This is a genomic window from Janthinobacterium sp. GW458P, from assembly GCF_002127585.1.
Taxonomy (GTDB): Bacteria; Pseudomonadota; Gammaproteobacteria; order Burkholderiales; family Burkholderiaceae_D; genus Janthinobacterium.
Window position 1 is genome coordinate 1 of the sequence record NZ_NEGZ01000050.1, and the last position, 42,178, is coordinate 42,178.

Below are 42,178 nucleotides of genomic sequence, written 5' to 3' on the forward strand. Positions count from 1 at the left end.
CACGTGGCTGTATCCTTGATCCAGCACCAAGCATGCTGCCTGCTGTTTGAATTCAGGGGAAAACGTACGTCTTTGCTTGCTCATCAAACACCTCTCTGTGGCGAGCATTCTCGCCTAAATCAGTGTCCGGGTACATTAAACCACTACAAAACGCCGATTTATCATACGTGGCCTTTCAAGCTGACTTTGTGGGAGACATGTAGCGACGGCGCGCACGAGGAAACGCTAGGACGCGCAGGATTGCTTCCTTGGGGACTTTTGTATGCCTGCATGTAAGCCCACGCGACAGCGGCGCCCTGCTCGCCCTGCAGGCGTATTCCATGTTCGACTACCGCTGTCAGCGCCGCATTCTTTCGAGCTTCACATTCCATCGCCGGCTCCAATCTTATTGTCATGCATAGTTCGCCTAGGCTTATATCTTATCGCAGGCACATTGGTGAAACCATCAACCTCATCTTGCACACCCGCTACTCGCGGCCTTCAATGAGTAGACGGCTTTAGCGTTCGAAACTCCGCGCGAGTCAAATCCGGGTATTCGATGTGAAACTCGCAGAGCCAGACATCACGTAGGATTTGCTCAGGACGTTGTTCGAAGGGGATCGTGTAGCGTTCCGGTCGTGCCATTGGCTGGATGACGAACCACTTCAACGCGAATAGTGTGCGCCTGCTCGATGGCATGCGCACATTTCCCGCCATGCGCGCTGTCGGTATGGAGCGGCTGTTCCGCAGCTTCAAAACGGAATGGCTGCCGTCAACCGGTTACATGACGGCACAAGAAGCACAACGGGACATCAGCCATTATCTGATGCAACGGTATAACTGAATACGGCCACATCAGTTCAATCAGGGACTGGCACCGGCCGTCGCCGAAGAAAAACTTAACGTAGTGTCCCGGATGGGTTGGCCACTACACTCATCAACGCGTCCTTATCAAAAAACGGCACTCCTTTCGTATCGGTACCATCGGAAAAATCCGACACCCTCCGGGCAAAATAGGCACACGGCCCCTCCCTGCCATCAAAAACAGCAAGAAGGAACCAGGCTTGATCACCATCTGGTCTGCATGGCTGCCATGCAGACAATGCCCCAGCAGAATCTCCGGCCAGGAACCTCATGTAACTATCCACAGCCCGAGCATCATCTTCCATCCACACCCGCATTACCTCCAAGCAGTGCTCTTGCAGCCAGTTTTGCCACCGCTCGACTTCGTCAGCTTCGAAGTGAGGCAAATCAAGATGACTGCGCGCGCTGCCCGCACGCACAACCAGCGGCGCGGCCTTGATCGGCAAGACGTTCATTTTCGGGCCTCCGTTTCATTGCTTCCTGCTTCTGCCCCATCTGAAATGGGCCGCCACGCCGCATACAGTCACTGCGGTCCTGACCTGGCTAGCCGGCGCTGCAGCGGTTCCCGCGCAAGAGACAAGACATCCTGATTGGCATTGGCCTGCCGGCTTTCAATTTCAGACTGCACAACTGGCCGCACCTGCCGGTCCAGGCCTTCCATGCCCAGCCGGCTCTTGCTGGCCAGGTCATTGAAGTCGGTGTACCCCTTCGGATCAGCCGCCTGCTCGCCCGGGGCGAAGATGGGCAGGAGCACGCGGCCGCCAGTCAGGCGGGCCGCTTCCTGCGCCTTGGCCTTGCCGGGGTTGACGCCCTGTGTCGCTTCCAGGTGCTGGTCGTTGTCGCCGGCGATGATCACCGGCTTGCCCGGGAAACGGCCGTGCAGCGCCTTCGCCACCAGCGGCAGGTTGCCGGAGTCAAAAGCAGCCACCGTGGCGAAGCCAACCGACTTTGACAGGCTGGCGGCGGTCGCATAACCTTCCGCGATGAGCAGCGCAGGCGCCCGGGCCAGCGCCTCCAGGCCGCCGACGGCATGGAAGCAGCCTGTCTTGCGGCTGTCGCGCGCGAAGCGCTTGCTGCCATCCTCGCCGATGTACTGCATGCTCCATTGCTTGCCGTCGGCGTCGGTGGCGGGAATGTAGCTGGTCTTGCCTGCCTTGTCGGTGAATATACCCGGGGTTGGCTGCAGCCCCTTCGATACCAAGTACGGCGTCGGTTCCGCCATCGGCAGCAGGCTGGCCATCTGCCGCATGACGCAGCCTGCGGCTGCCTCCTGCTGCTGCGCCTGAGCGGCCTGGCGTTCCTGCAGCCTGGTGGCCGCTTCGGCCTGTAGCCTGGCCTTCTGTTCCGGGTCCAGCGCGTAGCCCTTGTACTTCCAGTCCATCGCCTCGCCCGTCTTGTTGTTCTTGATATGGCCTGCCGGATGGCCATCGAGGTGGGCGACATAAAAGCCAGAACCGGAATGCTCGCTGTGCTTTTCCCCTTCCACGGTGATCCGGTGCTTCTGTCCATCCATCACGGGGTGCTCGCCGCTCACCACGCAGCGCAGGCTGCGCAGCGCATCGGCAAACTCTTCCTGCGCCGTCATGGCGGGCCCCTGCTGGGGACCTGCCTTGCCGGGCATCCAGCGTGCCAGCCGCGCCATGTTCGCCTTCGCTCCCGCATACCAGGACTTCGCTACCTTGTCCCATGCCGCGCCCGCCGCCTTGGCCAGCTTGCGTTCGCCGTAGGGCACGGCCAGGTACTGGCGCGGCTGGCGCGGTGCAGATGGCATACCGTCACGCGGTTCCGGTCCGCCAGCACCTTCCGCTGCGGGTTGCCGGTGCCACTTCCCGAACACGGCGGGATCGCCCCCGGGCGGCACCGTCCACGATTGCGCTGCCCTGTCCCACCGCGCGCCCAGGGCCTTGGCTTCATCCTTTTCCCTGAACGGCACGGCAAGCAGCACGCCGGTGCCCGGTGCGGCCTGGCCGCTGCCCTGTTCAAGCTGCGCCACCCGGCGCTGCAGGTCCGCGCTGCCGGTGACGGCGGCCAGTTCCGCGCTCTTGCGCGCTTCGCGGGCCGCAACCAGGTCTTCCGCGACGCTTGCAGGATCGCGCCGCACCCGCTCTTCATGCAATCTAGCCAGCTTCACGGCCTTCTCGCGTTCGTCCGTTTCGGAGTGCGCGTCGATCAGCGCCAGCCTGCCCGCCAACTGCGCTGCTTCGCGTTGGGTGCCGCAGTCGGCCAGCCACTGGTGGCGGCCATCGGCCTGCTGCGCGTAGACGCTCCAGAATTCCGGCCTGAGGCCCAGTTGCTCGGCCGATGCCTCCTGCTGCTCCCCATCCACCTCGCCAGTGGCCATGCCCTGCACCATCACGCGGCCGTTCCAGTCGTGCGGCAAGGTAAAGCCCAAATGCCGCATGGCGGCAGCGTCCAGAACGGCACCGGCTTCGCTGCCTCCACCACGCACTACCTGCAGCCGTGCAAGGGACACCTCGCTGTCGCCCGTATTTTCCGTTTCCGCCTTCATGATGGTCTCCCCTTCCACCCGTTCCGCGCGCTTCTCCACCTGGGCCGCGCCGGTCAGCTGCCAGTGCTGTTCCTGAGCCGCTGCCACGGCCTGCTCCACGTCCGGCGATGCAAAGCGCTCGCATTCGAAGTCGCCGTCCGGCCCCCACACGACGCCAGCGAGTTTCCGCCCGTCCGCCGCCTCCATGCTGCGGTTGGCGGCCTGCGACTTCTCCACGTAGCAGCGTGCCGCTTCGTCCAGCGAGGTGAAGGACTGCGAAAACAGGTCCTTGCCGCCCACGCGCTCCCTGACAGTGAAACTTGCAGCATCCGCTGCAACAGGCGCCTGCTGCGGCGACGCAGCCTGCCCCAGCGTCTGCACCTGTTCCAGTCCCAGCACATAGGCCTGGATCTTCTCGGCCCCGGACGCGGCGCGGAAAATCTCCAGCGGATCGGACTGCAGCGCGCGTATCCATGATCCGACATAGGCCGCGTGCTGGCCGGGATCGTGGCCTATACCCAGCTCGTCGCCCAGCAGCATGCTGGCGATTTCCGCGCGCAGCTCTTCCCGCGCATATTCCTCGCTACCGAAGGGATGGCCAAGGTCGCGGCCCAGCCGGCTGACGTGCCCCGTCCAGTGCCCGAGTTCATGCAGCGCCGTCGCATAGTAATTGTCCGCCGTGGGGAACTGCTCCTTGCCCGGCAGATGGATGGTGTCGGTGGACTGCCGGTAAAACGCGCTATCGCGGCCCTCGCGACCGCCATGCTCGATGGTCGCGCCCGATGCCTGCAGTATCCGCTCCGCACGCTCGGCCGGCGCCCAGGCAGCAGGAGGCCGTGGTGCCAGCGGCGCCAGGCCGTCGATCTGCGACGCGTTGAACACCGTGGAAAAAAACATCTGCGGCCGCTCCAGCCTGACGGACTGCCGCGCCTGGCGGCCGTCGCTGCCCAGCACCGGTTTGCCGTCGGCATCCGTCTGGCCCTGCTCCTCGCTGAATTTCCAGTACTGGATGGGCGTGCCCTTCTCGCCCTGGCGCACCTGCGCACCGGCGGACGCTGCCTGCTTGTAGGTCATCCAGCGCTGGTCCGCATGGCCTTCGCTCATCAGGTGCAAGGCGTTGATACCCTTGTAGCGCTTGCCCGTGGTGGGATTGAACGGCAGGAATGCTCCCGGCTCGCCCGGCTGCCAGGGCTTTTGCCAGGGCGCCGTGCCTTCCCTGAGCTGCGCCACCAGCTTCTCGGCGATCGTTTCAATCAGTGACTTGGGCAGGTCGTTCATGGCTGGTACTCCCTGTCAGGGGCAGCGGCGCGCTGGCATCGGCCAGGTCGATGACGCCTGCCGCCGCATCGTGTTCATCCACGGCATCCTCGGCAAAGGAGCCGGCCTGTTCGGCTTCATCCGGCGCGAACTCGGCCAGGCTGCCTGGTATGGCGGCGTCGCCCAGCTTTTCGCGCAGGACGGCTGCCATGGCCTGTTCTTCGGCCATCGCGCCACCGGTCTGCCTGTCTCGTGCATTCTTCATCGGTTTCCTCCACTTCTACGCGGTTGAAAATGGGACGTGCTACCAGGTCAGCACCGGGACGATCACCGTGCGGACCTGCATGCGCTGAACGGGGCCGAAGTAGCGCGCGTCAAAAGACCGGGGATTGGCGTCCGCCATCAGCAGCAGCTGGAATTCGCTGAGGGTGTATTGGTCGGTCTGGAAGCGCGCCATGGGACGGCCATTGCCATCGGTGGCCAGCGGCGCGCTGTGCGCCAGCAGGCGTCCGTTGACGCGCACGCCGTCCGGCGCCACGCTGACCGCGTCATTGCCCGCGCCAAGCACTTTCTTCATCATGTAGCCATAGCCGCCGGGACAGAAACCCGCGCCGATGTAGCCGCGCCGGCGCGCCTCCTCGAACACCCCCAGCTGGGGCGGACAGAACATCACGTAGCGCCCGGGCGCCACCGGGGCCGGACTGGTCCAGTACAAGCCGCGCGGAATGCTATGGCTGCTGTTGATGCGCGCGCCAGCCAGGTGGGCTGCCACGCCCAGCACCAGCAGCGCGGCGCCCAGCGAGGCGCTCCAGGCGCCGAGTTTCACGCATGTCCGGTTCATAGCCGTATGCCCTCCCCGTCCGCAGGCCGGTGCGCGTGGTGCAGCTTGTCGCTTTTCGTGGGCGCGGGGATCGCGGCGCGCGCCTGGAAGACCGCATCCTGGAAGTACAGCGGCTGGCGGCCGTAGATCGCCGGATAGCCTGCTACATAGACGACCATGTCGCCGGCCTTCTCGATGTCGCCGCTGGCCGACTTGACGGGGCCGGGCATGCGCAGGCACTCGTCCGGCGTGAGCAGCGGGCGCTGCGTCTCCTGGATGGTGCGCGACACCTGCGCCAGCAAGGCGCTGGTGCGGCGCCCGCTCGTCGTGACCTGTTCCTTCGCCACCGTGGTCTGGCCCGTCAGCTTGGACAGGTGCTCGGCCGTCTCAAGCCGGTTCGGCGGGTAGGCATTCTGGATATGGCAGCTCGAGGTGATGCTTTCATCGGGACCATAGCCCGTTTCGCGGCTCTTGAGCTGGTTGATGTCCTGGCAGATCAGGTAGCACTTGATGCCGTAGCCGGCAAGGAAACCCAGGGACTCCTGCATGATGTCCAGCTTGCCCAGGCTGGGAAACTCGTCGAGCATCATCAGGAGGCGGTGCCGGTAGCGCGCCACGGGACGCCCGTTCTCGAAGCTGACGCGGTCGGCCAACTGGCGCACGATCATGTTGACCAGCACGCGCACCAGCGGGCGCAGGCGCGCCTTGTCCGTCGGCTGCGTGACGATATACAGGCTCACCGGCCTGTCGTGGTGCATCAGGTCGCGGATGCGGAATTCCGAGCGGCTCACATTGCGCGCGACGATAGGGTCGCGGTACAGCGACAAATAGGACTTGGCCGTCGACAGCACGGAACCGGCTTCCTCCTCGGGCCGGTCGAGCATGTCGCGCGCCGCCGAACCCACCACCGGATGATTGTGCCCGTCGGCGTGGCTGTAGGTGATCATTTCCATCCACAGCTCGCCGATGCCCCGGTTCGGGTCCGCCATCATGGCGTCGACCACGGACAGGGTGGCCGTCGTGCCTTCGGCGCGCGCCTTGTACAGCGCATGCAGGATCACGCCCACGATCAGCGCCTGGCTGGTCTTTTGCCAGTGCGTCTCCAGCCCCTTGCCGTCCGGGTCGACGATCAGGGTGGCGAGATTCTGCACGTCGCCCACCTCGTGCTCCGTATCCAGGCGGATCTCGTCGAGCGCATTCCAGCACACGCTGCCCTTGGCGGCGGCCGGCTCGAAGTACAGCACCTTGTTTCCCGCATGCTTCTGGCGCCAGCCCGAGGTCAGCGCCCATAGCTCGCTTTTCAGGTCGGTGATGACGGCGCTGTGCGGCCACGCGAGCAGGGTCGGCACCACCAGGCCGACACCCTTGCCGGAGCGGGTCGGCGCGTACGTCAGCACGTGTTCCGGCCCGTCGTGGCGCAGGTAGTGCTGCCTGCCCGCCCGGTCCAGCCAGGCACCCACGTACACGCCGGCGCTGGCCGGCTGCGCCCTTCCGGCCAGCAGCTGCCACGGCGAGCGCGTCGCGGGCAGCAGGCCGGCGGCGCAGATGTCCGTGATGTTCGCCCAGCGCGCCGAGCCGTGCAGGTACTCGCTGGCGCGGGCCGAATTCACCGAGATCATCCTGGCCACCAGCAGCCCGATCAGGCCGACGCCCGCGACGCTGATACCCACGCTGCCCGCCTGCAGCAACGCACCCGGATACTGGCCGCGCCATCTGGCAGCCCAGCCGACGATGGCCCATGGCGGATAGACCTGGCTGGCATGCCAGCCCAGCGCGCTCTGGTAGTGGAAAGTGTGGGCAAAGAACTGGGTGGCAGCCTGGAAGCCGCCAACGAGGGTGAGCGCGGCCAGCGCGGGGATGGCCTTGCGGGCGCCCCGCCGCGCGCTGCGCACCTGGGGGCCGACGGCATTATTGAACCTGTCTTTCATCTGGTCCGTCCTTTCGTCTTGATGACGCCGTCAAGCGTCACGGTGACGGCATCACCGGGGGCCAGCTGGCGCAAGCGCCTTGCTGCTGCGCCGCCCACCGGCAGGACCATCGTTGCCGCGCCGCGCTCCAGCAGCGCCAGCACCTGGCCGCCCGCCTCGCGCAGCCCGGCAAAGACAGCCGGCCCCTTGACACCATCATATCGTTCAAATTTCGGTATATCGGACAATCGCGGCGTTGTTTGTTCCTGCTCAAGGAGGAAGGCATCCACTGCCGCCGAGCCGGTATCCCGCCTGTCCGCTACGCCTCCCCGCCCAGGAACATGCCGTCGCACGCGCTGATCTGCTGCGGCTCCTTGCTGCTCCACGTGACCAGGTACATCACGCGGCAGTAGCACTTCAGTTCCACTGCCGATGCGAACCATACCGAGTTGGGACAGCTTTCGCAGACGGTTCCTGGCTGCGGGCGGCGGATGGCCTCCAACGCCGCCAGGGTCGGACTGGGAGTGGGAGCCGCGCCGGTGTCTGGCGCCTGCGCGGCCGGCCGCGGTGGCGGCGCGCGCTCCAGCGATTCCAGCGCCTGCTCCAGCAGCGCGTCGCGCTGCGCCTTCACCGGGCTGTCCGCCCCGGAGCGGTTGCCTTGCCTGTTCATCCTGCCTCTCCTTCGTGCCCCCGGCACGCAACAAGTCCTGCCGGCGCCGCTCCAGCACGGCGTCGTCGAACGTGACCGCCAGGTGCGCGGCAGCCGCCGCCTGGATGACCTGGTCCTGGAACGCGGCGCTGCCAGCGACATGCAGGCAGCTGCCATAGCGCGAAACCGCCATGTCCAGCACCAGCAGCAGGCCCGCCTGCGTGGCGCCGCGCGTGATTTTCAGCTTATGCCCGTCGTCGCGGATCGTCGTCGCGCCAGCGCAATAGATGAGCGTGCCATGCTTGGTCACGCTGTCCTGCCGCAAGCCGCCAGGCGCCTGCGGCCCGCTTGCCTCACTTGCCAGCGCGCTGCCGGCCAGCGTGTTTCCTGCCAAACCCTGCTTGCCGCCGCGTGCGCGCAGGGCGGACAGCGCCTGTGCGTCGCCGGCCCCGGCACGGGTGCGCAGCCAGTCTGCCCATGCAAGGCGGCCATGCTGGCTGCGGATGGCGCGGCGCTCCGCAAGGTAGCCGCCGTTGATGCGTTCGATGTCCGCCATGAGCGTCTTCGCGGCTGCCGCATGCAGGATGCGTTTGGCAAACGGGCCGCAGGCAAGCATGCGGATGGCGGCCCGCTTGAGCCTGCCCCGGCGCTTCGCCTCGGCAATCAGGCGCTTGTGCTGTGCGCGTGCACCGGCCAGCGCGCCAGCGTGCATCTGGACTGCTTCCCGCTGCTGCTCCTGGTAAAGCGCATACAGTGCGGCCGTCTCCACGCGCAGGCGCAGCGGCTGGCGAGTTTGGCCCGCTTGGCTGGCATGGCAGCCTGTCCCGGCCGGCCCGGGAGTGAATGGCCCCAGCCGCGCTTCCAGGCGCGCCCTGGAACAGTCGCGGTGCACGGAGCTGGCCTTCACGGCCATGCCGTCTTCGGCCAGGATCACCAGGCCATTGCCGCGTTCGCGCAGCGCCAGCCCGTGCCCAAGCAGCACGCCGTGCAGTTCCTCCCATGAAGTCGCTTCCCGCATCTGCGCATGGCATGCGCGGCGCACCAGTCCCAGCAGACTCTCGATGCCGGCGTGGCGCTCCATGTCCATGGCCCGGCTGGCAGCCCCCGTTTGCCGCGCCTGGTGGTTGTCGCGCTGCAAGCCGAACTCGTCTTCCAGCGCCGCGCACAGCTGGCCCAGCGTGGCATGGTCGCGGTAAGGCTGGTGGATCGTGTAGCGGGTGGGATGGATCTTGTTGATGGCGATATGCACGTGCAGGTTGTCCGTATCATGGTGCACGACGCTGATGCGCTGGTGCGCCCCATAGCCCAGCCCGTGGCAGATACGCGCCTCCACGGCCTGCAGCACGGCCGGGGGCGGTTCCTCGCCAGCGGGAAAGCTGAGGATCAGGTGATAGGTCTTGTCCGACAGCGCGCGCTGGTTCTGCGCCTGCGTGTTGAGGATCTCGGTGACGCCCACTGCGGGCCGGTCCGACTGGCAGTTCGTGACCGTCACGCAGCCGACGCGTTCCCGCTTGGCCTGCGCGTCGGCCAGGTAGGCTAGCAGGCTGGCAAAGCCGCTTTTCCTGGCCACCTTCATGGGAACATGCTTGGCAATCATGCTGCTCTCCCCCTGCTGGGCTTCGACTGCCGTTGACCGGCCGGTGCCGCCAATTTTTTAGCGGCTAAAGTCCGCGCCCCTGCTGCGGCAAGACCACGGCGCGCATGACGGCATGCATTTCATCCTGGGTATCGGCGATCTTGGCCAGCACGGCGCGGATCGTCGCCTCGCCGAACGCGGCAGTGCGCTCGTCGTTGGTCAGCCACAGCTTCAGCAGGCCGCCCAATCGGCCCAGGTCGCCATTGATGCGCGCCAGTTCCTCGACGCGCCGGTGATCGAGGATGCCCGGCAGCCGTAGGCCCAGCCCGACCCTGCGCAGATAGGCCGCCACCGGCAGCCCGGCCGCGGCTGCCAGCCGCTTGATCTGCGCTTCTTCGTCTGGCAGCACCGGCACGCGCAGCTGCCGGGCCTTGCGGGTGGTGGAGTGTCCTGGTTCTTGCATGGCGTCCTCGCGGTTGGCGCGGCACGCGCAGGCCTCGCAGAGCAGGATGTCCGTTGAGCGCCGCAGGCGCGAATAAGGCACCGTGAAGAGAGATAACCGGCCCGCCGGTTAGCTAACTTCACCTATCCTGCCCCGGCCCGCACAGCGACCGAGCCATTTAATCGTAGGACAGGCTTTCGATTTAACCCTTGTTCTGGCACAAAACGGAGCGGATTTTATCGGTCACTATTCCGAAAAGGCCTTTAAAGGCCTTATTTGCCTCCAACCGTGGCATATCAGGCTTCAACCGTGCCAGATTGGTGGTTCAACCGTGCCAGTTTTGTGGTGTAACCGTGCATCTTCCGCATAACGTGAAGGGGAATAAATACCATGGAGAAACCCTATGCCGAACAACTGAGTGACTGGATCAAATGCAGCAAGCCGGCCAAGCGCGACCAATACCTGGTCGCCTTCCTCGCCGTCAGCGACGATGTACGCGCCGCACTGGCGGCGGGCTTTCCCATGAATACCATCTGGCGCCATATGTATGCCTCGGGGCGCGTACCGTTCGGCTACGACACGTTCCTGAAGCACGTGCACCGCATGCTGAAAGCCACCGCACCGGCCGGGGAGACGGCTGGACAAGGCGTGGCGCCGCAGCGGCTGGCATCCCGCCAGTCCCGCGCGGCTTCCGGGAAACCGGACGCCGTGACACCCCGCCCGGCGCCAGCGCCGGCCGGCTTCCATTTCAACCCGATCCCGGACAAAAAGGAGCTACTGTAATGGCCCATATCCATATGATGCTGCAGGGAAAAGGCGGTGTCGGCAAGTCGCTGATCGCTGCCATCCTCGCCCAGTACATGCTCAGCAAGGCCCGCACGCCGCTGTGCATCGACACCGATCCCGTGAATGCCACCTTCCATGGCTACCAGGCGCTGCGGGTCCGGCGCATCGACCTGATGGAAGAGGAAGAAATCAATCCGCGCGGCTTCGACGCCCTGATCGACCTGGTGGCGCAGGCGCAGGGAGACGCCATCATCGACAACGGCGCCAGTTCCTTCGTGCCGCTGTCGCACTACCTGATCAGCAACCAGATCCCGGCCTTGCTGGCGGAACTCGATCATTTGCTGGTGGTGCACACCGTGATCACGGGCGGCCAGGCCCTGCTCGACACCATCAGCGGCTTTGCCCACCTGGCCAGCCAGTTTCCGCCGGAAACCCGCTTCATCGCCTGGCTCAATCCCTACTGGGGTCCGGTCGAGCACGAGGGCAATGGTTTCGAGCAGATGAAGACCTATCTGGCCAACCGTGAACGCCTGTCTGCCATCGTCCGGCTGCCCGTATTGAAAAAGGAAACCTTCGGACGCGACCTGGCCGGCATGCTGCAGCAGCGCCTGACCTTCGACGAGGCGCTGGCCATGCCCGCGCTGCCGATCATGACGCGCCAGCGCCTGAGCATCATCCGGCGCCTGGTGTACGGCGAACTCGATGCCGCGATGGTGCTGTGATGGGCGACCAGACCGAGGAGCTGCTGCGGGAAATTGCCGCGAAACATGGCATTGCCGTCGCGCGCGACGMCCCCATCCTGGTGTTGCAGACCATCAACAGCCGCCTGATGCAGGACAGCGCCAGGGCCCAGCAGGTTCAGCTGGATCGGTTCAAGGAGGAAATGGAAGAGCTGTCGCGGCGCTGGAGCACGGACGCCAGGGAAAAGGCCGAACGCATCGTCAATGCGGCACTGGCCGCCGCCCGGGAAGCCATGGCCGCCGCCATGCAGGAAGGAGGCCAGCAGGCGGCAAGGGCCGCGCGCCAGGAAATCGACGGCGCCCTGCTCCAGCTTGCCCGTCCCGTGCGCGCCGCGCATGCCATCGCGGTGTTGAATGTCGCCGCCGGCTGCCTGGCCATGCTGGCGGCAGCCGTGGCCTCATGGGCCGTGCTGAGATAAACCCAGCCGCGCACCGCGACCGGCTTGCAGTACATGGCTGCGCTCGGGGGCTTGCCGCTGCAGCAGCTTTTCCAGGCGCTGCGCCTGCTGCTGCGCATCCCACTCGCTGGCCAGCCCGGGATGCCGGGTACGCAGCTTGCGCGCAGCCAGCTCCTCGATGCGCGGCGCGTGCACGCCCATGCTGTCGCGCACCTCGCGCACCAGTTCCAGGCGGCCCAGCAGGCGCTGCATGGTTTTCTGTTGCTGCTGCACCTGCTGCTGCCACTGCGCGCGCGTGGCGGGAAAGGCCAGCAAGCCCGGCTGCTGCATCTGCGTGCGCTGCAGGCGCGATGCCTGCGACTCGATCAAGTTCTCCAGCCTGTCCTCGATGCGCTCGACCTGCTCGTGCTTAGCCTCGAGCTGCGCCGCCAGTGCCGCGCCATACTGTGTGTCCAGCGGGGCGGCATCCAGCATTGCCGCCTGCTCCAGTTGCTCCTCCGCTGCCTGGTAAAGCTGCGCATCGGCCTGCATCTCGGCCCCACCTCGCGCGCCAGAGCTAGCAGTCCTGCCTTGCTGCGGCCGCTCCATCGATAGTTTCATGATCCGCCTCCGGTTTTAGCGGGCTCTGCCCTACCGGCTCAGCTTGCGCCCCTGTTTGACGCTGGCACTGCTGCTGTGCGCCTGGCCGTCCTCGTAGCTGACACTGGTATCGATGCCCGTCCCAGGTACTTTAGCGAAATCGCTGGCGGCGTGCTTGATCAATGTCTTGCCAACCTGCTGGTACACGCTGGCCCCATCGGCATGCACGATGACGCCGGCATACGTCTTGGCCTTGTCGGCATTACCTGCAAGATAAATATCGTAGATGCCGGGCTTGATCGCCCCTGCCTTGTCCACCTTGCTGGTAGCCCACTGTCCGCCCTGCTCGTTTTGCAGCAGGCGCTGCCCGTTCATGACCAAGACTCTTTGCTTCATCAATACGCTCCTGTTTATCGGTAGGACGTGACAGCGGCCGATTCGTTCGGCGATGGGCCATTTTAAGACGTGATACTTGCCGCTGGGTATCTAAATGCCCGTGATGTGGCACACATCAAACTGCATCCGTGCCTGCTTCGCCATCCGGCATATCCCTGAGCCGCCGCGCCTGGCGGGACATGCCCTGCAGGATGGCATCGGCAAGATCAGCGGGAAAGCCGGGTGGCAGCAAGCCGTACATGGCAGCCACCACCGCATCGGCATGGTCAAGCACCTCGTCGATCACGTCTTGCGCCGCAGCCGCGCCGAAACTGGCCTGGCGAGCCTGGCTCAGCCAGTGGCGCCGCTGGATCTGCTCCAGGTGATAATGGTTGCTGGCGCCGCGCACGGCCATCGCCAGCCGGGCATCCTGGCGCGGCAGCCGGTGCGCGCCGGGGCCGATGATGGGATGGGCGGACAGCACGTCGTAGAGCGGCGTCGACTGGAAACGGCTGTGCGGCAAATGGAAAATGCTGAAGTTCTTCGCATGGCCATCGGTCGCCGCCAGCAGCCAGAACACCAGCTGGGTCTTGAAGAAGCGGCGGCGGTCTGCCTCGGCCTGCGCAGACCCGAGCAGGATATCCATGATGCGGCTGATGCCCGGCCCGCCATCGGCCTGGTACTTGTGCAGGGGCGGCGTGCCGGTCGCCTGGCAAAAATCCTCCTGCGGCAGCCGGACTATCCAGCTGCCGTCACCCGACACCCTGCGGTCGAAGCGCTCCACCACCAGCGTCTTCAGGTCCTCGAAATTAGCGATGCGGCATGGCGCCGTGGGCAGGCCGAACGCGTGCATGATCTGCGAACACAGCCATTCGTTTTCCACCGAGGTGCGCATGTCGGCGCGCATATTACCCACCAGCCCCATGGGCAGCTTCAGTATGTGCGTCGTCGGCGTGCTGCCGGTGGGACGGTGCCACTGGCCGCGATGCCATAGCAACGCCGTCTTTTCCTGCGCTCCGGCAATCGACAGGCGCAGGTCGGGCTCTGCGCCTGGATGCCCGAACGGGGCTTCCGCGACCGTGTTGCGCAATATCCTCGCCACGCCAGCCTCGTCGAGCGCCTCGCCCGTAATGGTAAACAGGTCCGTGGGTACCTCGCCGGGCGGCAATAGCTGGATGGCGCCGACACAGTCGCGCCCGGCCGCAGCGAGCAGCTGGTATGGCGCGATGCCCCCAGTCTGGAAGTGCTGGGCCATGCGGCGGCGGATCGGTTCGCTGTCAGGCAGGAGGTTGTCGAAATAATTCTGCACCAGCGCGCCGCGATAGGCGCCGCCCTGCGGCTTGAAAGGCATCGACAGCGACAGCGGCCGTCCGGCCTCGTCCTCGATCCAAGCGTCAAAGTAGGTCAGCGCCGAGGTGCCAGCGGACGCATCCCAGTAGGCCACAGGACTGCCATTCAGCCACAGGTGCAGGCGCTGCGCATGCGCTCGCCGGCCCATGGCTTACCAGCGCTCCCTGGCCGATGGTGACGGTACCTGCCTTGCCGGCGCCTCCGGCCGCGCCGGACCGGACGCGCGCTGGCGCGCGAGGCGGGCGGCGGGCGGCCCCGCATCGGTTGCCTCCTGCGCGATGTCGGCATCCGGGGATGGCTGCCCGGCTGGCGAGAGCAGCAGTTCGGCCCCCAGCAGCCGCAGCACCGTGTACAGGCGCTCGACGCTGGTGGAAGCAGGATTGGCTTCGATCTGCGCATAGCTTTGCTGCGTGATGCCCAACTGCTCCGCCAGCGCCTGCTGCGACAGGCCGGCCTGCTTGCGGAAGCCGATGAGAATCGGCCGCAACTGCTGCAAGGATCGGATCGGATAGTCCATGGCGTGTCCTGGGATATGTATCTACAGTATAGGAACTGTGAAACACAATTACAAGAAACAGGCTGTAATTCCGTTTTACAGTCCATAGGCTGTATTTCAGATATTCCAGCAGACGGCTGGCCGGCACCACCAAGCAGGCAGCGGCTCAGTTGGCGCTGTGAAATTTCAGCCAGAATGCTTCGCGGCAGCGACTGTCAAAGCGCCTGACCGCTGGCTGCACCTCGACCGGCGCCTGCCCGTTCGATGGCACTTCATAGGTGATCCAGCACTCCGCGCAGGCCGCCTTCGATGGAAAGCTATCCTCTTCGGACGTGCGGCGCACCACTACGCCATTGCTGAAATAATAAGTGGCCACTTCCTGCCGTACATCAAAACCGTCCTCCTGCCAGGAGGATTGCGCGACATCTCGCCGCTCGATCACGGCCTGGCTGGGCAGGTTGAAAATAGCACCGATGTAGGTCAACAAGTCATTCATGGTCGCATGACAAATAATTGGACGGTTCCGTCTGTACTTCAAGACACGCTGGCGGAAACTGCAGCACAGCGCAAGAGCCGCAGTGTAGCACCGGCCCTGATCCGCGCGGCAAGCGCCATGGGCCACGGATGCGTCAGTCACCCGCGCCCAGCAGCCTGAGCGGCACAAGCCCGGCGAGCGCCACCTCCACTTCAACGCCATCGGCGCGCCGCAGCCAGGCCAGCCCCTCCCCGCCAGGCCTGCGTCCCAGCACCAGCACGCCTTCGCCCTGTCCATGGCGCACGAGCATGCCAGTGCAGCGCCAGCGGCCAGCGCCAGCCGGCGCGGCAAGAGTGGCCTGCGCAGATGCGGGCGGACCGGCGGCCGATGGCACGACTGTGGCGCCGCCGGTACCGTGGGTGATCTCGTCCTCCTCGCCAAACTTCGCCCCGAGAAATGCGCGCAGCAGCTTGACGGCGCTGCGCGTGATCTCCGGTTCGCCTTCGCGCAGCCAGGCCGCCACCTCGCCCGGGTGCGACTTATAGGCCGTCACCAGTTCATTCACCGAAGTCACGTCGCGTACCCTGCCCGCATTGAACGCCAGGGCGACGGGTTCGGGCAAGTCCAGCAGAGCCGCATGCTGCGTCACGAAGGCGGCGGATTTGCTGATGTTGCTGGCGATCTGCCCCCGCTTCAGCCCCTTCGACAGTTCACGGCCAATGTAGTTGGCGATCTCGCGCGCCGTCAGCTCGTTGCGCTGCAGGTTTTCCACCATCTGGTCGGTCTCGCTGTAGTCGTCGTCGATAAAGCCGGGGATGGTCGCCAGCTGCGCCAGTCGCGATGCGCGATAGCGGCGCGCGCCGTGATTGATGATGTAGTGGCCAGGCCGTTCGGGATGATGGCGCACGGAGATCGGTGTCTTGATCCCGCGCAGGCGTATCGAGGCGGCGAGTTCGGCCAGGCTATGCGCCGTAAAGCCCGGATTTTCGGCCGAACGCGGCTGCAGCGGGTCTTCATTGATATGCTCGAGCGGCAGCGCCAGCGGCCTGCCCTCCGGCGCGCGGCCGCTGGCGGGGCCTGGTAGTGCGGACGCTTTCTTCATCGCAACTGGTCCGGCTTGCCGTACGCCACGAACCAGGTCAGGTAGCAGAAAAAGGTGTAGTGCAGCAGCAAGGTCCATCCGGCATGCGCGCCAGGCGTATCCCACAGCACCAGCGCGCGCAGCAGCTGGAACAGCACGTCACACACCATGATGAAGCGCAGCACTGGCCAGCACAGCGTGGCAATAACCCACAGGATGGTGCGCAGGCCCAACCGGCCGGACGGCGGAACGGGCGCGGGCGGCAGCGGTGGCGCTTTCTCCTTGTTTGGTACCGGTGGAAACTGAATGATGTCTGCCATGCCTCTTCCCTCCCGCCCGCTTCGCTGCACCCGTGCAACTGATATGTCGGCAGAACCTATCGTCGCTCCGCCAGCCGTAAACGACTTTGATCCAGAACAAGCTCTGGTTCCGCCATCGGCGTAATTTTTAGCTGCTAAAGCCTGATTACCGCCCAATTCCTGCATGGGACACACAGCCATGCGCGCCGCCTTGATCCAGTCGGTTTTGCGTGAAGATTCCTGTCGAATCCCCATGGCCACGGATACCAGCACCGCATTCAAGGTCGCGCCATTCATCGGCCGGTCAGGATCGTACCTGGAAGGCAGTACATAACGGGAGCCGCCAGCACAGGTCTTAAACGCGACCAGCACATCCATGGCCTGGCGCGACAGATAGACGTTATGGGGATTTCTTCTTTTCATGCGCGCGCCAGGGATCGTCCACAGGGCATGCTTGAAGTCGATCTCCGACCAGGTAGCGTCGGTCAGTTCCGACTTGCGCACCAGTGTCAGCAACAGCATCTTGCAGGCCAGGCGTACTGTCGCGGCACACTGAGTCCGATCAAGATACTTGTAGAACAATTTAATCTCGGCCGGCGTCAAGGTGCGGTCACGCGGCGCGAACGTCGCGATCGACGATGGCGGCACGCGATCCGCGGGATTTGGATGTTTTTCCCCGCGCGACTCGGCATACCTGAAGACCATCATTACGATCTCGCGCGCATGCACGGCCACGGCCGGAGCCTGGCGTGCAACGATGCGGTCGCACAATTCACGCAGCATTTGATCGCTGATTTCCGATAGCAGCAAGGAGCCAAACGCTCTTTTCAGGTCCCGCTCATACGTCCAGCGGCGCATGGCACGAGTTGATTCAGCCATCCTGTACTTGTCGAGCCAGCGTTCAGCCCAGACAGAAAACGGTTCCTGTACCGTGCGGCGTTGGATGCTCTCTTCCTTCGTGTGCGCTGGCGCCCCCCGCAGCAACGGACTTGCGCGCCTCGGCAAGAGCATCGCGCGCTTCGCGCATGCTCAACCCGCCCGCACCGTACCGGCCCAGGGTAATGGTCTCCTGTCTTCCGTTAATGCGGTAGTTGTAGCGAAAGGAAATGCTACCGGACGCTGCCACCATCACGTACAGTCCGTCCCGGTCCGCAACCTATGGCCACCCGGTGCCCTTGATATTTTTCAGCTTCGCATCTGTCAGCATTTTCGCCTCCAAACGTATACCATCATGACGCCAAAATAACAAAACAAATCAACAACTTGCAATCGATTCGACAACGAATTGCAAGCGTGTGGATGGTACCCGGGCCGCCAAAAATACCATCAACGCGCATCGCGTTTTCCGAGCCAGGAAAAACCAATAAAAACAAATACTTACAGGGCTTTATACCATCAAGGCCCGGCTGCGTATGATGGTATACGTATACCAACAGCATCACCCAAGATGGGCGATACCATCTTGAGTACCATCAAAAGAACCTGCTCGACGTTACCCGAGCTTGCCGGACCAGGTATCCCAAAAAAGAAAAAGCCCCTGCAAATCAGGGGCTTGGTCTCATCATCCTACCCGGCTGTACCAGAGGCCGCCGGATGGAATATTATTCCGCACTCGAACATCGCTGACACTTCAAAAGTGATGAATTGAAACAATTCGGACTCGATTATCAATTAGTACACCAAGAAACTGTTTTCATGATGCTTTTCCGTGTTGAAAATATTCAACATCATTAAAAATACCCTCTTCGAAACAGCGGTTAGGCATCTAATCTTACTAAATGGTCCCTATAAAAAATACTTTCCAATTATTTCCAATACAACTGCAAGCTGGGCGACGTAATTGGCAAAATGGTTTCATCCACCGGGAGGGCCGCAGCATGGCCTTTACTTCCCTCTTTTCCAGACGGAACTAGGTGCCTATACAACAGTATTTTTCACACAATTAACTCCATTCATTTCTTGTGAAATATTAATAGTACCTATTTTATATTTTTCATTTTCCTGAAATTCTTGCCCGTGCAGTAGCGATGGACTATTCAAATGACGGCAGCGATGAAAAAATATAACATTGACAATGTTTTGTGCTGGCGATAATTTATCACTGCAGTACGGTTTTTCTAAAAACATTTAGTATTCTTGGAGGAGATCAACATGAAACTAAAATCACTCATTGCAGCGGCAGTATTAAGTGCCGTTACCATCGGTAGCGCCAGCGCCACCGCCTATACTGTCAACCTCACCAACACCTCGGGCAACCTGTGGACCAGCGGTTTCAACGCTGTCCCCAGCCCGCTCGGCGACTTCACGGATACCTTCACGTTCACCCCCACTGCGACCTTTGGCTCGACCGCGCAGGCCTTCCTTGCCAACCTGTCCGTCACGGGCTCGGACAGCTCGTCCATCAGCTTTGCCAGCGCCAACCTGAACGGCATAGGACTGACCGGATTTGGCGGCCCCACCGTCTTTGGCTTTGCTCAGGGGGAAGTACTCGCACCGACGAGCATTTTGTTCAATGGCCCGCTGGTCCTGACCGTGATGGGCAACACCAAGGGCGGCAGCTATGGCGGCACCTTCAACCTGAACCTGGCTCCCGTTCCTGAACCGGAAACCTATGGCATGCTGCTGGCTGGCTTGGGCATACTGTGCTTCCTGGCCCGGCGCCGCAAGCAATCTTGAGTGCGCCACCAAAAGACGCCCCGGCGTCTTTTTTTTTATGGCGGCTAGATTCTGCGACGAACAGGGCAACCAAGTACTCGCGATATGCGTCCTATTCCTTCGTCCGTAGTCCCCCAGCCAGCCTTGGCCATTGGTCCAAGTCCAACTCTAGAATCATTGCCATACACGTCATATCGCTAGGTTTGTGGAAGCGCGGCGTCATCGGGCGCCCATCAGCGTTGATCATCAACCTAGTAACGACAGTAACTGATCCGTCACCGGCCTCCCCGATGGCAGCGATGGCCACAGGATAGCCAGCGACGCATACAGTGCGCCAGCAAACAGGTTTGCCGGTTCAAAATTGAGCTCAAAAGAAATGGGGAATCGGATAATGCAGCACTGCTTGCACTTCCAGGCGCCGTGGACGGAGTACTCGCCACCACGTCGGGGCGAGCGCGGCAGGCCTGGCGGGCAAGATTCAGTCCTGCTCAGTAAGACCCCATGTGAATCTTGCAAAGGGAATCTTCTATCTGCTCCTTACCGCTGTGGAATACATATGGGGACAGGTTACTCCATCGAATACAGCGAAGCCAGACCACGTTGATAACTTTCGCTGCTGGCATACAGTCAAATCCCGAAAGCGGGACCTTCGATGAGGAGCATTGACCACATCATGTTGATTTGCAGCGAAATCTGACCCACTTCACCCTATAATTTGCAAACGGAACTGACCCACGTTTAAGACACAATCCTACTCATGACATTGAGTGGGGAATTGGAGTGATCGACGTGGCACTACTAGGCATTATTCGACGCTGGCACATTTGCGACCAGATCCCATTGAGAGAGATAGCCAGGCGCTTGGGCATCTCGCGAAACACCGTTCGACGCTATTTACGCTCAGAAACCATAGAACCAGCCTACGCTGAGCGGCGCTCCAAGCGAGCCATTGACCAATACGCATTCCAACTTTCGGCAATGCTCAAAACGGAAGAGGCGCGATCGCGCAGTAAGCGTCTTCCTAGTGCCGTCTGGACTGCCTGAGCGCCGTTATTCATGATCGAATTTTGGCACAGTATTTGTGCCCACAAATTCTGATTATGGACACAAATTTTCAACCGACCATTTCAAAGAACGCACGCGGCCACTATCGCCAGCATCCGCTGGAGTTCAAGCGCGCATTGGTTGCGCTATCGCTCAAACCGGGCGCCTCGGTCGCGCGCATCGCGCGCGACCACGGTGTCAACGCCAACCAGGTGTTCAGCTGGCGCCGGCTGTATCAACAAGGGCGCCTCGGTGTGCCGGCGTTGATGCGCACCGATGGCTTGTTGCCGGTGGTGCTGGCGCCGTCGGCGCCCGCGCCGAACAACGCCGATGCCGATGGCGACGCCGGCGGCACCATCGTGCTGGATCTGGGCGAAGTCCGTGTACGCATCGAAGGCCAGCCCAACGCAGCCACGCTGGCCCAAGTATTGGATCGGGTGCTACGATGATCGGGCTGCCCGCCGGTACCAAGGTGTGGCTTGCCGCCGGCACTACCGACATGCGCTCCGGCTTCAATGGCTTGGCTGCCAAAGTGCAGACGGCGCTTGAGGAAGACCCGTTCAGCGGCCACGTGTTCGTGTTCCGTGGCCGGCGCGGCGACCTCGTCAAATTACTGTGGTGGAGCGGCGATGGCCTGTGCCTGTTGGCCAAGCGGCTTGAACGCGGTCGCTTCATTTGGCCGCAGGCTACCAGCGGTTCGGTGGCGCTGACGCAAGCGCACCTGTCGATGCTGCTCGAAGGCATAGACTGGCGGCGGCCGGAACGGACCTGGAAACCAACGTCGGCCTTGTAAACGACACAAGCCTCGCGTAAACTTGGCGCATGCTCAGCCCAGCCGACCTGCCCAACGACATCGCCGCCTTGAAGGCGCTGCTGCTCGCCCAAGACGAGGTGGTTGAATGGCTGCGCGAACAACTGAACACGCGCGCCGTCGAGATCGAGCACCTCAAGCTGCAGATCGCTAAATTGTGGCGCATGCAGTTCGGTCGCAAGTCGGCAAAGCTCGACCACCAGATCGAGCAGCTGGAGTTGCAGCTGGAAGACTTGCAGGCCGACGAGGCGGAGGCGGCGCGCGAGATGCCGGCGGCCGACCAGGCACCGCGCAAGAAATCGGTGCGCCGGCCGTTGCCCGATCATTTGCCGCGAGACGAGAAGGTCTATGCACCGACGACCGATGCCTGCCCGGCCTGCGGTGGCGGCCTGCGGCCGCTGGGCGAGGACGTGGCCGAGCAACTGGAATTCGTTCCGGCCAGCTTCCGCGTGATTCGTCATGTGCGCCCCAAGCTGGCATGGGCCTGCTGCGACGCCATCGTCCAGGCGCCGGCGCCGAGCCGGCCAATCGAGCGCGGCATCGCCGGCCCAGGTTTGCTGGCGCACATCCTGGTGGCCAAGTGCGCCGATCATCTGCCGCTGTATCGCCAGTCCGTCTTCTACGCGCGCGAGGGCGTCGACTTGGATCGTGCGCTGCTGGCGAGCTGGGTCGGCGCAGCCAGTGCGTTGCTGCGCCCGTTGGTCGACGCCATTCGCCGCCACGTACTGGCGGCATCAAAGTTGCATGCCGACGATACGCCGATCCCGGTGCTGGCCCCCGGCAACGGCAAAACCAAGACGGCGCGCCTGTGGACTTATGTGCGCGACGACAGGTCTTCCGGCGACACCACGTCGCCAGCGGTCTGGTTTGCCTACACACCCGACCGCAAGGGCATCCATCCGCAGACCCACCTAGCCAAGTTTGAAGACGTGCTGCAAGCGGACGCCTATGCAGGCTTCAACGCCTTGTTCGAGGACGGCACGATCCGCGAAGCGGCATGTTGGGCGCACGCGCGGCGCAAATTCCACGATCTGCACGCCGCCCGCGCGACGCCGCTGACCACCGAGGCGCTGCGCCGGATCGCCGAGCTCTATGTGATCGAGGCTGAGATCCGGGGCAAGCCGCCCGACGAACGACGACAAGTTCGGCAAGCCCGTTCGCGCCCGCTGCTCGACGACCTGGAGCGCTGGCTGCGCGCCACGCTCGATACTTTATCGCGCAAATCTGACACGGCGGCGGCGATCCTGTATGCGCTCAAGCTGTGGCCGGCACTGCTGCGCTACCGCGACGACGGCGCCATCGAGATTGATAACTCTGCGGCCGAACGCGCCTTGCGCGGTGTCGCCATCGGCCGCCGCAACTACCTGTTCGCCGGCGCCGACAGCGGCGGCGAGCGCGCCGCCGCGATCTACTCGCTGATCGGCACGGCTAGGCTGAACGGTGTCGACCCCGAAGCCTGGTTGCGTCACGTGCTGACGCATATCGCCGATCATCCCGTGAACCGGGTTGATGATTTCTTGCCTTGGAACTGCAACCTGCCAGCAGCCCTTTGAGATCACGCCGCTTCCCAGCGGTGTGACGCCATCATCGATCAAATCCCTCCTGCACTCAAGATGGCGCTGAGCGGACGCTTACCTAGGCCTCACGGTGCTTTGTGACTTAAAACAATAAAGTTGGTCGGACTGACGCGAGGTAAGTGACTGATTTTGCTGGACCCGAACGATTGAGAAAAGTTGACCGTTTGAACCCAAGACAGAAACCCGCTCACCAGAAAAGCGACTGCGCAGAGTTGTATTGAAGAGAGCCGGTCTACGGGGCCGGTTTTTTTTGTCGGTACTGTTGATGGCGTTATCGGTGAGCCCGCTGTCAGTGCACGCGACAGACCCACGGTCAAGAAGCATTGAACCGGCTGATGCGTTATTCGATCAAGTCGAAGCCTCGCAACAAGAAGTTGCTGCCGTCCACACGATGGCAATTGCCATGACTATCGAAGAGCATCTCAATCAGCTGGTGTACACTGAGGTTTTTTGCAGCATCGGCACGCACGCCCTGATAGCGAAGCGCGCGTTCGTCCGGTGTGAACAGTGCAAGGTTCTGGTCTCGCGCGTTGCCATAATCCGCTTCGTTGACAAACAGGTTTTCCGCTGCCCAGTCAAAACCGCCATAAAGGATGCCCATCATCCTGTCCCTTAGCCCCTCCGGCATGTCAGCAATGCTTACCGCTCCTTCCGCTGCTTCAGGCGCGTCCGCCGTCGCCGTGATGATTGCATCCCGCGCTGTACCAACAGCTGCATAGTCTTCAATTTCAAACACATTTTTGTTGGCGAGCTGCCTTGCCTGATCGCCGCTGCTCAGGATGGGCTCTGCCTTGGGGACGAGCTCCTTAATCCGCTGGACCATGGCAGAGAGTTGGATGTGGCTGGGATTCAAATCGCCAAGGCCCAGGAATTCCTTCAAAGCACCGATCACGTTGTAGACAAACACTGGCTTGTCGGCTTCATTGAGCCTGGTGACCAGGGCTTCGTGATCGGCGCCGTTAAAAATTTCAATGGCATTGATTTCAAAGCTGTCCTTATCGGCGAACTGCGCATCCATTCCGGCACCCACATCGCCGGCCCCCAAGCCGCTGATGACACCGTCGGTTTTCAGAAGAGCCAAAATGGGCTGGTAGAGAGCTGCTTGCGGCGCATCGGTCACCTTGTGAATGAGTACCTGGTCAATATAGCCATCGAATCGCGCAGCGACTTCCCGAATGTGCGCATCAAGCCCCGCGGGAGGTGTGTGATCGACCTTGTAGATGATGTCAAATTCGTCTCGCGTTCTTCCACCCGCGACCGCCTCGTCAATCGCCGTCGCCAGACTCAAAATCGTCCCGCCGTAAGAATCGGCGCCGTCAAATGTTGTATAGCCCGCCACAATCGCAAGTCTTATCTGCTCAAGGCTGCGTCCCGACAGTCCAAAAATAACATTGGCCTCCTCACCAATTTTGCGTTGCACTATCGGCTGGGCCGCTACAGTGGACGAGCGTTTCTGAACCGGATTTTCACGCCCGCGTGCGAACGCTTCCACGCTGGCCTGTGGTGAGTCGTGCGCATTTTTGCCAGTGCTTTCGCCAAGCGCCAGGTCGCCCATGATGTCGGCCTCATGCTCGAGACCGGCATCATCATTCACGTTCACGCCGCCTTTCATCTGCCGCGTCGGTGCCACCCTGCCCTGCGCCTGTTGGACGACGTGCCAGGCCTCATGCGGCAGGTGCCTTTCCTGCCCGGGCGCCACATGAATGTCACTGTCCTGCGCATAGGCGTGGGCCTGCAAAAGGGCCGGCTTATGCGAGTTAAAATGCACCTTCACATGATCCATGCTCATGCCAGAGAGCGACTCTATTCCTGATTTCAATCGATTGGGTAGGCCGGTATTGTTTGTTTTTTCTTTGCGCTGCGCCGGCGACGCCTCCGCTCGAATTGCACCATCTCCTTGCGGTTTGACCGCCTCGCCAAAGAGCGCATTCATTTGATGATGCTGCGCCACCATCCGCGGACTGTTGTGAATGACGTCGCTTAGCGCCCGCCGCTGCAACACACGCGGGCTGTTATTCATCATCTCGGCCAGTTTACGTTGCGCCGGCGCCTCGGGCCGGTTGTCCGCAAGTACCCCAGTCCGTGCAACTTTCGTGGCAGTGTCCGTTTGGGCGGCATCAGAGCCATTTATTGCTTGAAGTGGTGCTTGCATGGGGTGGCCTTCGACGATGAGCGGCGTTAACGATATGACTGTTTGATCATAACCACAATTTTCTGCGGTAGGCTGATTTTTCCTGATACTCCACTCCGTCAGCCGGGTCGATGGCTTTCTGCCCTGGAACTGTGCCACCAAACTGGCCTGCTCAACTCCGCTTACCAGCGGTGTGACAAGCATAATCTCGCTTTAACCCAGGAACCTCAACACGGTACTGGGCAGACGCTTACATCGCGCAAGCAGCGACGCACGCTAAAGCAGATCCATGAGGACCTAAAAGAATTGGGGTTCGAGGGGTCATACGACAGGGTCGCTGCGTTCGCGAGGACATGGAGGGAGGGTCAAATCGACCGGATCAATTCCGCTCGCAAACGAACACTGTCGTATCCGATAGCGCCACAAGCGCTGACGGAATTTTCGACTGGCGTACTGGCTACCCTGATCCGAATGAAACAGCAGCCCCTGCGGTCGACCTCGCTGCTCGTAAGCCATTTCCAGCGCTTGCACAACAAGGTCGGCGTCGGGGCGTAGCGAAAATGCCCAGCCCACCGCTCGGCGAGCGAACAAATCCAACACCACTGCCAAGTAATACCATCGGCCTTGCGCCCAGACATAGGTGATGTCCCCGCACCAGACCTGATTTGGCGCCTCCACTGTGAATTCACGATTGAGGTTTCGGAACATCGACCCGCTCCACCGTAGCCTGCTTATAGGCATGGCTGCCAGGCTGCTTGCAGACCAGCCCCAGCTCTTCCATCAAACGACTGACTTTGAAGCGGCCAATTGCCGTGCCTTCCTCGCGCATCATGCCCATGATGCTGCGGCTTCCCGCCGAATTGCGACTCTCGACGAACAGCTCGTGCACGCGGCTACGCAATGCCATGCGCTCCACATCAATGTGCCGGGCGCGCTCCCGATACGCATACAGGCATGACCGCGCTACGTCGAACACCGCGCAGATCAACTCGATTGACTCGTTACTACAAATCTGATCGATTACCTCGTACGTTCTATCCCTTCCGACATCAAGAGCGCGGTAGCCTTTTTTAAAATGGACTTCTCCCGCTCGAGACGCGCAATGCGTGCTTCGAGTTCCTGTATTCGCTGCTGATCAGGCGTCATTGCCTTACTCTGTGGCGTGATGCCCTGCCGCTCCAACTGCAGCTGCTGCACCCAGCGGCGCAGCACTGATTCGCCGATGCCGACCGGACGGCTTGCCTCCGTATGGCTATATCCTTGATCCAGTACCAGGCATGCCGCCTGCTGTTTGAACTCAGGGGAAAACGTACGTCTTTGCTTGCTCATCAAACACCTCTCCATGGCGAGCATTCTCGCCTAAATCAGTGTCCGGGTACATTAAACCGCTACACTTAATTTCATTTCCACTAGCACATGTAGGCGAGGAATTGATTAACTGAACATTGGTTATATTGATCTACATCAAGCTTGCTTGCATTATTTCCCGAGGTGAAGTTTATCGCTGCACAATACCATCAAGGAGATGCCTGCCATGGAATTTACGCACGAACATCATTTAGATGGCTACGTTTTTCACATTTGCGCCATACTTACCTCTGAATACCGTTACAAAGGAAGGATTCTACTCTCAAAGAGAGGCGACACATGCGCCACCATTGAACCAGCCTTGACGATTGATACACCAAGCACCTTCAAATCGTTTCGTGGTGCGCAAATCGAAGCATCGGCATACGCTCATGAGCTCGTACATAGTAGGGCAATTTTGTCCATTATTGACACAGGATTACCTGCACAATCCTTCCCCCGTTTTCGTAGCTCCGAAAAAAATAAGAAGAATAGTGCTAAGCGTTATCGGTCTGCAAGCAACCTAAAGAAACCTATTTATTATGTTTACCTATCCACCTTGAGGAAATTTACTTTCCAATGGTCCACAACAAAAACATCTGACTGTGGAACTGCCCTAGCAGCTTTCTATGAACTTTCCAGCTACAGCTTTCTCAAAGGAAAACCATACCAAGTCAGCCTAAAATGCAATAATACTTTGGTGATGCGCCATAGATTTGATAGTTTACCCGGAAGTGAAGAAAACTGGGCCAATTCAATGGATAACAAGTCCACCGAACTGGCAGATTAAAATCTCTCGAATTAATTTCAAGAAGCGCCAATATATTCAATATGGAATAAATAGTTAAATCTAAAAAACCTTGTATTTTGATGATCAAAGAGTCATCCACCCATGCAAAGAATAGAGATTTCTTTTATCTTTTAAGCCATCCATCTTGCCAAATAAATTATTCTTGAACGAACTATCAAAAGATGGAATGCATACCAAGATCCAATACGCATCAGTATAGATGCCCCATAATACTCGCCACACATTGATTCCAATTCGCTTCTCGACCACTTTCTCCATCTACCTTATGGTTTTTCTTAGATGTAGTAAGTGCATATTAAAATCCATCACTAAAAAATCCACATGCAAACCATATACATATTTGGGACTCGAAAAGGACTGGCGCAGATCGATTTCCACGCAACCACGGGGCGATTTTATGCCGTGTTTTGCAATGAAAAACTAGGGAACTATCATTCACCCGAACAAGCCGCGGCGGACTTGGCACATGGTTACACCTTTAGTCATTCATCTGGCATTGACCTCACTATCCTTGGAATACCAGAGGATCTTGAAGACTGGGAGCGCATTTCGTATGACAAATAGCTTGTCTCATTTGTGACATTCCAGAAAAATTGCATTCATCAAGAAAAAATGCGACGAATAGCCTTTAACTGAGGCATTATGAAGTGCAAAGACACATTGTCATCTACGCAAATAAAGCGTATTCATCAACATGAAATTACCACTTCTGAATCGTCTTAACTGGTCGAAATCCATTATTGACCATCAACGACAAGCCAATCAACGACGCGCTGCATGATGTGTCTCTTCCTTGCAACTGCCTACGACCTGCCTCAAAAAAATCCTCCAATGTGCTATCAGACAAGATACTCGATTATTGAGAATGAGTTAGTGAATTAAGGATATTGACGAAGGCGCCATAAATATTTTAGCCGTACCAAACAGCTTCCTCGCTCACGTATGAGATATCTAATCCCAACAGCTAATCTTCAGAATGACAAGGACCAATGACACGGACTAAAAGCATGAGAATAGGGAACTCAAATTAGATACGGATCCCATCAAGCGATTGATGCTTCTCCAGCCAAGACTTGACCCACAAAGGTTGGCGTCCACGCCCAATCCATTGCTGATCCGGATTTTCGGGGTTGCGATACATCGCTGGAACTACTTTTTCTCGCCCTTCGCTGCATTTTTTGGCCCGCCGGCGATCAACTGTGTCAGCGGCACGCCGACCCGCTGTGCGATAGCCAGCATTTCCGCACGGGCTTTTTTCAGCTCGTCTTTTTGGCGGGACTTGATTTCTTGAATTACTTGCGCTTCGAGCTTTTTTAACTCGGCCAGTGATAATGATGAGATATCCATACGCACTCCTTGACAGTGGTACAAATTTGGATGAGGCCTGTATGTGACTTGAGCAGGCATGCCAAGTCAACGCCATTCTAAGACAATTCATACATGCTTTTGCAGTCTTCTTTCTCCTTGTACCATCGAAACACCTTGTTTAAAGGGGCAATTTCGACTGGAGCCATGCAGCTGGCCCGGCAACAATCGTGAAAAGCACCGTTGCCACGCAGGCCTAAATATGGAACCACGATCCCCTTCTTTCGCATCGACCTGGCTTCTGGCCATGCTTCAAGGGCAGACCTATGACCAGATTGCAGCGCGGTTTCGTGTAACGAACTCGACTGTCTCCAAATCCGTCAGCGATTTGGCGCGGGATCTACAGACAGTCGTTGGTGTGGTCCGCCTCGATGAGGACAGTACTCCCACTGCCCATCTCATCCGCGCGCATGGGAAAGACTACCTGAAAGCGCTGGAACACTTCGTGCCGCTGGCGAAACAGGCAGCCACAACCATACTTCCGATCATTACCCAGGCACACATTGACCAGCTGGTGTTACACACAGCACGGCATAGCCGCTGCAAACAGCGCGATATCGCCCTTCTCCTCATACTTATCCATACCGGTGTACGTCCGAATGAGATCGCCAGATTGACCGTTGCCGATTACATCGATGCGGCGGGCCTGCACCGCTCTCCGCCATGGCTGCCAGCCGGTGCCGCTTCGAATGGCATAGCCCCCCCCCCCCCGCTTCTGCTTCGCGACGCAACAGTCCTGTACTGGCTCGACGCCTATTTGGCGTGGCGCCTGCCCTGGACGCCCATTCGCCGGCGTTGATGGCGCTTGCGCGCCAGATCCGGCGCTTGGCCGATCATTGCCCGGTGCTGATGTTGCAGGGGACGTTTTCACACGAACCACCCGGTACGCTGGATCTGTTTTCCCCGCTAGGGGGCCGTTATCCCATACACGTGGCCAACCGCCGGCAGCGGGTCATTCTCAACAGCCGGCGTGAATGGACGGCTTCCACACACTCGCGCTTCGATGCCAATGACTGGCGCGACACGGACTGCGCCCTCCTCTGCTCCTGCGTTCCGACCATGAACAAGGAGAATTTGGCCGCCAGTGTCGGTGCGGAACAACCCGGACAGGCCATGGGGCACTATCTGGCTGACCTTCTGGCCGGCTACGCGCCAGGCAATCTACTGGCGCGCCAGCGGCGCATTCCCGCCATCGCGCTCTCCCACGGTACCGTGATCGGCTGCATGACAGAACATGGGGTGCCGATGGCGGGAATGGACCATGAATTTACCGCAGGCGCGCTGTTTCAGGCACAGGCCAATGCGTTCATGCTGGGGCATATTCATCTGCATCAGGCGTGTGACCACAACGGACAGGTGCCTACCCCGGCTCCATTGGACGCTTGCATTACGGCGAACTCGATTCCCCAAAGTTGATTGCAGGCCTGGTTCGTTAGACTCAGTCCACTTAGAACTTACTGAACATCACGAAACCTGGTTTCCAGCACGCCCAATAGATGACTGAGGGCTGCTCTTTGCGCGCTCTGCTTGGCCACGACAACGGGGCCTCCCTCTATAGGCGGGCCAAGAATGCAGCATGACGCCACTCCTCCAACGTCCCTGCTGGCCACAGGCATCCACTCCGAAGCTGAAATTTTTGGCTAAAAAAACCCGCCAACTGAGGGCGGGTTGAATTCAATTTTGGAGGAGCTGGAAAAGACGGCTAAAATATGCTGCGCCGCAGCATAGCTTGCCAATCATCATTTGTAATGAGATGCATCGCAGGTGAGAATACTGTCATCACTTGCTTTCAATGCATCGCCATGGGCCCTGACGAGGATAACGTGAGCCGCTCAATCATCGCCTGAACAGCCTTCATCTGTGGTGCGCTCTTGTATGCATAATTTGGCCCCGTGTAACCATACCAATCCCAGCAGCCTTGGGGGTTAAGCGGTTGTGAATCGTTCACTTGTGGATAAAGCATGATTATGTTGTTGCTATCGGCCCAGTCGTTATAACTGCTTTTCCCGTAGAAGTCGTCGCCGACAACCTTCTCCGACTGTAGGCAACCATGAAAAGCAACGTGCACTTTACAGCTGACACCTTGGGTACAACTTGCTGGTATGTACGCATAGGCATCGTCAGCCATACTGGTCGATGAATCGGCGAACTCACGCTGATTGAATGTTAGCAGCAGGCCTGTACGTATCTTGGCGGGAGGATTGAGCGGCCCATAAATATGGGAAAGTATTGCACCGGGTTGGTCATATGCCGCCTTACCTACTGTGCACTTACTGACGAACGGGGCCTTGTTTGCACTACAGGCATTTCCAAAACTTGGTGTCAATAACGCATGCCCGGACGGCACTTTATTAACATAGACCAGATTTATGTTTGGCACACCAACACCTTTAAAAAAATCGACCGTGGCATTAACAGCTGACTGATACACCACAGTATCCTTGGTGCCACTAAAAACGTAAACGCGGCTTTTTTGCAAGCTAATTAGTGGGTCGATGTCTCCGTTTAACGCGAAAAGTTGGGCCGCCGCCACCATTAAGTTGGGATTGGGTGGAAAAAACGGAACTGTTCCCATGCAGATGCCGGCATAGGTTAGTAGGAAGTTCGAAGCGCAATAATATGGGCCGCCTGCCACTATTCCTGCCCCGGAGACCGAGGCTGAGTATGCGACTTGGTATTGCACTGCCATAAACGCGCCTGACGACAGGCCAGACACGGATGTACCTTCAGGGCTTGCACCCACGCCCGGAAGTGGGGCACTCGCCTGAAGCGATGGGGATATAGCAAGTGCCAGCAACATTGTGACAGTAGAGGAAAGTAATTTCATAGCAACTCCTACATGGCAAATCATAGGAATGAAGGCGCTAACGTGCCCCTCATCGCGGAATTGACGCACTGCAGCACACAGTACAATCGGATACTCCCACGATTAGTATCATTGCAGTTTAATTATTATTTTTAGTGGTAAAAATACAAATTCCAAAATGCATCGAAAATTGTAAAAATATTTATATTTTCCATTCTTAGTACAAAAAAACGACCGATACAATCGCCAGACTCCAGATAACTACTTGGGTTCCATGAGAATGGACAATAAATTTAATTTATATAGTTTATGTAATTTCCGCTTATCGCTACTGTCAACCTATTCATTGCTTCCGGCGCAAGTTTCACATATTTGTGTGAAAGACTCTGGTCAGAGATGGTTAGCTTTTGCCTCCGTGTAGACTGCCTTGTGCATGCTGGGCCTGCCCACGACAAACGGGAGCTCCCTCTATAGGCAAGCAGAGAACGCAACATGAGACCACTCCCCAAATGTCCAATTGGCCGCAGGCTTCCGCCCAAAGCTAAAAGTTTGGGCTAAAAAAAACCCGCCAACTTGGGCGAGTTGAATCCAATTCTTTGAGGAGTTGGAGGAGACGAATCGATTATGCTGCACCGCGCCATCCTTCACCAATCATCATTTGTAATGAGATGTATCACTGCTGAGAATGACATCCGAGGCCGGCATGGCCATGTTTGAGTCCTTCGGCGGGACTGGTACTATCTCCGAGTATTGGCCCAGCAATTGCGCAGAAAAATGGCAGCTGAATTTGTCCGCAGATGACGTGGACAGCACTGTGGATAAATCATGCATTTGGACGGGAGAGCGAGCGTCGCGGGGGGGGCATAGCAATTACTTGAATTTTTAGCAATATCTAGTCAACGGTTCTTGGTTCCTGTCTGGTGCCTTGCCACCTGACCTCAAGCTCCCCACCTACGTATTCAACCGCTCTCGGGCACTTCTCTCACAGCCAAGCAAACCGTTGGCCGAAGTGCAAGGTCGTCTCAAAGTCAGTACGAACGAGACCGATGTAACCGAACTCCAAATAAAGAAATTTTACTTGTTAGTTTGACATTTCTCGCTACACTTAAAATTGATCTTGCATCCCGTTCAACGTAAAGGAGTTGCCATGAACATCCTCGTTCAGTACGAATTTCGTCCGCAGCCCGGCAGCAATTTCATCAATCTGATAGAAAGCGTCAAGGTCGTTGCTGCATTGTGGCGTAAGTATGGCGCAGAACCATCATTATGGAGTGTGAACGTTGGCGAAGCCGGGAACTTGTCATTCACAGTCCCTTTTGCAACATTTGCTGACTATGGAAAATGCATGGACGCATTGACTGCCGACGCGGATTTCCGCCTGTGGCAGACACAGAACTCGGATGCTGGAAATGGGCAGTGGATACGCAGCAACCTGTATCGTCACATGTCAATTTGAGAAACGTTACCTGAGTGTATGTGCGGTGTTACCGGCTCTATCATATTGGCGATTTCCTGACGAATTTTGTTGAGCGAACTGAGCTTGGTTTTGTCGCGTTGTTGATCAAAGGGCGAAGTTATCCGGGCATGGCACTTCTGCCCTTAAACTGGACGGCCGTGTCCTTCCGGATCGCCGTTCGACGCTATCGCCTTTTGAAAAAGCGCTTCGCAACAGTCATGTCACGCTTCGCTGTGAGCAGGAAGTCGACAGTCTTGCCTAGCGTGTCGACGGCACGGTAAAGATACTTCCAGATGCCATTGACCTTGATGTAGATTTCGTCCATCCGCCAGCTGCGGCCGACCGGGAGCTTGTGTTTTTGGGCCATTTTCTTGATGAACGGCAGCAATCCGAAACACCGTGTGTCGGTGCGCATTCTGGCAACGACTTCGTCCGTGTAATAAACCTTTCTCGTAGAGCAAGTCATCATGGAACCTCCTCCAACCATACATTCTCTGGTCACTTCGCAGCCCTTGCGGTCGCGTAACCCAAAGCACCGGTAGCGATTCAGTCATATATGCTTTACAAGTTCAACCTGCCTTGAGCTTCCCGCCAAAAAAAGCGTTCTAGAGCACCCGCACCCTGTGCTGGAAGGTGTAGCGCGCCAGCGCGGCCTGGAATGCCGTCGTGTCGCCCGCGGCGCTCCATTCGATGACAGTGCCGTGCCGCTCATCGGGACGCGCTTCCAGCGTCAGCAGCTCGAGCTGCAAGGCGCTGGCCTCCGCCTGCACGACGGACAGGATTTCGCGCCGCAGCAAGTCGGGCTTGAAGATTTTCCCCACCGTCGTGGTCGGCAATGCAGCCACGATATGGATGGCCTTCGGCAGCGCGGCCCGTTCCGGTATGTGTTCGATGGCAAATTGCTGCAGTTGCTCCGGCGTGGCCGTCGCTCCCGGATGCAGCTGGACATACGCGACGGGCAGCTCGCCCGCATAGGCATCGGGCCGCCCCACGGCAGCGGCCAGCGCCACCGCCGGATGGCGGCATAGCGGCTCTTCGATCCACTTCGGATCGATATTGTGGCCGCCGCGGATGATCAATTCCTTGGTCCGGCCCGCAAGCCAGACATGGCCGTCCGCCTCCATGCGGCCCAGGTCGCCCGTATTGAACCAGTCCTGCTGCCTGCCCTCCCCGTCCGGGCAGGCTACCCAGATGCCCCGGTTGTGCACGGGGTCGAGATAGCCCTTGAACAGATTCGGCCCCCGGATCAGCAAGGCGCCTATCTCGTCCGCTTGCGCCTCGCGCATATAGGCGCCGTGCGCATCGAGAATGGCGATGCGCACGCCTTGCCACGGCAGGCGCAAGCCGATCGAGCCATAGCGGTAATCGCCGCCCGGGATGTTCAGGGTCGAGACGCAGCCGCCTTCCGTCAAGCCGTAGCCTTCGCCGATGCGGATGCCGAAGGTGTCCATGAAGCGCTTGAACAGCTCCTGCGGCATGGGCGCCGCGCCGCAGATGCCGAGCTTGACGCAGGACAGGTCCAGTCCCGCGCTGGGCGCCTGCAGCAGCGCCGCATAGATCGTCGGCACGCCCGAAAACGCCACCACCCGGTGATGCGCGACGATTTCCCAGAACAGGGAAATGAGCTGCGGCGCGCGGTAGCCTTGTGGCGTGGCCAGCAGTACATGGCCGCCATGGCTCCAGCTCGACAAGCCCGTCACCAGCTGCGCATTCACGTGAAACAGGGGCAAGCCGCAAAACATGGTGTCGCCCGGGCGCATCAGCGCATCGCCGATCACGGCCGTCACCTGCAGCGCATTGGCCACTTCCGTCAGATGCGTGCGCACGGCGATCTTTGGCATGCCGGTCGTGCCGCCCGTGCAAAAATAGGAAGCGACATCGTCCAGTGCCGGCGCGGCGAAATCGAGCTGCTGCGCGCTTTCGCGCATCAGCAGGCTGTGGAAATCGTGCACGGGCAAGTCGACCTGCAGCGGCGCGGCCTCGCCGGCCCCCTGCGCCGCCGTCCCATAGTGCTCGGTCGACACGGCCACGATGGCTTGCAGGCTGGCGATGCCGGCAACGGCTTGCGCCACCTTGTCCCACAGCTCCTGGCCGCTGGCGGGCGCCACGGTGACCACCAGCCGCGGCTGCGCGGCTTGCAGCAATTGCCCGATGGTGGCGGCTTCCAGCATGGGATTGATCGCCATCACGATGCCGGCCGCTTCGCCACCCCAGATCGTCCAGTGCGTTTCCGGCAGGTTCGGCAGGATGAAGGCGACCAGTTCGCCCCGCTCCAGGCCCAGCTTGCGGAACATGTTCGCCGCGCGCGTGATCTGTCCCAGATTCTCGGCATGGCTCCAGACATGGGCTCGCGCATAGTCTTGTGCGCGCATGAAAAAGGACAGCGCCGGCGCATCTGGCGCGCGCGCCGCACCGCGCCGCAGCAAGTCGTAGGTGCTGGCGACGCCATCGAGCGGCAAATCGCTGGCCGCCTCAAGGGCCAGCAAATCGCCGATGCTGGCGAGGGAAGTCAGGGAAGTTGGCATATTGAGTCCGTTACAAGGTAGGCTGAACAGCTGTCAGCGGGGAGCATACCGCAATGCCGGCGCGCCTGGCCAGCGCGGCGTCGGCCATGCGCGCGCGCACGTGGCCGTAGCCGCGTATGCCCTCGGGCCAGGAAGCCAGTTCCAGCATCTGCCCGCCGCTATCCTTCCCTTGCGCGATGCGCGCCAGGTCGTCTTCATAGAGGCTGCGGATGCGCCGGTTCAAGGCCGCTTCCGCGCCGCGCGCAAACGGGTCGAGCTTCCCGCCGCGCAGGAAACGCAGGCTGGCCAGCAGGCGGAAGGCCGGCAACACCCAGGCGCCCACGGCCGTCTTGCGCACCTGTCCCGTGGCCGCATCGGTCTTGCCGAACGGCCCGCCCGCCAGGTGGAAGCGGATCTGGAAGTCGCCCTCGAAGCTGCCGGCCAGCGACTGGCGGAACTCCTTGCGGCTATACAATCGCGCTACCTCGAATTCGTCCTTGACGGCCAGCACGCGGAAATATTGCGTGGCGACCTGGCGCAGGATCTTTTCCGACACCGCTTCCTGGCCCAGCGCCGCGCGCAAGCCCTGCATCCGCTCGCGGTAGAGCGCGGCCAGCTCCGCATCCTGGTACACCTGCAATCTGGCGCAACGGTCTTCGATCAGTGCCGGCAAGCTGGGTTGCTGCGCCCGCGCGAAATGCACTTGCTGGGCCGGCAGCACCTGCCGCTGCACGGCGGCCGGGTCGTGGATCAGCCAGCGGCCCACGTCGAACGCGCGCAAGTTGGCCTTGACGGCCACGCCGTTCAGCTCTATCGCCCGGCGCATCGCGTCCAGCTTCACGGGCAGCAAGCCCTGTTGCCAGGCGCAGCCCAGCAACAGCATGTTCGACAGGATGGCATCGCCCAGCAGCGCTTGCGCCAGCGCCGAGGCGTCAACGAAACGGGCGCGCTCGCCCAGCACACTGCGCATGCCTTGCGCCAGGCTGTCCGCATCGGCAGACCAGTCGGGCTGGCGCGTAAAATCGCTGGTCGGCACCACTTCCGTATTCACGATGGCCCTGGCCAGGCCAGGGCGCAGGCACGACATGGCCTCGGCGCCGGCCGCCACGATCAGGTCGCAGCCCAGCAGCACATCGGCTTCGTGCTCGCCAATGCGCGCCGCATGCAGCTCGCCGGCGGTGGGCGCCAGGCGGATGTGCGACGCCACCGCGCCGTATTTCTGCGAAATGCCCGTCAAGTCCAGCGAACTGCCCGCCTTGCCATCGAGGTGCGCCGCCATCGTCAGCACGGCGCCGATGGTCACCACGCCCGTGCCGCCGATGCCCGCGACGAGCAGCGATACGGGCTCGAAGCGGTCTGCGACGGCGGGGCTGGGCAACGGCGGAATCGTCAGCGCCGCTGCGCCGCCCGCCTTGCGCAAGGTCGCGCCGTGCAAGGTGACGAAACTGGGGCAAAAGCCCTGCACGCACGACAGATCCTTGTTGCACGACGATTGGTTGATCTTGCGCTTGCGCCCCAGCGGCGTATCCAGCGGTTCGATCGCCAGGCAGCCCGACTGTTCGCCGCAGTCGCCGCAGCCTTCGCACACTTCCGGGTCGATATAGGTGCGCACCTGCGGATCGGGCAGCTGGCCGCGCTTGCGCAGGCGGCGCTTTTCCGTCGCGCAGGCCTGGTCGTAGATCAGCACGGACAGGCCGGGATAGGCGCGCAACTCCTGCTGCACGCGCTCCATCGCCGCGCGGTCCCAGATGGGCACGTTCAGCGCCTGGCGGCGCTGCGCGTACGCGGCCACGTCGTCCGTGACGATGACGATCTTGCGCACGCCCTCGGCCTGCAGCTGTGCCACCGCCTTGTCGACGCTGATGTCGCCATCGATGGGCTGGCCTCCCGTCATCGAGACAAAGCCGTTGAACAGCAATTTGTAGGTCATCCGCAAATTGGCCGCCACGGCCTGGCGGATGGCCAGGTAGCCGGAGTGGAAGTAGGTGCCGTCGCCCATGTTGGCAAACACGTGTTCCTCGTCCGTGAACGGCGCCTGCCCCATCCACATCACGCCTTCGCCGCCCATGTGCGATACCGTATTGGTTTTCAACGGGTCGTTCAGCATGGCGATGGTATGGCAGCCGATGCCCGCCAGCGCCCGGCTTTCCTGCGGCAGCCGGGTCGAAATGTTGTGCGGACAGCCGGCGCAGAAACTCGGCTTGCGCAGCGGTACGGCGCCGGCCGGCGCCTGGCAGGCGGGCGCGCTCCCGGCCGCCACGGCCATCTCCAGCAGTTTCGCGATGGCGGCGCCGATCTGCCCCGTGTTGAGCTCATAGCAGATGGGCAGCTCCGGCCGTCCCCGCAAGCTCGACCATTCCGGCGCGCCGTCGAATTTGCCCCGCACCACGGGCGGCGGCGACAGGCGCGCGTCGAACAGGATCGATTTGAGCTGGGCTTCGAGCAGCGGACGCTTTTCCTCGACCACCAGTATCGTTTCCAGCCCCTGCGCAAAGTCGCGCACGATCTGGTCTTCCAGCGGCCACACCATGCCGATCTTCAGCAGGCGCAGGCGCTGCCCGACCGGTCCGTCCGCGGTGACGCCCAGGCGCGTGAGCGCCTGCATGGTATCGGCATACGACTTGCCGGCCGTAATGATGCCCACGCGCGCCTGCGGCGCCGGCCACACGAGCTGGTTCAGGCCGGCCATCCGGGCAAACGCCACGGCAGCCGGCAGCTTGTGCACATACAGCCGCTCTTCCGCCGCTGGCGCCATTTCGAACTTGCGGATGTGCAGGGAAGTGCACGGTGTGGCCGCAGCCGGCGTGGGCTGGGGCAGCGGCGCCAGCTGGCCCACCGTCACTTCCGCCGCCGACTCCACCACATCGGTCACCAGCTTGATGCCCACCCAGCAGCCCGTCTGCCGCGACATCTCGATACCGCGCAGGCTGAAATCGAGAATATCCTGCACATTCGCCGGGTACAGCACGGGAATGCCGGCCGCGATCAGCGCAAAGTCCGACTGGTGCGCCGTGGTGGACGACTTCGCGCTATGGTCATCGCCCGCCAGCACCAGCACGCCGCCCAGCGGCGAGGTGCCGGCAAGGTTGCCATGCTTGAGCGGATCGCCGGCGCGGTCCACGCCGGGACTCTTGCCATACCAGATGCCGAACACGCCATCGACCCGGGCGCCGGGAAAACTGCCGACGAACTGGCTGCCCCAGACAGCCGTGGCGGCCAGATCCTCATTCACGCCGGGCTGGAAGTGAACTTGCGCCGCCTTCAGGACGGGCGCAACGCGCCACAGCTCCATGTCGAAGCGGCCCAGCGGCGAGCCGCGGTAGCCGGAAATGAAGCCGGCCGTATTCTTGCCCTGGGCGGCGTCGAGGCGGCGCTGGTCCAGCGCGATGCGCACCAGCGCCTGGTTGCCGGTCAGATAGACTTGGCCCTTTTCCAGCAGGAAGCGGTCATCGAGGGACGTGGGCTGGGCCTCGGCTTGTGGTGTGATGCGAGCGTTCATGGGATCCGGATTTTCAAAGTGGTCAATGGGTGGTCAAGAGAGATAGTCAATAGTCATGGCTGTATTGCAGGCCGATGATCTGCTGGCGCGTGCCGATGCTTTCCCGCCCGGACGAGCCCATGGCGGCGGCCAGCGCGGAGGGGCCGCTGCGCGTTTCCTGCGGCGCATACAGGTAATACGCGGACCACTGCGCGCCGCCGCCCGCATAGCCGGCACCCAGCGTGTAATGGCGGCGGAACGTGGATGGCGAATTGATGTTGGCCGAAGTGCTGGCGCTGGCAAATGCGGCCGTGTTGTACGACAGGCCCGCCGACAGGTGCAGGCGCGGCGTGGCCTGGTAGCGCACGCCGCCCTTGTAGACATTCATGTTTTCCCAGCCATTGCCGGCACCGCCCGCGCTGCCGAACGGATTGCCGCCATCGAAGGGCCGGTTCGCCAGCGCCGCCACGCCCTTGTAATTGATGCGCTGGTAGTCGGCCAGCAGCGACAGCTGCGGCGTGGCCGCCAGGGACAGGCCGATCAGATAGTTTTCCGGCACGTCGAAGCGGCCCGCATCGGCCAGCAAGCCCCGGTATTTGCCGAACTCGCTCATGCGCACGCGAGGCGACCAGGAAGCGCCCAAGCCCAGCTGCTCGCTGGCGCGCCAGTAGGCACCCAGGCGCAGCCCCAGTCCGTGGGCCGTCGCCGTGCCCTGGTTGCTGACCCGCCCCGGCGACTGCGAGGAAGCGGCCAGCATCTGCACCCCTTCCGCCTTGAACAGCTGCCCCACGAGCAGCAGCGAGGCGCCCAGCGACACGTCGGGCGCCACCTTCATCGACACGCTGGGCGCGACGATCAGCTGGCGGATGCTGACGCCCGTCCTGCCCGCGCCGCACATGGCATTGCCCAGCGTGCCGGGACAGGCCGTCGTCGAGTCCGGCAAGAAGGTCGAGGCACCATTCGCATAGGCGACCACGCTGACCGACATGGCGGGACTGATCAGGGTGCCGTAGGCGAATTCGCCCACCGGTTCGAAAGCCCGTTCACTGTCCGTGTACGTGTCGAGCAGGGGCGCGGCGGCGGTGCTGCGCGACATGCGCGTCCTGCCCTGGATGATGGCCATGCCAGCTTCCAGGCGTTCGCCGGCCCCGTCGATCCATATGGTGGTGGCAGGATTGCTGGCGCCGCCCAGCACTTCGCGCGTGACGGCCGCCGACGCGCCGCCGACGCCGCGCGCTTCGGCGCCATAACCGACCTGGAAGAAGCCATTGTCCGCCTGGGCCAGGATGTGCGCGAGCGCGCCGGCCATCGCGATGGCCAGATGTTTCGTTTGCATGCAAGTCTCCGTTATTTATAATTTTTGGATAACACTCTTCCTGAAACGCCTGCGCCAACTACCCTCCTTCCTGTTTGCCGATGATGTTCGCGAGCGAGCCCAGCCCGTCGATGGCCACCTCGACCCGGTCGCCGGCCGCCAGGAAGCGCCATTGCTCGATGCCCGCGCAATTGGGCACGCAGCCCGTGGCCAGCAATTCGCCCGCCTGCAAGGTCTCGTTCCATGACGCGTACTCGACGATGCGTTCTATCCTGTGGCTCATCGCGGCCGTCGTGCCGCTGCCCCGCAATTCGCCGTTTACGCTGACCGTCACCTGCAGCGCGTGCGGGTCGGCGATGTCATTGCGCGTCACCAGCCAGGCGCCCAGGCTGTTGCTGCCATCGAAGTCCTTGCCCTTGGCCGGTCCCGCGCTGGGGCGTGAACCCATCTCTTTCATCAGTTGTGAGCGTTCGGAAAAGTCGTTGAAGATCAGGTAGCCGAACACATGCCGCATCGCCTGGCCGGCCGGAATATTCTTGCCGCCACGGCCGATGACCACGCCCAGTTCCGCCTCGTAGTCGAGCATGGGGCCGGACGATGGCGGCGCGATCGTGTCGCCCGGACCCGACAGATTCAGGCGCACGCCCTTGTAGTAGGCGGGCGCCGCATAAAACGACGGCGGAATCTTGAACAGCGCGCGCAGCAGCAAGGACGCCAGCGGATTCTTCTTGCGCTTGAGTATCTGGCCGAAGGCGTTCTTCAAATGCTGGGCGTAAACGCTGAAACAGCGGATTTGCGGCGGCTGCAAGGGCAGCTCCAGCGTGACGGCATGCACCGCGTGGATGTGCGCGCTGACGGATGCGTCAAGCAGGCGCCCCAGGCTGGCCTGAATCGCGGGCAAGGTGGCCGCCTCGTGTTCGATGATGGCCAGCAGGCTGGCGAAGCGCGCATCGGACGCATGCAGGGCCGTGATGTCGAGCAGGCGGCCCCCGTCGAGCGCCACGCCCGCATGGCGCTCGATGCCAGGCGCGGAAAAACTGCACAGCCTCATGGCAGCGTGACGAAACGCCGGCTGACGACATTGCCCGCGCCGAGCAAGACCCGGTCGGCATCGCCCTGGCGGTGCCGCTCCAGCAGGTAGTCGGGGTCGAACTCCACGCCGATGGCGTTCTTTTCAAACGCCCCCGAGTGAAACCACACGTCGAGTTCTTCCTGGCTGGAGAAGTTATCCACCTGCAGCTCCACCTGCACGCCGTCCGGGTCGCGGAAATACATCGACGTCGTCGGCCCGTGGTTGATGCACCAGACGGGCGTGATGTCGATCTTCTTCAGGCGCTCGTAGGTGTGCAACAGGTCGTCGAGCGAGGCGTAGGTGAACGCCACATGGTCGAGCCCCGTGCTTTCGCGCCGCTTCGAGCTGAAATTGGCCGTATTGATCAGGGCCAGGCGGTGGTGTTCCTCGTCATACGACAGGAAGCACAGCAGCTCGTTGCGGAACATGATCCGCGCGCCCAGCACGATGCCCCACCAGTCGATGGTTTCCTCGAAATGGCGCGAGGCCAGCACGATGTGCGCGAGCTTGGCCGGCTGGCGCGCCTGCGGGTCGGAACAGGGAATCGGGAATTGCTGCATGGTATGGCTCATGGTGTCTCCTTGGTGGGGTCTGTCCTGCGCATCAGGATTGGTAGTTATTGTGGGAAAACAGGGTGGCAAAGACGTCCGCCAGCGCTTGCGCGGGCGCGGCGCAGCGATGGCGGCTACGCCACACCACCACGCCGTCGCCGCGCACCAGCAGCGCGCCGTCCGGCGCCATTTCCAGCGCCTGCGCGAAGGCTGGCGCGGCGAGGCGGAACTGGGCCGCGTCGCTGTCGTCGATGCAGGGACAGGCGATGCGTATGCCCCATTGCGCATTGACGGCATCGAGTGCGGCCAGCCATGCAGCCCGTTGCGACGCCTGCACCAGCAGGGTCAGCGGATGCTGGCGCGCCAGGTCGCGCGTGGAAAGGTCGCTGCCGCGCTGTCCGCTCCACGCGTGGGGAATCAGGCCGCCGGGGCTGGTGGTAGGCCAGTACTCGGTATGTGCGTTCGGCGAACGGGGATGCGGATGCGGCTCGCGGCAGACAAAACCGCGGGACAGGGCGTGGCCCAGGTCCATGCCCAGCGTGACGAACACTTCGCGCTGCCTGTCGATGGTGCGCCGCACGCGGGTGCGCAGCACGGCGCCGTCGCCCGACGCCTCGGCCAGCCTGGCCAGCGGTTTCAGGCCGCCCGCCAGCAGGCCGCCGACCAGCTTGCGCGCCAGCGCGCGCGGCAGCAG

At 61.2% G+C, this 42,178-nt stretch carries 36 protein-coding genes and 5 pseudogenes; 14 read left to right on the forward strand and 27 right to left on the reverse strand.

The window, feature by feature from the left end; translation table 11 throughout:
* Positions 1-709: 709 nt before the first annotated feature.
* A pseudogene (locus CBW50_RS21865) lies at positions 710-892 on the forward strand (integrase core domain-containing protein); the annotation flags it as partial.
* On the opposite strand, the gene CBW50_RS29485 reads toward CBW50_RS21865, so the two are convergent.
* The 7 genes from CBW50_RS29485 to traJ form a co-directional block, all read right to left on the reverse strand.
* Complete coding sequence (locus CBW50_RS29485) at positions 879-1,298, reverse strand: hypothetical protein (protein ID WP_172404854.1); 420 nt, start codon at positions 1,296-1,298, stop codon at positions 879-881. The pseudogene CBW50_RS21865 and the gene CBW50_RS29485 sit on opposite strands and share 14 nt — an antisense overlap.
* Before the next feature lie 68 nt (positions 1,299-1,366).
* A complete protein-coding gene (locus CBW50_RS21870; RefSeq protein WP_226935960.1) occupies positions 1,367-4,609 on the reverse strand; it encodes a zincin-like metallopeptidase domain-containing protein in 3,243 nt (1,080 codons plus the stop codon).
* Entirely contained in the window at positions 4,581-4,853 is a 273-nt protein-coding gene (locus CBW50_RS21875; protein ID WP_086147503.1) for a hypothetical protein, read from the reverse strand. Before CBW50_RS21875 ends, CBW50_RS21870 begins: the two co-directional genes overlap by 29 nt.
* A 39-nt stretch (positions 4,854-4,892) precedes the next feature.
* On the reverse strand, positions 4,893-5,429 hold the full coding sequence (traF, locus tag CBW50_RS21880; protein ID WP_086147504.1) for a conjugative transfer signal peptidase TraF: 537 nt from the start codon (positions 5,427-5,429) through the stop codon (positions 4,893-4,895).
* Positions 5,426-7,336: a type IV secretory system conjugative DNA transfer family protein gene (locus CBW50_RS21885; protein ID WP_086147505.1), complete on the reverse strand. Its 1,911-nt coding sequence runs from the start codon at positions 7,334-7,336 to the stop codon at positions 5,426-5,428. Before CBW50_RS21885 ends, traF begins: the two co-directional genes overlap by 4 nt.
* Positions 7,333-9,561, reverse strand: coding sequence for a TraI/MobA(P) family conjugative relaxase (gene traI / locus CBW50_RS21890; protein WP_086147506.1), 2,229 nt, complete (start codon positions 9,559-9,561; stop codon positions 7,333-7,335). Before traI ends, CBW50_RS21885 begins: the two co-directional genes overlap by 4 nt.
* A gap of 64 nt (positions 9,562-9,625) precedes the next feature.
* Positions 9,626-10,003, reverse strand: a complete 378-nt coding sequence (gene traJ / locus CBW50_RS21895) for a conjugal transfer transcriptional regulator TraJ (RefSeq protein WP_086147531.1) — start codon at positions 10,001-10,003, stop codon at positions 9,626-9,628.
* Positions 10,004-10,372: 369 nt separating this feature from the next.
* Here traJ and CBW50_RS21900 point away from each other — a divergent pair, with 369 nt between their 5' ends.
* The 3 genes from CBW50_RS21900 to CBW50_RS21910 are packed head-to-tail and all read left to right on the forward strand — an operon-like array spanning position 10,373 to position 11,927.
* Entirely contained in the window at positions 10,373-10,765 is a 393-nt protein-coding gene (locus CBW50_RS21900; protein ID WP_086147507.1) for a TraK family protein, read from the forward strand.
* On the forward strand, positions 10,765-11,490 hold the full coding sequence (locus CBW50_RS21905) for a conjugal transfer protein TraL (protein WP_086147508.1): 726 nt from the start codon (positions 10,765-10,767) through the stop codon (positions 11,488-11,490). Before CBW50_RS21900 ends, CBW50_RS21905 begins: the two co-directional genes overlap by 1 nt.
* The gene (locus CBW50_RS21910) at positions 11,490-11,927 is read left to right on the forward strand and encodes a conjugal transfer protein TraM (RefSeq protein ID WP_086147509.1); all 438 of its coding nucleotides are present in this window, start codon (positions 11,490-11,492) and stop codon (positions 11,925-11,927) included. Before CBW50_RS21905 ends, CBW50_RS21910 begins: the two co-directional genes overlap by 1 nt.
* Here the strand turns inward: CBW50_RS21910 and CBW50_RS21915 are convergent.
* The 9 genes and pseudogenes from CBW50_RS21915 to CBW50_RS29065 form a co-directional block, all read right to left on the reverse strand.
* Positions 11,907-12,506, reverse strand: coding sequence for an IncP plasmid survival protein KfrC family protein (locus CBW50_RS21915; protein ID WP_139842593.1), 600 nt, complete (start codon positions 12,504-12,506; stop codon positions 11,907-11,909). The two genes, CBW50_RS21910 and CBW50_RS21915, sit on opposite strands and share 21 nt — an antisense overlap.
* A gap of 30 nt (positions 12,507-12,536) precedes the next feature.
* A complete protein-coding gene (locus CBW50_RS21920) occupies positions 12,537-12,881 on the reverse strand; it encodes a KfrB domain-containing protein (protein ID WP_086147511.1) in 345 nt (114 codons plus the stop codon).
* A gap of 115 nt (positions 12,882-12,996) precedes the next feature.
* Positions 12,997-14,358, reverse strand: a complete 1,362-nt coding sequence (locus CBW50_RS21925) for a type II toxin-antitoxin system HipA family toxin (protein WP_086147512.1) — start codon at positions 14,356-14,358, stop codon at positions 12,997-12,999.
* Positions 14,359-14,361: 3 nt separating this feature from the next.
* Positions 14,362-14,727, reverse strand: a complete 366-nt coding sequence (locus CBW50_RS21930; protein WP_086147513.1) for a helix-turn-helix transcriptional regulator — start codon at positions 14,725-14,727, stop codon at positions 14,362-14,364.
* 145 nt (positions 14,728-14,872) lie between these two features.
* Positions 14,873-15,202, reverse strand: coding sequence for a hypothetical protein (locus tag CBW50_RS21935; protein WP_086147514.1), 330 nt, complete (start codon positions 15,200-15,202; stop codon positions 14,873-14,875).
* 133 nt (positions 15,203-15,335) lie between these two features.
* Positions 15,336-16,283, reverse strand: a complete 948-nt coding sequence (locus CBW50_RS21940) for a ParB/RepB/Spo0J family partition protein (RefSeq protein WP_086147515.1) — start codon at positions 16,281-16,283, stop codon at positions 15,336-15,338.
* The gene (gene kleE, locus CBW50_RS30360; RefSeq protein ID WP_367301832.1) at positions 16,280-16,816 is read right to left on the reverse strand and encodes a KleE stable inheritance protein; all 537 of its coding nucleotides are present in this window, start codon (positions 16,814-16,816) and stop codon (positions 16,280-16,282) included. Before kleE ends, CBW50_RS21940 begins: the two co-directional genes overlap by 4 nt.
* Before the next feature lie 12 nt (positions 16,817-16,828).
* Positions 16,829-17,768 (reverse strand): annotated as a pseudogene (locus CBW50_RS30365) (tyrosine-type recombinase/integrase); the annotation flags it as partial.
* A 710-nt stretch (positions 17,769-18,478) separates the two neighbouring features.
* Positions 18,479-18,688, reverse strand: coding sequence for a hypothetical protein (locus CBW50_RS29065; protein WP_139842594.1), 210 nt, complete (start codon positions 18,686-18,688; stop codon positions 18,479-18,481).
* A 24-nt stretch (positions 18,689-18,712) separates the two neighbouring features.
* Here CBW50_RS29065 and CBW50_RS29795 point away from each other — a divergent pair, with 24 nt between their 5' ends.
* The 5 genes and pseudogenes from CBW50_RS29795 (at position 18,713) to CBW50_RS21975 (ending at position 22,624) form a co-directional block, all read left to right on the forward strand.
* Positions 18,713-19,237, forward strand: a complete 525-nt coding sequence (locus CBW50_RS29795) for an FxDxF family PEP-CTERM protein (RefSeq protein ID WP_193068895.1) — start codon at positions 18,713-18,715, stop codon at positions 19,235-19,237.
* 768 nt (positions 19,238-20,005) lie between these two features.
* Positions 20,006-20,260, forward strand: a complete 255-nt coding sequence (locus tag CBW50_RS21960; protein ID WP_253251973.1) for a helix-turn-helix domain-containing protein — start codon at positions 20,006-20,008, stop codon at positions 20,258-20,260.
* A gap of 80 nt (positions 20,261-20,340) precedes the next feature.
* Positions 20,341-20,511: pseudogene (locus tag CBW50_RS30050) on the forward strand (transposase); the annotation flags it as partial.
* Positions 20,512-20,705: 194 nt separating this feature from the next.
* Positions 20,706-21,053 carry an IS66 family insertion sequence element accessory protein TnpB gene (gene tnpB, locus CBW50_RS21970; protein ID WP_086147518.1) on the forward strand — a complete coding sequence of 116 codons (348 nt, stop codon included), beginning with the start codon at positions 20,706-20,708 and terminating at the stop codon, positions 21,051-21,053.
* Positions 21,054-21,082: 29 nt separating this feature from the next.
* Positions 21,083-22,624, forward strand: a complete 1,542-nt coding sequence (locus CBW50_RS21975) for an IS66 family transposase (RefSeq protein ID WP_086147519.1) — start codon at positions 21,083-21,085, stop codon at positions 22,622-22,624.
* 364 nt (positions 22,625-22,988) lie between these two features.
* On the opposite strand, the gene CBW50_RS21980 is transcribed toward CBW50_RS21975, so the two are convergent.
* Together CBW50_RS21980 and CBW50_RS21985 are read right to left on the reverse strand one after the other, a co-directional pair.
* The gene (locus CBW50_RS21980) at positions 22,989-24,983 is read right to left on the reverse strand and encodes a DUF4157 domain-containing protein (RefSeq protein WP_226935956.1); all 1,995 of its coding nucleotides are present in this window, start codon (positions 24,981-24,983) and stop codon (positions 22,989-22,991) included.
* 198 nt (positions 24,984-25,181) lie between these two features.
* Positions 25,182-26,108, reverse strand: a pseudogene (locus CBW50_RS21985) (IS3 family transposase); the annotation flags it as partial.
* Between the two features lie 205 nt (positions 26,109-26,313).
* Between CBW50_RS21985 and CBW50_RS29070 the strand changes: the two are divergent.
* The gene (locus tag CBW50_RS29070) at positions 26,314-26,916 is read left to right on the forward strand and encodes a hypothetical protein (RefSeq protein ID WP_139842595.1); all 603 of its coding nucleotides are present in this window, start codon (positions 26,314-26,316) and stop codon (positions 26,914-26,916) included.
* Between the two features lie 342 nt (positions 26,917-27,258).
* Positions 27,259-27,501, forward strand: a complete 243-nt coding sequence (locus CBW50_RS29075) for a hypothetical protein (protein WP_139842596.1) — start codon at positions 27,259-27,261, stop codon at positions 27,499-27,501.
* Between the two features lie 463 nt (positions 27,502-27,964).
* Here the strand turns inward: CBW50_RS29075 and CBW50_RS30370 are convergent, their stop codons facing one another.
* Positions 27,965-28,375, reverse strand: coding sequence for an H-NS family nucleoid-associated regulatory protein (locus CBW50_RS30370; protein WP_367301831.1), 411 nt, complete (start codon positions 28,373-28,375; stop codon positions 27,965-27,967).
* Between the two features lie 129 nt (positions 28,376-28,504).
* On the opposite strand from CBW50_RS30370, the gene CBW50_RS21995 reads away from it, so the two are divergent.
* Positions 28,505-29,101, forward strand: a complete 597-nt coding sequence (locus CBW50_RS21995; RefSeq protein WP_139842597.1) for a hypothetical protein — start codon at positions 28,505-28,507, stop codon at positions 29,099-29,101.
* Entirely contained in the window at positions 29,065-29,718 is a 654-nt protein-coding gene (locus CBW50_RS22000) for a hypothetical protein (protein WP_139842598.1), read from the forward strand. The genes CBW50_RS21995 and CBW50_RS22000 overlap by 37 nt, the downstream gene beginning before the upstream one ends.
* A gap of 373 nt (positions 29,719-30,091) precedes the next feature.
* Here CBW50_RS22000 and CBW50_RS22005 read toward each other — a convergent pair whose 3' ends face one another.
* A complete protein-coding gene (locus tag CBW50_RS22005) occupies positions 30,092-31,129 on the reverse strand; it encodes a depolymerase (protein ID WP_086147523.1) in 1,038 nt (345 codons plus the stop codon).
* Between the two features lie 1,126 nt (positions 31,130-32,255).
* Between CBW50_RS22005 and CBW50_RS22010 the strand changes: the two genes are divergently transcribed.
* A complete protein-coding gene (locus tag CBW50_RS22010) occupies positions 32,256-32,564 on the forward strand; it encodes a hypothetical protein (RefSeq protein WP_086147524.1) in 309 nt (102 codons plus the stop codon).
* A gap of 190 nt (positions 32,565-32,754) precedes the next feature.
* On the opposite strand, the pseudogene CBW50_RS22015 reads toward CBW50_RS22010, so the two are convergent.
* The 7 genes and pseudogenes from CBW50_RS22015 to CBW50_RS29495 all read right to left on the reverse strand — a co-directional run.
* Positions 32,755-32,925: pseudogene (locus CBW50_RS22015) on the reverse strand (DDE-type integrase/transposase/recombinase); the annotation flags it as partial.
* A 244-nt stretch (positions 32,926-33,169) separates the two neighbouring features.
* A complete protein-coding gene (locus tag CBW50_RS22020) occupies positions 33,170-35,089 on the reverse strand; it encodes an acyl-CoA synthetase (RefSeq protein WP_086147525.1) in 1,920 nt (639 codons plus the stop codon).
* A 10-nt stretch (positions 35,090-35,099) separates the two neighbouring features.
* Positions 35,100-38,567 carry an indolepyruvate ferredoxin oxidoreductase family protein gene (locus CBW50_RS22025; protein ID WP_086147526.1) on the reverse strand — a complete coding sequence of 1,156 codons (3,468 nt, stop codon included), beginning with the start codon at positions 38,565-38,567 and terminating at the stop codon, positions 35,100-35,102.
* 46 nt (positions 38,568-38,613) lie between these two features.
* Positions 38,614-39,882: an OmpP1/FadL family transporter gene (locus CBW50_RS22030; protein WP_086147527.1), complete on the reverse strand. Its 1,269-nt coding sequence runs from the start codon at positions 39,880-39,882 to the stop codon at positions 38,614-38,616.
* 58 nt (positions 39,883-39,940) lie between these two features.
* Positions 39,941-40,912, reverse strand: a complete 972-nt coding sequence (locus tag CBW50_RS22035) for a fumarylacetoacetate hydrolase family protein (RefSeq protein WP_086147528.1) — start codon at positions 40,910-40,912, stop codon at positions 39,941-39,943.
* A complete protein-coding gene (locus CBW50_RS22040; RefSeq protein ID WP_086147529.1) occupies positions 40,909-41,505 on the reverse strand; it encodes a VOC family protein in 597 nt (198 codons plus the stop codon). Before CBW50_RS22040 ends, CBW50_RS22035 begins: the two co-directional genes overlap by 4 nt.
* Before the next feature lie 31 nt (positions 41,506-41,536).
* Positions 41,537-42,178, reverse strand: a 642-nt coding sequence (locus CBW50_RS29495) for a hypothetical protein (protein WP_172404855.1), incomplete at its 5' end; no start/stop codon positions are given.

Excerpts from the sequence above, each read along its gene's own strand:
- CBW50_RS29485 (WP_172404854.1), bottom strand. The coding sequence starts at position 1,298 with ATGAACGTCTTGCCGATCAAGGCCGCGCCGCTGGTTGTGCGTGCGGGC.
- CBW50_RS21870 (WP_226935960.1), bottom strand. The coding sequence starts at position 4,609 with ATGAACGACCTGCCCAAGTCACTGATTGAAACGATCGCCGAGAAGCTG.
- CBW50_RS21875 (WP_086147503.1), bottom strand. The coding sequence starts at position 4,853 with ATGAAGAATGCACGAGACAGGCAGACCGGTGGCGCGATGGCCGAAGAA.
- traF (WP_086147504.1), bottom strand. The coding sequence starts at position 5,429 with ATGAACCGGACATGCGTGAAACTCGGCGCCTGGAGCGCCTCGCTGGGC.
- CBW50_RS21885 (WP_086147505.1), bottom strand. The coding sequence starts at position 7,336 with ATGAAAGACAGGTTCAATAATGCCGTCGGCCCCCAGGTGCGCAGCGCG.
- traI (WP_086147506.1), bottom strand. The coding sequence starts at position 9,561 with ATGATTGCCAAGCATGTTCCCATGAAGGTGGCCAGGAAAAGCGGCTTT.
- traJ (WP_086147531.1), bottom strand. The coding sequence starts at position 10,003 with ATGCAAGAACCAGGACACTCCACCACCCGCAAGGCCCGGCAGCTGCGC.
- CBW50_RS21900 (WP_086147507.1), top strand. The coding sequence starts at position 10,373 with ATGGAGAAACCCTATGCCGAACAACTGAGTGACTGGATCAAATGCAGC.
- CBW50_RS21905 (WP_086147508.1), top strand. The coding sequence starts at position 10,765 with ATGGCCCATATCCATATGATGCTGCAGGGAAAAGGCGGTGTCGGCAAG.
- CBW50_RS21915 (WP_139842593.1), bottom strand. The coding sequence starts at position 12,506 with ATGAAACTATCGATGGAGCGGCCGCAGCAAGGCAGGACTGCTAGCTCT.
- CBW50_RS21920 (WP_086147511.1), bottom strand. The coding sequence starts at position 12,881 with ATGAAGCAAAGAGTCTTGGTCATGAACGGGCAGCGCCTGCTGCAAAAC.
- CBW50_RS21925 (WP_086147512.1), bottom strand. The coding sequence starts at position 14,358 with ATGGGCCGGCGAGCGCATGCGCAGCGCCTGCACCTGTGGCTGAATGGC.
- CBW50_RS21930 (WP_086147513.1), bottom strand. The coding sequence starts at position 14,727 with ATGGACTATCCGATCCGATCCTTGCAGCAGTTGCGGCCGATTCTCATC.
- CBW50_RS21935 (WP_086147514.1), bottom strand. The coding sequence starts at position 15,202 with ATGAATGACTTGTTGACCTACATCGGTGCTATTTTCAACCTGCCCAGC.
- CBW50_RS21940 (WP_086147515.1), bottom strand. The coding sequence starts at position 16,283 with ATGAAGAAAGCGTCCGCACTACCAGGCCCCGCCAGCGGCCGCGCGCCG.
- kleE (WP_367301832.1), bottom strand. The coding sequence starts at position 16,816 with ATGGGGATTCGACAGGAATCTTCACGCAAAACCGACTGGATCAAGGCG.
- CBW50_RS29065 (WP_139842594.1), bottom strand. The coding sequence starts at position 18,688 with ATGTTTTTAGAAAAACCGTACTGCAGTGATAAATTATCGCCAGCACAA.
- CBW50_RS29795 (WP_193068895.1), top strand. The coding sequence starts at position 18,713 with ATGAAACTAAAATCACTCATTGCAGCGGCAGTATTAAGTGCCGTTACC.
- tnpB (WP_086147518.1), top strand. The coding sequence starts at position 20,706 with ATGATCGGGCTGCCCGCCGGTACCAAGGTGTGGCTTGCCGCCGGCACT.
- CBW50_RS21975 (WP_086147519.1), top strand. The coding sequence starts at position 21,083 with ATGCTCAGCCCAGCCGACCTGCCCAACGACATCGCCGCCTTGAAGGCG.
- CBW50_RS21980 (WP_226935956.1), bottom strand. The coding sequence starts at position 24,983 with ATGCTTGTCACACCGCTGGTAAGCGGAGTTGAGCAGGCCAGTTTGGTG.
- CBW50_RS29070 (WP_139842595.1), top strand. The coding sequence starts at position 26,314 with ATGGAATTTACGCACGAACATCATTTAGATGGCTACGTTTTTCACATT.
- CBW50_RS29075 (WP_139842596.1), top strand. The coding sequence starts at position 27,259 with ATGCAAACCATATACATATTTGGGACTCGAAAAGGACTGGCGCAGATC.
- CBW50_RS30370 (WP_367301831.1), bottom strand. The coding sequence starts at position 28,375 with ATGAATTGTCTTAGAATGGCGTTGACTTGGCATGCCTGCTCAAGTCAC.
- CBW50_RS21995 (WP_139842597.1), top strand. The coding sequence starts at position 28,505 with ATGGAACCACGATCCCCTTCTTTCGCATCGACCTGGCTTCTGGCCATG.
- CBW50_RS22005 (WP_086147523.1), bottom strand. The coding sequence starts at position 31,129 with ATGAAATTACTTTCCTCTACTGTCACAATGTTGCTGGCACTTGCTATA.
- CBW50_RS22010 (WP_086147524.1), top strand. The coding sequence starts at position 32,256 with ATGAACATCCTCGTTCAGTACGAATTTCGTCCGCAGCCCGGCAGCAAT.
- CBW50_RS22020 (WP_086147525.1), bottom strand. The coding sequence starts at position 35,089 with ATGCCAACTTCCCTGACTTCCCTCGCCAGCATCGGCGATTTGCTGGCC.
- CBW50_RS22025 (WP_086147526.1), bottom strand. The coding sequence starts at position 38,567 with ATGAACGCTCGCATCACACCACAAGCCGAGGCCCAGCCCACGTCCCTC.
- CBW50_RS22030 (WP_086147527.1), bottom strand. The coding sequence starts at position 39,882 with ATGCAAACGAAACATCTGGCCATCGCGATGGCCGGCGCGCTCGCGCAC.
- CBW50_RS22035 (WP_086147528.1), bottom strand. The coding sequence starts at position 40,912 with ATGAGGCTGTGCAGTTTTTCCGCGCCTGGCATCGAGCGCCATGCGGGC.
- CBW50_RS22040 (WP_086147529.1), bottom strand. The coding sequence starts at position 41,505 with ATGAGCCATACCATGCAGCAATTCCCGATTCCCTGTTCCGACCCGCAG.